At 61.3% G+C, this 41,790-nt stretch carries 46 protein-coding genes and 3 pseudogenes; 23 read left to right on the top strand and 26 right to left on the bottom strand.

Features of this window, described 5'->3' with window-relative positions; translation table 11 throughout:
• From NKH78_RS30555 to NKH78_RS30535, 5 genes are all read left to right on the top strand, one after another.
• The coding region (locus NKH78_RS30555; protein WP_352779187.1) for a hypothetical protein at positions 1–230 on the top strand (230 nt) is incomplete at its 5' end.
• A 352-nt stretch (positions 231–582) separates the two neighbouring features.
• The gene (locus tag NKH78_RS30550) at positions 583–888 is read left to right on the top strand and encodes a DUF982 domain-containing protein (RefSeq protein WP_352509003.1); all 306 of its coding nucleotides are present in this window, start codon (positions 583–585) and stop codon (positions 886–888) included.
• Positions 889–909: 21 nt separating this feature from the next.
• Entirely contained in the window at positions 910–1,194 is a 285-nt protein-coding gene (locus NKH78_RS30545; RefSeq protein WP_352479368.1) for a DUF982 domain-containing protein, read from the top strand.
• 352 nt (positions 1,195–1,546) lie between these two features.
• Complete coding sequence (locus NKH78_RS30540) at positions 1,547–2,185, top strand: DUF1326 domain-containing protein (RefSeq protein ID WP_352509004.1); 639 nt, start codon at positions 1,547–1,549, stop codon at positions 2,183–2,185.
• A gap of 4 nt (positions 2,186–2,189) precedes the next feature.
• Positions 2,190–3,062: a DUF2182 domain-containing protein gene (locus NKH78_RS30535; RefSeq protein WP_352509005.1), complete on the top strand. Its 873-nt coding sequence runs from the start codon at positions 2,190–2,192 to the stop codon at positions 3,060–3,062.
• A gap of 5 nt (positions 3,063–3,067) precedes the next feature.
• On the opposite strand, the pseudogene NKH78_RS30530 reads toward NKH78_RS30535, so the two are convergent.
• Together NKH78_RS30530 and NKH78_RS30525 are read right to left on the bottom strand one after the other, a co-directional pair.
• Positions 3,068–3,250, bottom strand: a pseudogene (locus tag NKH78_RS30530) (multicopper oxidase domain-containing protein); the annotation flags it as partial.
• Positions 3,251–3,371: 121 nt separating this feature from the next.
• A complete protein-coding gene (locus NKH78_RS30525) occupies positions 3,372–4,124 on the bottom strand; it encodes a TetR/AcrR family transcriptional regulator (protein ID WP_352740991.1) in 753 nt (250 codons plus the stop codon).
• On the opposite strand from NKH78_RS30525, the gene NKH78_RS30520 reads away from it, so the two are divergent.
• Positions 4,123–4,998, top strand: coding sequence for a class I SAM-dependent methyltransferase (locus tag NKH78_RS30520; RefSeq protein WP_352509007.1), 876 nt, complete (start codon positions 4,123–4,125; stop codon positions 4,996–4,998). The two genes, NKH78_RS30525 and NKH78_RS30520, sit on opposite strands and share 2 nt — an antisense overlap.
• Positions 4,999–5,484: 486 nt before the next feature.
• Here the strand turns inward: NKH78_RS30520 and NKH78_RS30515 are convergent, their stop codons facing one another.
• The 8 genes from NKH78_RS30515 to NKH78_RS30480 all read right to left on the bottom strand — a co-directional run bounded on the left by NKH78_RS30515 (position 5,485) and on the right by NKH78_RS30480 (position 10,607).
• On the bottom strand, positions 5,485–6,039 hold the full coding sequence (locus NKH78_RS30515) for a hypothetical protein (protein ID WP_352479363.1): 555 nt from the start codon (positions 6,037–6,039) through the stop codon (positions 5,485–5,487).
• Positions 6,036–6,824: a DsbA family protein gene (locus tag NKH78_RS30510; RefSeq protein WP_352509008.1), complete on the bottom strand. Its 789-nt coding sequence runs from the start codon at positions 6,822–6,824 to the stop codon at positions 6,036–6,038. The genes NKH78_RS30515 and NKH78_RS30510 overlap by 4 nt, the downstream gene beginning before the upstream one ends.
• Before the next feature lie 44 nt (positions 6,825–6,868).
• Positions 6,869–7,111 (bottom strand): hypothetical protein, encoded by a 243-nt coding sequence (locus tag NKH78_RS30505; RefSeq protein WP_352509009.1) that lies wholly within the window; start codon positions 7,109–7,111, stop codon positions 6,869–6,871.
• Positions 7,108–7,620, bottom strand: a complete 513-nt coding sequence (locus tag NKH78_RS30500) for an SCO family protein (protein WP_352509010.1) — start codon at positions 7,618–7,620, stop codon at positions 7,108–7,110. The genes NKH78_RS30505 and NKH78_RS30500 overlap by 4 nt, the downstream gene beginning before the upstream one ends.
• Positions 7,620–8,168 (bottom strand): TlpA family protein disulfide reductase, encoded by a 549-nt coding sequence (locus NKH78_RS30495; protein ID WP_254819350.1) that lies wholly within the window; start codon positions 8,166–8,168, stop codon positions 7,620–7,622. The genes NKH78_RS30500 and NKH78_RS30495 overlap by 1 nt, the downstream gene beginning before the upstream one ends.
• Before the next feature lie 7 nt (positions 8,169–8,175).
• Positions 8,176–8,616, bottom strand: coding sequence for a DUF411 domain-containing protein (locus tag NKH78_RS30490; protein ID WP_352509011.1), 441 nt, complete (start codon positions 8,614–8,616; stop codon positions 8,176–8,178).
• A gap of 28 nt (positions 8,617–8,644) precedes the next feature.
• Positions 8,645–10,081: a multicopper oxidase family protein gene (locus tag NKH78_RS30485; RefSeq protein ID WP_352884962.1), complete on the bottom strand. Its 1,437-nt coding sequence runs from the start codon at positions 10,079–10,081 to the stop codon at positions 8,645–8,647.
• Between the two features lie 139 nt (positions 10,082–10,220).
• On the bottom strand, positions 10,221–10,607 hold the full coding sequence (locus NKH78_RS30480) for a hypothetical protein (protein WP_352704678.1): 387 nt from the start codon (positions 10,605–10,607) through the stop codon (positions 10,221–10,223).
• Positions 10,608–10,787: 180 nt separating this feature from the next.
• Here NKH78_RS30480 and NKH78_RS30475 point away from each other — a divergent pair, with 180 nt between their 5' ends.
• Positions 10,788–11,093 (top strand): hypothetical protein, encoded by a 306-nt coding sequence (locus NKH78_RS30475; RefSeq protein ID WP_352740986.1) that lies wholly within the window; start codon positions 10,788–10,790, stop codon positions 11,091–11,093.
• A 100-nt stretch (positions 11,094–11,193) separates the two neighbouring features.
• Here NKH78_RS30475 and NKH78_RS30470 read toward each other — a convergent pair whose 3' ends face one another.
• Positions 11,194–11,862 carry an ArsR/SmtB family transcription factor gene (locus NKH78_RS30470; protein ID WP_352884960.1) on the bottom strand — a complete coding sequence of 223 codons (669 nt, stop codon included), beginning with the start codon at positions 11,860–11,862 and terminating at the stop codon, positions 11,194–11,196.
• Between the two features lie 70 nt (positions 11,863–11,932).
• On the opposite strand from NKH78_RS30470, the gene NKH78_RS30465 reads away from it, so the two are divergent.
• Together NKH78_RS30465 and NKH78_RS30460 are read left to right on the top strand one after the other, a co-directional pair.
• A complete protein-coding gene (locus NKH78_RS30465) occupies positions 11,933–12,625 on the top strand; it encodes an MBL fold metallo-hydrolase (protein ID WP_352740983.1) in 693 nt (230 codons plus the stop codon).
• A gap of 78 nt (positions 12,626–12,703) precedes the next feature.
• Positions 12,704–13,894, top strand: coding sequence for an MFS transporter (locus tag NKH78_RS30460; RefSeq protein WP_352740981.1), 1,191 nt, complete (start codon positions 12,704–12,706; stop codon positions 13,892–13,894).
• A 56-nt stretch (positions 13,895–13,950) separates the two neighbouring features.
• Here NKH78_RS30460 and NKH78_RS30455 read toward each other — a convergent pair whose 3' ends face one another.
• Positions 13,951–14,145: a hypothetical protein gene (locus NKH78_RS30455; protein ID WP_352740979.1), complete on the bottom strand. Its 195-nt coding sequence runs from the start codon at positions 14,143–14,145 to the stop codon at positions 13,951–13,953.
• Positions 14,146–14,305: 160 nt separating this feature from the next.
• Positions 14,306–14,562, bottom strand: a pseudogene (locus tag NKH78_RS30450) (KUP/HAK/KT family potassium transporter); the annotation flags it as partial.
• 123 nt (positions 14,563–14,685) lie between these two features.
• Here NKH78_RS30450 and NKH78_RS30445 point away from each other — a divergent pair.
• Positions 14,686–15,330 carry a hypothetical protein gene (locus NKH78_RS30445; RefSeq protein WP_254819357.1) on the top strand — a complete coding sequence of 215 codons (645 nt, stop codon included), beginning with the start codon at positions 14,686–14,688 and terminating at the stop codon, positions 15,328–15,330.
• Positions 15,331–15,493: 163 nt separating this feature from the next.
• Here the strand turns inward: NKH78_RS30445 and NKH78_RS30440 are convergent, their stop codons facing one another.
• The 10 genes from NKH78_RS30440 to NKH78_RS30395 form a co-directional block, all read right to left on the bottom strand.
• The gene (locus NKH78_RS30440) at positions 15,494–16,405 is read right to left on the bottom strand and encodes an ABC transporter permease (protein WP_352740977.1); all 912 of its coding nucleotides are present in this window, start codon (positions 16,403–16,405) and stop codon (positions 15,494–15,496) included.
• On the bottom strand, positions 16,402–17,502 hold the full coding sequence (locus NKH78_RS30435) for an ABC transporter permease (RefSeq protein WP_352691291.1): 1,101 nt from the start codon (positions 17,500–17,502) through the stop codon (positions 16,402–16,404). Before NKH78_RS30435 ends, NKH78_RS30440 begins: the two co-directional genes overlap by 4 nt.
• The gene (locus NKH78_RS30430; RefSeq protein WP_352779192.1) at positions 17,499–19,022 is read right to left on the bottom strand and encodes an ABC transporter ATP-binding protein; all 1,524 of its coding nucleotides are present in this window, start codon (positions 19,020–19,022) and stop codon (positions 17,499–17,501) included. The genes NKH78_RS30435 and NKH78_RS30430 overlap by 4 nt, the downstream gene beginning before the upstream one ends.
• A gap of 2 nt (positions 19,023–19,024) precedes the next feature.
• Positions 19,025–20,119, bottom strand: a complete 1,095-nt coding sequence (locus NKH78_RS30425; protein ID WP_352704845.1) for a BMP family ABC transporter substrate-binding protein — start codon at positions 20,117–20,119, stop codon at positions 19,025–19,027.
• A gap of 27 nt (positions 20,120–20,146) precedes the next feature.
• Positions 20,147–21,526, bottom strand: a complete 1,380-nt coding sequence (locus NKH78_RS30420) for an amidohydrolase (protein WP_352704690.1) — start codon at positions 21,524–21,526, stop codon at positions 20,147–20,149.
• Between the two features lies 1 nt (position 21,527).
• On the bottom strand, positions 21,528–22,187 hold the full coding sequence (locus NKH78_RS30415; RefSeq protein ID WP_254819361.1) for a glutathione S-transferase family protein: 660 nt from the start codon (positions 22,185–22,187) through the stop codon (positions 21,528–21,530).
• Entirely contained in the window at positions 22,184–23,029 is an 846-nt protein-coding gene (locus NKH78_RS30410) for an aromatic ring-hydroxylating dioxygenase subunit alpha (RefSeq protein ID WP_352704694.1), read from the bottom strand. The genes NKH78_RS30415 and NKH78_RS30410 overlap by 4 nt, the downstream gene beginning before the upstream one ends.
• Positions 23,026–23,676 (bottom strand): aromatic ring-hydroxylating oxygenase subunit alpha, encoded by a 651-nt coding sequence (locus NKH78_RS30405; protein ID WP_352704696.1) that lies wholly within the window; start codon positions 23,674–23,676, stop codon positions 23,026–23,028. The genes NKH78_RS30410 and NKH78_RS30405 overlap by 4 nt, the downstream gene beginning before the upstream one ends.
• Before the next feature lie 142 nt (positions 23,677–23,818).
• Positions 23,819–24,088, bottom strand: coding sequence for an acylphosphatase (locus NKH78_RS30400; RefSeq protein WP_254819364.1), 270 nt, complete (start codon positions 24,086–24,088; stop codon positions 23,819–23,821).
• Between the two features lie 817 nt (positions 24,089–24,905).
• Entirely contained in the window at positions 24,906–25,940 is a 1,035-nt protein-coding gene (locus tag NKH78_RS30395) for a LacI family DNA-binding transcriptional regulator (protein ID WP_352704847.1), read from the bottom strand.
• A 167-nt stretch (positions 25,941–26,107) separates the two neighbouring features.
• Here NKH78_RS30395 and NKH78_RS30390 point away from each other — a divergent pair, with 167 nt between their 5' ends.
• The 11 genes from NKH78_RS30390 (at position 26,108) to NKH78_RS30340 (ending at position 35,464) form a co-directional block, all read left to right on the top strand.
• The gene (locus NKH78_RS30390; RefSeq protein WP_352740937.1) at positions 26,108–27,154 is read left to right on the top strand and encodes a sterol desaturase family protein; all 1,047 of its coding nucleotides are present in this window, start codon (positions 26,108–26,110) and stop codon (positions 27,152–27,154) included.
• Positions 27,155–27,245: 91 nt separating this feature from the next.
• Positions 27,246–28,211 (top strand): sugar ABC transporter substrate-binding protein, encoded by a 966-nt coding sequence (locus tag NKH78_RS30385; RefSeq protein ID WP_352509023.1) that lies wholly within the window; start codon positions 27,246–27,248, stop codon positions 28,209–28,211.
• A 134-nt stretch (positions 28,212–28,345) separates the two neighbouring features.
• On the top strand, positions 28,346–29,356 hold the full coding sequence (locus NKH78_RS30380; protein ID WP_352884965.1) for an ABC transporter permease: 1,011 nt from the start codon (positions 28,346–28,348) through the stop codon (positions 29,354–29,356).
• Between the two features lie 9 nt (positions 29,357–29,365).
• Positions 29,366–30,388, top strand: coding sequence for an ABC transporter permease (locus NKH78_RS30375; protein ID WP_352704698.1), 1,023 nt, complete (start codon positions 29,366–29,368; stop codon positions 30,386–30,388).
• Positions 30,389–30,446: 58 nt separating this feature from the next.
• Positions 30,447–31,241, top strand: coding sequence for an ATP-binding cassette domain-containing protein (locus tag NKH78_RS30370; RefSeq protein ID WP_287219718.1), 795 nt, complete (start codon positions 30,447–30,449; stop codon positions 31,239–31,241).
• 138 nt (positions 31,242–31,379) lie between these two features.
• Positions 31,380–32,384, top strand: coding sequence for a Gfo/Idh/MocA family oxidoreductase (locus tag NKH78_RS30365; protein ID WP_352740930.1), 1,005 nt, complete (start codon positions 31,380–31,382; stop codon positions 32,382–32,384).
• Complete coding sequence (locus NKH78_RS30360; RefSeq protein WP_352704702.1) at positions 32,381–33,340, top strand: sugar phosphate isomerase/epimerase family protein; 960 nt, start codon at positions 32,381–32,383, stop codon at positions 33,338–33,340. Before NKH78_RS30365 ends, NKH78_RS30360 begins: the two co-directional genes overlap by 4 nt.
• 11 nt (positions 33,341–33,351) lie before the next feature.
• The gene (locus NKH78_RS30355; protein WP_352704704.1) at positions 33,352–33,657 is read left to right on the top strand and encodes a MocE family 2Fe-2S type ferredoxin; all 306 of its coding nucleotides are present in this window, start codon (positions 33,352–33,354) and stop codon (positions 33,655–33,657) included.
• 142 nt (positions 33,658–33,799) lie between these two features.
• Positions 33,800–34,624 (top strand): 3-methyl-2-oxobutanoate hydroxymethyltransferase, encoded by an 825-nt coding sequence (locus NKH78_RS30350; RefSeq protein ID WP_352704706.1) that lies wholly within the window; start codon positions 33,800–33,802, stop codon positions 34,622–34,624.
• A gap of 5 nt (positions 34,625–34,629) precedes the next feature.
• The gene (locus NKH78_RS30345; protein WP_352704708.1) at positions 34,630–34,980 is read left to right on the top strand and encodes a MurR/RpiR family transcriptional regulator; all 351 of its coding nucleotides are present in this window, start codon (positions 34,630–34,632) and stop codon (positions 34,978–34,980) included.
• Positions 34,981–34,987: 7 nt separating this feature from the next.
• A complete protein-coding gene (locus NKH78_RS30340) occupies positions 34,988–35,464 on the top strand; it encodes an MBL fold metallo-hydrolase (protein ID WP_352823976.1) in 477 nt (158 codons plus the stop codon).
• 156 nt (positions 35,465–35,620) lie between these two features.
• On the opposite strand, the gene NKH78_RS30335 is transcribed toward NKH78_RS30340, so the two are convergent.
• Positions 35,621–36,490 (bottom strand): LysR family transcriptional regulator, encoded by an 870-nt coding sequence (locus NKH78_RS30335; RefSeq protein ID WP_352884955.1) that lies wholly within the window; start codon positions 36,488–36,490, stop codon positions 35,621–35,623.
• A gap of 235 nt (positions 36,491–36,725) precedes the next feature.
• Here NKH78_RS30335 and NKH78_RS30330 point away from each other — a divergent pair, with 235 nt between their 5' ends.
• A complete protein-coding gene (locus tag NKH78_RS30330) occupies positions 36,726–36,881 on the top strand; it encodes a YjiS-like domain-containing protein (RefSeq protein ID WP_352740934.1) in 156 nt (51 codons plus the stop codon).
• 10 nt (positions 36,882–36,891) lie between these two features.
• Positions 36,892–37,875 (top strand): aldo/keto reductase, encoded by a 984-nt coding sequence (locus NKH78_RS30325; protein WP_352509032.1) that lies wholly within the window; start codon positions 36,892–36,894, stop codon positions 37,873–37,875.
• A gap of 160 nt (positions 37,876–38,035) precedes the next feature.
• Here NKH78_RS30325 and NKH78_RS30320 read toward each other — a convergent pair whose 3' ends face one another.
• On the bottom strand, positions 38,036–39,970 hold the full coding sequence (locus tag NKH78_RS30320) for a calcium-binding protein (RefSeq protein ID WP_352884953.1): 1,935 nt from the start codon (positions 39,968–39,970) through the stop codon (positions 38,036–38,038).
• Between the two features lie 1,097 nt (positions 39,971–41,067).
• Positions 41,068–41,790 (bottom strand): annotated as a pseudogene (locus NKH78_RS30315) (calcium-binding protein); the annotation flags it as partial.

Below are 41,790 nucleotides of genomic sequence, written 5' to 3'. Positions count from 1 at the left end.
CACCGAACACTCTCTCCACGGCATCAACACCTCCCGGCAAAAACCGAAAAGTGTTACCTATGTGTCCGGTACAAATCGTCACCTATGTCTCGGGCCGCTCACTGCTGCCATTGCCCGCCGGTGCGCAGGAAAGCTCGGCCGCGAGCTCCGGCAGCAACGGCAATTCGACGACCACCGGCTGGCTGCGCACCTTGCTTTTGTCTGTCTCGTGTCTGTCTTGCACGGCTTGATCCGGATCCACTTCTCCACGGGTCGGACTGCCCAGTCGGCAAAAGGGCGGCTGCGGCGTGACAATAGGACAGGAGAAGAGGCCGATCTCGTCCGCGTTCTACGCAGATGGTGAACGTGTGCCATAGACCAAGCGAGTGACGTTCGTTCAACCCACCGGCTGGACCGAGCGGGCCGTCGCCTGAGTAGCACTCACCGTGTCCGTCGTAACCGAGGACTTTTGTCGGATAGCGCACTGGCTTCATGCGGTCTTGACGTCGAAAATCGGCCTTCACATATTTCCCGCAGGTCGCTGCCGATTGCTGGGGCGACCATCCTCAACCACCTGAAATCGTTCAAAGATTGGAGGTTTCGATGAGCGAGAGAACATTTGAGAGTCCCGTGTTCGTGAGAGCCGCGGAAGGTCTCATTCAAGAGATCGCCTGTCTTGAGGATGCTTTCGATTTTCTCGACGAATGGCCGAAGCATCGGCGAGGCGTGATCTACGAAACGGCAACGCGCGCGTGTCACCGCGCCTACGACGGTCTCATACCGTTAAAAGTCGCGCGGGATGCGTTCGCCGGCTTTGCCCGCTCCGTGAAGATCCTCGAGGACGTCGCAACGGCGATGCCTTGGGTGGCGGCCGCAAAGTCGGGCGAGACGGGCGGCGTTGCCGCCTGACCGTTTCGGAGGGAGGAAATCATGCTTTCTCAGCCCTTCGAAAAGCCCGTTCGCGTCTGGGTCGGACTCGGGTTCCCGAGGCAGCTGAATTCGGTCGTGGATGCCTACCAGTTCGTCACCGACTGGTGCGGGAACAGCCCTGAACAAAGGGCTGCGATCCGCGCCTGTAAAGCCGCTTTGGCCGGCGAGATCGACGCGGAGACGGCGCGCGGCGTTCTCGTGCAGTTCGCCAGGAAGAAAGACATCCTGGTCGAAGACGGAATGATGCCGCCGGTCACCACTACCGGGCAGGTTCTGCAAGCTTGATCCGCGGGCGGTTTCAGAGGCGGTGGCCATCGGGCCGCCGCCCAAAAGGTGCGCCGTGCGAAAACGCGCGCGTCGATGCGCCGGCAGAGTTTGCTGGCGGTTTCTATGTGCACCGCACTCCACTGGGTTGGGCGGTGAGCAAGGTTAAGGTCACAAGCTGTCAGACGTTGCGCCTGTTTCGCTGACTAGATGGGGTAACGGACCGCCAAAAAGCCGCGAGCGGAGCGCGCCACCCAAGCGCCGTAGCAAAGTGAGCCGCCCGCTTAGCGGCCCATTACCCGCCTAGGTAAGACGTGGCGCCGCGAGCGCCGATGGAGTAATCTTGCCCCATCAGTTCTCGGGAGTAAGAGCCATGAACGCAGTTCCTCGATGGCGGCTCGCAGGCGACTGGTTCGACATCTGCAGCTGCGACATCCCTTGTCCTTGCGAATTTGCACAGCGGCCGACCGGCAATCACTGCCAGGGCGTGCTCGCCTGGCACGTGCGTGAGGGCCAATACGGCGACGTGAAGCTCGACGGCCTGACGCTGGTGGCGCTCGGAGAGTTCGAAGGCAATCTCTGGGCCGGCGAGGCAAAGGCCGTCATGGGCATGTACCTTGATGAGAAGGCCAACGAGAAGCAGCGCGAGGCGCTGCAGACCATCTTCGGCGGGCAGGCCGGCGGCTGGCCGGCGGGCTTTGCCGCCAACATTGGCGAACTGCGCGGCATGGAGTTTGTGCCGATCGCCTTCGAGGTGGCGGGCGACCTCGCCACCTGGCGGGTCGAGATCCCTGGCCGCGTCGTCGGGCGTGCGGAAGCGCTTTCGGGGCCGACTACCCCACCCGGCAAACGCGTGCAGACGATCAACCCACCGGGCTCCGAGGTCGGTCCCGGCCAGGTTGCCACCTGGGGCCGTTCCGTCGAGGTCAGCACCAAGGGCTTCGGCCTCGACTGGACGGGCACTGCCCGCTCGAGCAAGCACATACCGTTCGAGTGGACCGGCCCGAGCTAAGGCGGTGGCAGACCCACGCGCCATCGGCCGGTTCTCCTTGCCGCCGCTTGTCACAAGGCTGGGCGGCGTGCCACTCGGCCTGCTTGCTTCCATCGCGCTGCTGACGGCGGCAGCCTGGGCGGTGACGCTCTACCAAACCCTCAGCATGAACATGCCGATGGGCATTGCCGTGCGCGGCCGGATGGGAGGCGTGGAGGGTATGGCCGGCATGGCGATGGGCGGCATCGCCGCCGAGCCTTGGTCGATCGGCAACGCCGCCGTGTTTCTCGCGGTATGGACCGTGATGATGGCGGCGATGATGCTGCCTGCTGCTGCGCCGATGATCTTCATGTTCGCGTCGGCACAGTCAAGGCGCGAACGCCGCGTTGCAGTTCCGACCTGGATCTTCGTCGCCGGCTATATCCTCGTCTGGGCTGGAGCCGGCTTTCTAGTGTATGCGCTGGTCCAGCTCGGCAGCGATATCGCGATGAGCTTCGATCCGCCTCAGCGTTCGCGTTGGGCGCCGCTCGCGCTCGGCGCCACGCTCGCAGCGGCTGGGCTCTACCAGTTCACGGCGGCCAAGCACATCTGCCTCGGGCACTGCCGCTCGCCACTGGCCTTCATTGCCGAGCACTGGCGCGACGGGCGGATCGGCGCCCTTCGCATGGGGCTGCGGCACGGCCTGTACTGCCTCGGCTGCTGCTGGGCGCTGTTTGCCGTTCTGGTCGCGGCCGGTGTCATGAGCCTCGCCTGGATGCTGCTTTTGACGCTGGTCGTCTTCGTCGAGAAGCTGTTGCCGCGCGGCCGCCGCTTCGAGGCGACGGTGGGGATCGCGTTGCTCGCACTCGGCATCGCGGTGGCGAGCGGCGCGGTGGCGATGCCATGGATGGCAGGGTAGCGCCGACGGCGGCTCGGCCCGACATTAACGGCGTCGGCAAGGAAGCGGGCCGAAGGGAAAATCGTCTCTCCGTCGCGGGCGACCACCTCGAAGGGTCCGCCATGGATGTGCATGGGGTGGATGAAGCCGTTGTTGGTGCCGATGAAACGCACTTTCAGGGTCTCGCCGACCTTCACGCGGATCGTCTCTGGCGCGAGCCGCTGGAGTGGAGCTTTCTCGCCATCGGCACTTCGGCAAGTCCAGCCCGATAAGTCCTCCTGGCGACCGCTATCAGGCGCCACGTCTGCCGCCGCCAAGGCCAATCCCGTTTTACGAATCGGAGCCTGATATATCCCAGGCGCCGACACCGTTTCCCGCCATTCCCTGGAACAGATCATCCGCTTGCGCCGGTGAAAGGTTCGTGTCGGTGGCGACCCACCAGGTGAGGACCGCAAGAAATGCGCCGGCGATGAACTGGACGGCGAATTCGACGGGCACTCCACCTCCACCGACCCGCTTTCCGACAAGTTCTGCTCGGACGGCGCGCCGGATACGCTCGCGCAATTCGTCATGGATCGTGTCGCCGCTGCTCGCAAGCAGCGCGTGGTGAAGCGACCGGAACGCAAGTGCGTGTTCGAACATGGGAAGGCTAAACGCAAACAGGCGAGCACCAATCTCCTGACTTGCCGACATGCGCCCACGGCTTAGCGACCCCAGATGCGCCTCGATGGTCGCGCTGCGTAGAGCATCCTTGTCTGCGTAGTGGGTATAGAAGGTAGACCTGCCGACATTTGCTCTCTGACAAATGTCGTCGACCGTTTTGGCCGCATATGCGTGCTCCGGGATCAGGGCAATAAGCGCATCCTGCAGCAGCGCGCGCGTCCGCGCGACGCGGCGATCGATGGTGTTTGAGTCGCTCGTTCGGTCGATTTTTATGGTCATCGCCACGTTCGGCGCCTGCTTCTGGACATTCAAAGCTCTGGTGTCCGGAATCTCATGCTGGACATTGTGTCCAGTATGATACGCCAAGTCCAGAAGCTCAAATCGTATATTGGACAGGCCGCAACGGAAGGTCGCCGACATGCACTTATCTGGTCACCGCGCCGGCAACGGACGGCATTCGCGCAAGGGCGTGATCGCGATGGCCCTGCTTGCCAAACTGTCGCTCGTCGCCGGCTTCCTCTTTCTGGGCAATTTTGGCATGGGCTACATCGGCGCCGGCGCCTGGGTGGCGGCGTTCCACGGCCTTATCCTAGCGGCAATCGCGATCGTATTGCTCTGGGGCTTCCTTTCTCGCATAGGCCTCGGCGGAAAAGGCACGCACGGCGCGAGCGACAGGGGGATCGGCATCGTCCTGCACCGGGCGGCGGGCTATGACTGGCTTGCGCGCGTTCTGACCCTCGGCCGCGAGGGGCGGTTTCGCGAGCACATGCTTCGCTTGGCGAAGCTCCGGCCCGGCGAAGCGGTGCTTGATGTCGCCTGCGGGACGGGAACCCTTGCGATTGCCGCGAAGCGGCTAGTGGGTTCTGATGGAGGCGTCACGGGCGTCGATGCTTCGGCTGAAATGATCGAGAGGGCGCGCGCCAAGGCCAAAAGGTCTGGCCTCGATCTGACCTTCGTCAACGGGACGGCGCAGAAGCTTCCCTTCAAGGACGCGCAGTTCGACATTGTGATCGGTACGCTGATGCTGCATCATCTGTCGAAGCCCGTTCGATCGGCCTTCGTCCGCGAGGCAGCACGCGTCTTGAAGCCCACTGGCCGGCTGTTGCTTATCGATTTCGGCAGGCCGGTACGCAAGTCCAGATTGCCGAGACTTCATCGACATGGTCACGTGGACATGAATGGGATCGCCTCGTTGTTGACCGAGAGCGGATTCAAGGTCGGCGACATCGGCGCCGTCGGAACCAAGAACCTGAACTATGTTCGCGCGACGACGGACAAGGTCCGATCAGCGTGACCGAGGCATGCGACAGCCGCCAGACTTAAGCGTCGCCCCGAAAAGTCACGCGACATGGAGCCCGAGCCTCGAAGGGTAGCAGTCTGGCGGGTCGTGCGAACTGAGCGCCAGCCTTGCCGACTCGTGGCAGGGTCGTCGACGTGGGGCGTGACGGCAAGCCCCTGATCCGCATCGTTGCTGATCTCGGCCGAAGCCCGCCTCGGCGGCCAACGCCTCGGCGCTTCAATCGGTCAGTGTTGTAGATATTTGACGAGCGCCGCAATCGCGAGCACGAGGGCGACCAACACCAGGATCCAGATGAGGCCCATCCCGCCCATCAACCACATGCCCCCTGACCCATCCATCATGGAAATGATCCTCTGGCGCGAAGGCTGAGTTCGCCGCCCACGATTGGCGAGTGCAAGCTAAGTTAAGTCGCCGGCAACCTCCGTCAAGACAACGGTGATTCCGGTTACAGAACGGGGAAAGATGCATACTCCGGCAATTCTACATTCCCCCGCCGCAGCCGTCGGACAGGTCCCATACGTTCACAATTTGCCTGCCGTCAAAGCCGTGTTCGTGGATCAGGTATTTCGCCAGTCCGCCATACACTCTCCAGCGCCAGCACGGGCAGCAGCAGGGGCCCTTCTCCTCGGAATTGGCCATCGCGTAATCGTATGCCTTCTGCTCGTCCCCGGTGAGCTTCAGATCGTAGTAAGGCAGCATCTGCTGCGCGGTCGCCGCCGGTATGTCGTACGGGTCGCTGGGGATCATCGGGATGGCGCGATATTGGGTAAGCCCATTTACCTGCTCGCGATAGCGTTTCAATTCCATCGGGCTGCAGCACGAGCCCTTGATGCGCGCCATCGCGGGCATGGTCGCGATCGACTCGGTAAACTTGGCCGAGCAGGTGCTGTTGCCGCTCTCGCTAAGATCTTTGAACCGTTTGGTCAATTCGGGATCGTCGGCAGCGATTGCCAAATCCGGTGCGAGAAAGCCTGCAGCCGCGGCGGCGCCGAAGACGCCGAGAATGACGGTGCGTCGGTTTGGGGTCCTTGTCATTTGCCGCTCCTCGCCTGCTCGATGAGCTTCTTCAGCGTCGCAAGATCGGTGGCGCCGGGAAAAATCTGGTCGCCGGCGATAAATCCCGGCGTTCCCGTTATTCTCAGCGCCTGGGCCAGTTCCATGTTGCGGTCGATCAGCGCCTGGATGTCCGGCTGCCGCATATCGCCCTTCATGCGCTCGACGTCCAGCCCGGCCTCGGCGGCGATCTTGAGGACGGCCGCCTCGGTCACCCTTGTCTTGGACCCATAGAGCGCCTTGTGAAACGCTGTGTATTTGCCCTGCTTGTCGGCGGCGAGCGCCGCCTTGGCCGCGAACACCGAATCTGGGCCGAGGATGGGGAATTCCTTGTAGACGATCCTGAGTTGCGGATCGTCGGCCGCAGCCTGTTCCATGACCGGCGCCATCTGCCTGCAATAGGGGCAATTATAGTCGAAGAACTCGACCAGGGTAACGTTGCCCTCGGCGTTGCCGCCGACTGGACTTTGCTTGTCACGGAAGATGTCGTCCGCGCGCGCCTTGAGCACCTGCCTGGCCTGGGCTGCATCTGCTTCACGCTGGCGCTGGTCCAGGCTTTTCAGCGCCTGCACGAGAACCTCCGGATGCGCCAGGATATAGTCGTGTATCCGCTGGTCGAACTGATCCTGGGACATTTCGCCTGCAGCATTCGCCTGTATGGCTTGAAAGCCCGGATCGAGCAGGAACCATCCTGTCAGGCCGGCAAAGAGCAGGGCGCGGGCGATGCCGCTGCAATACCTGGCTGCATCTCTTGGCTTGGTGAACATGCGCGTCTCCCTTTCTTGTCGTCGAGAATGTCGGTGCCTCTCCGTCAAAAGAGGCTCTTCAATTTTGCCAGCCAGCCTTCGTCCCGTTCGTGGTGCGTGCGCTCGACATTGTTAGTGAGCGCGTTGACGAAGGTGACGAGATTGACGGGCGCGAAGTTCAGGCCGTGGAAATTCGCCCGCCAGCGGCCCTCCTTGTCGATCACATGCGTGACGATCCCGTGCATCTGGTAGCCATCATTGGTCAGGCTGAATTTGTGACCGAAGGCTTCCGCCAGATTGCGGGTCATATCCTCCGGCTGGCCCGGGGCAGTGGCCAGGAACAGCCAGTTGACAGGGTCGAGCCCATGCGCCGGTCCATAGGCATTGAGCACATCGGCTTGTCCTTTGTGGGGTCGGTGGTGATCGTCACGAAGGTGACCTGATCCTTCATCGGCGTGCTATTCACCATCTTCTGGATCTCGGCGATCTTCTCGGCATGCAGCGGGCAGACGTCCGGGCACGATGTGTAGATGAAATGGAGGACGACGACCTTGCCGATGAGGTCGGCCGGCCGCACGATGCGACCGTCGGCGGTGCGCAGCGTGAAATCGGGCGTTGGCCTGTCGATCTGCTGGAAATATTTCTCGTCGTTCTGCAGCATGGCGTCGACTTCGTCCATTGAATGCGCCCGCGCTCCATGCGTGAAGCCGGCGATCAGCGCGGTGAAGACGATCAGGGCGCACAACAGACGCATCCATTCGTTCCAAGCGGATGAAACGTCCCGAACCGTCGGCTCGTCCCGGTTTCTGGCAAGCATCAGCCTTTTCCTTTCGGGCTAGCGGCAATACGGCTGCGGATGAAATCGACCATGTCGGGAGAATCCCATTCAGCCGGCCCGATCAGCCGGCCAATCTCCTTGCCGTCGCGGTTGATAAGCACGGTCATCGGCAGGCCCACCGCGCCGAGCGTGAACATGACTTTGGCCGAGGTATCGATGTTCAGCGCAAGGTGTGTCACGCCGGTCTCGGCGAAGAATTTCTTCACGGCGTCGGGACCCTTCCGGTCCATCGACAGCGCGACGACCTCGAAATCCGGTCCGCCGAGCTTGGCCTGCAGCCGATCAAGCGTAGGCATTTCCTTGCGGCAGGGCGCGCACCATGTCGCCCAGATGTTGAGCAGAACCACCTTACCGGAGAAATCGGCGAGCGTTTTCGGCTTGCCGGTGCCGTCCTCGAAGCTGATTTCCGGCACGGCGGCGGGCGTATCGAGCAGTGTGAAGTTCTCAGATGCCCCCGCTGCCACGGAGGGCGGCGGAAACGCCAGCAGCGAGCAGACAAGGAAGATAGCCCATTTGCACTTGATCACGGTGCGCTCACTCGGTCGCATAGACGGTCGGCGCCTTGCCGTCCTTGGTGAAGGCGTAGATCGTCCAGGTCTCGGACTTCTCGCCGCCCATGCCGGGCGCGCCTGCCGGCATGCCGGCCAGCGTGATGCCGCTGATAGCTGGCCGCTCGGTCAACAGCTTCTTGACGATTTCGACTGGCACAAGGCCGTCGACGACATAGCCGTCGACCATCAGTGTATGGCAGCCCTCAAGGTCCGCCGGCACGCCGGCATCGCTGCTGATTTGAGAGAGATTGTTGACCGGCTTGATATCGACCTTGAAGCCATTGTGCTCAAGGTAGTTGGCGTAGGATTCACAGCAGCTGCATTGCGGGTTCTTGTACATGACGGCGTTGATAGTCGCGGCGAAGGCGGGCAGCGGCGTTGCGATCAGCAGGGACAGTGCGGCAAGGCGGTAGGTCAGTTTCATTGCAGTTCTCCTTGGTTGGATAAAACTTTCAGGTCACGTGGAACACTGTCATCAGGCCGGCCATCTGGTGATCGGCGACATGGCAGTGCAGCATCCAGTCACCGGGATTGTCGGCAACGAAGGCGCATTCGATCGTGTCCTTGGGGGCGAGCAGCACCGTGTCCTGCCATTGCCGGTGCGGTACCGGCAAGCCGTTGCGCGAAAGCACCGACAGGCTGAAGCCGTGAACGTGCATGGGGTGCCACCAGGCGGTTTCGTTGCGCACAGTGAGGTGGCAAGTCACGCCGCGTTTGAGCGTAAACTGCGGCGCCATGCCGGCATCGCCATCGCCGGTCATCGACATGCCGTTGATTGCCCAGGCGGCGGCGCCGTTCATGCCGGGCATCGCCATGCCCATCATACCGCCGACGCCGGCCAGCTTGCCGCCGCCCATCATGCCGCCTTGCAGGACGATCTCATGCCGTTCGGCCTTGGCCAGATCGGGGGCCGGCAGCGGATTGGCGGGCAGGCGACGCGGCGCATCGAGAAGATGGTGGCGCAGCGGCGGCGCCTTGTCATAGGCAAGCGTTGTCAGCGTGTAGATGAGGCCGTCATAGAAGTCGTCGACCACGGCGTGCCTGCTGCCGGGACCGCCCTGCATGTCGAGCATAATGTCGATGCGCATGGCCGGTGCCAGCACCAGGCGGCCGTCTTCCGGTTCATGCGGGTCGCAGGGCTGGCCGTCGACCGCGACGATCACCGGACGGTGACCCTCGAAGCGCAGCGCCACCATGCGGGCAAGGCAGGCATTGGCGAGCCGCAGTCTGACGCGCTCACCTGCCGTCACGCTCAGGTCGGCCGGCGCCGCGCCGTTGATGGTGACGGCATTGCCGACGCGGCCCGACATCGACGCATCCATCATGCTGCCGAAGCCGCCGGCGATCTGGCCGTCACTGGTGAGCCGCCAGTCCTGCAGCAGCCAGAGGAGATCGCGGTCGGCGGCGACGGGCTCCCGTTCCTCAACGATCAGCGGGCCGGCGAGTCCACGGCCGATCTGTACCAGGCTGTCGGCATGCGAATGGTACCAGAAGGTGCCGGCATCTGGCGGCGTGAACTCATAGACGAAGTTCTCGCCCGGTCCGATCGGCCTCTGGGTCAGGTCCGGCACGCCGTCCATGGCGTTCGGCAAACGGATGCCATGCCAATGGACGGTCGTGTCTTCGTCTAGTCCGTTCTCGACAGTGATGCGGACCGGCTGGCCCTGCCGCAGGCGCAATGTTGGGCCGGGGGTGGTGCCGCTATAGGTCCAGACTGCGGTAGACGGACCTTCGGCGCCATTGAGCAGCGCCTGGCCCGGGCCGACCTTGATCCGGCGCTCGTCCTCGGTCGAGGCGCGTGCAGGACGCAGCGAGCAGGACACGGCAGCGCCCGCCGCCGCCGCAAAAAACCCGCGGCGCGATATCGAATGACTGAAATCGTATTTCACCCTGCTAGCCCTTTGCGATCTCGATCGATGGCGAGCCACTCGGCATCGAACTGGAATGCTGTATGCGCCCGCGCGCGCAACGATGCGCAACACAGGCGATCAGGCGCCGGGAATCAGCCGCGTCACGGCTGAAACGGCGTCAAGCGCTGAGTCGGGGAGGGTATGGGTCGGGTAGGGAACTTCGTCCCTGCAGGAACGGGGCAGCTTGCGTCGATGGCTGCTGCACGTGGAGAACTGCCGTCACCGCGAGGTCTTGCGGCAGCACCGCCAGCACCGGTGCGATGCAGGTCGGCGGACAATGCATCGGGTTGCCACTGTCGCCGATGTCTTTGAGGCACGCCCTGCAGTCGCCGTTCATGGAAGCACCGGCCAAAGTGCCTGTGCTGGCACCGGTGGACATCGCCATAGCGTCCGCCATCTTGGCCGACATGACGCTGGCCTGAGCGGCAGACAGGCTGAACCCGGCGGTCAGGAAGACCGCTATTAGCATGACGAGGAGATGCTTTGGCGACAGCCGGGCCATCATCCGCCTACGCTGGCCGCAAAATGCAGCTTTTGCAAGTCCCCGATGCTGCGACATCAAGACTTACGCGATAAGCTCCGGATTGGCTTCGGTGAATTCAGCGTGCGGAACGAATGATGGCTAGTTCCTTCATCGCGAAGGGCCCGGTCGATCAGCACGAAATAGGGCGGTGGTCCAAGCACCGTGATCTGGCCGGCCGAGGTGATGCTGATCAGCAGGCGGCACCCCGACGCGAAAAGCTGCTCGGCGACCGGCACGGCGAACGAGGAGCCGACCGCACAGCCAAATGATGCCAAGCGTCTGGCCATCCAGTTCGAACTCGTGAAGGACGGTATGATAGCAGGCCCAGCCCGACGATGGGCGGGCGCGGCCTTCTTTGCGCAACCGGCGCACTATGTCGCCGTCCGGATCAAGGACACACACAGAAGGCATACGTTCCGGCGACAGGCCTTTTTGCCGCCGCGCCTCGCGAAGCATGTTTCAACCTGAAACACGGACTCGGCCGAATAGTCCTTCAGCTCAAGCAGCGGTGATCGCGGAACTGGTGGCGTCATGTTGTTCGATCGAAAACTTTTGGCTGCGGGACCACTCAGGCCGCTGCCTCAATTGGAAGGCCTGCGGCCTTCCAATCGGGATACCCGTCCTCGAGCCGGTGAGCGACATACCCTCGCGCCCGCAGTGCCGCGACAGCCTCGAACGAGAGAACGCAATAACGGCCGCGGCAATAGGCAATGACCTCGCGGTTCGCGGGAAGTTCCGCCAGCCGGTTTTCAAGTTCAGCGAACGGGATGTTGAGCGCCCCCGGTAGATGTCCGAGCGCGAATTCGTCCTCCGACCGGACATCGAGAACCGTGACAAGGCCATCACGCAACCTTGAGACAAGCTCTTCAGGCGACACAGCCTCCAAGGCGTCGCGAGCCTGGAAATAGTCGGTCATGACGCGGTTGACCTCGGCGACGTTCCGCTCGCCCACGCGCCCCAGAGCCTTCATTAATTCAACCACCAGAACATCTCCTGAAAGGCGATAGAGCATATGCTTGCCATGCCGCTCGGCCTCGACAAGTCGCGCGCGTCGAAGGATTTGAAGGTGGCGCGAGGCGTTGGCAAAGTTGAGGCCGGCCCGAGCCGCTAGTCCTTCGACGCTGCGTTCACCCTGTGCGAGGTGCTCCAGCAATTCCAGCCGATGCGCATGCCCGAGCGCCTGAGCCACCTCTGCAAGGCTGGCGAAAATCGCCTGTTTTGGTCCAATGCTTGACACGACTGTTCCTCGGTGAAACATTCAGCAGAATAATTGAATATTACCGCAGGCGAGGTAGGGAGCGCAAGCCATGATCCTCCGTCAATTCCTCCATTCCGATCCCGTCGCCGCATCCTACCTGTTCGGATGTGGTGGAAAATCGGCCGCTGCGGTGGTCGATCCGGTCGGTGACATTGCGCCTTACCTTAGGGTCGCCGAGGCGACGGGCATGCGCATCCTCTATGTGGTCGACACGCACATCCATGCCGACCACATTTCCGTCGGGCGGGCGCTCGCTGCAGCGTCCGGCGCGGAATACCTGCTCTTCGAAGGCGCGGAGGCCGGGTTCCCGTTTCTGCGCGCCATGCACACGCCCGGGCATACGCCGGAGCACATTTCGCTTTTGGTCACCGATCGGACACGCGCGAGCGAGCCGTGGTTCGTGCTGACAGGCCACACGCTGATGGTTGGCGATCTCGGGCGAACCGAACTGGCAACCGACGCCGAGGCCGGCGCGCGGACGCTGTTTTCCAGCGTGCGCCGTCTCAAGCAACTGCCGGATCACGTCGAGGTGCTGCCCGGCGCATATTCCGGCTCGGTCTGCGGGCGCTCGCTCAGCGGCAAGCCGACATCGACGATTGGCTTCGAGAAGCGCTTCAACAAAGCATTCCGCATTGAGGACGAGGGCACCTTCGTCGCCACGATGGTCGCCGACATACCACCTCCGCCGCCGGATGCGGCGCGCAACCGAGCCACCAATGCCGGGTTGGCCGCCGCGGCCTGACCGATGGGCGTTTCGCGGTCAGCAGGCTCGACTGTCAGACTTGGGCTTAGGGAAAACTGGCGGCAGTTTGCTCTCCTGATGCTGGTGAATGCTTTTGTCGGCGGCATGGTCGGGATCGAGCGAACGGTCGTGCCCCTCATCGGATCGGAAGAGTTCGGCATCACGTCAACGACACTTGTCGTCTCCTTCATCGTGAGCTTCGGCGTGGTCAAGGCGCTTGCCAATCTCGTCTCCGGCCAACTCGCCGATAGCTGGGGGCGCAAGCGCGTTCTCGTCCTCGGCTGGCTTGTCGGCTTGCCGGTTCCGTTCATGATCATCTGGGCTCCGAGCTGGGGATGGGTGATTGCGGCCAATGCACTGCTCGGCATCAATCAGGGACTGGCCTGGTCGATGACTGTGGTCATGAAGGTCGATCTCGTCGGTCCGAAATCACGTGGCCTTGCAGTCGGCCTCAATGAATTTGCCGGCTATCTCGCCGTCGGCGTAACGGCATTCCTCACGGGCTATCTCGCTTCGCGATACGGCCTGCGCCCGGTGCCCATCTATCTCGGGATCGGCTACGCCATCGTCGGCACCGTACTGTCGGTGCTGCTAATCCGTGACACGCGCGACCACCTCCGGTTGGAAACATCCGCTCACGCAATGCAATCCGCGCCGATCAGTTTCCGGGAGGTGTTTGCGCTGACCTCGTTCCGGAATCGCAATCTGTTCGCGGCTTCGCAAGCCGGCCTAGTCAACAACCTCAACGACGGCATGAGCTGGGGTATTTTCCCATTGTTCTTCGTGTCCTTCGGACTTGGCATCGAGCGCATCGGCATCCTGAAGGCGGTCTATCCCGCAACATGGGGAATCCTGCAGGTCGTCACCGGCCCCTTGAGCGATCGCTGGGGCCGCAAGGGCCTGATCGTCGCAGGGATGTGGACCCAGGCCGGCGGTCTGTTTCTTACCGCCGCCACGGGCCGGTTCGAATGGTGGCTCATCGGCAGTCTTCTGCTCGGCCTTGGAACGGCAATGGTCTATCCAAGTCTGATCGCTGCCGTTTCCGACGCCTCGCATCCCAGCTGGCGCGCCCGCTCGCTCAGCGTCTATCGGTTCTGGCGCGATCTCGGCTACGCGATCGGCGCGCTCTCAGCAGGTCTCATCGCCGATCGCTTCGGGCTCTCGTGGGCGGTAACATCGATTGCCGCATTGACGTTTGTCTCTGGCGCAATTGTTGCCATCGCGATGCAGGAGGCCGCCAAAGGTTCGCGCCAACCTTCCCGCAGATAGTCGACCGGGGGTCGGCCTGATATTCGATGGCACTCACGGACTCGCTCACGCTCATCCTACGGTACATTGGTGTTGCGCAACTGGCCATCATTGCCGGCCTGGCCGTTCGTGATCTGCGCTTCAGTCTCGTCGGCTACCTCGTTGCGGTGTTCTGCTTTGGGGTCGCCTCCAGCACCAGATTGCGAGCCTGCCGGCTCGGCAATCCTTAGCGTGTAGTATTCGATCGGAACGCCTCTCGTACCGACGCGCATCAGCTTGTTCCTCGCTAAAGGAACGCGTTCAGGCAGTATGCTCGCATGGGTTGGACAAATCCATATGATGTCGACGCGAGCCAATGCGCCTGTGGGCTCACGTGGGTTGACGGATGGGCAGGTGCCAAGTCGGACCAGCGCCTACTGTATATGCAGAAGCTTAGACAGCCACCTGAGTTCCGATCTCGACCACACGTCCGGTCGGAATCTTGCAATATTCAGTCGCATCAGCCGCCGTGCGCGCCAGCCCGGTGAACAGCTTGTCGTGCCAGACCGGCATGCCGGAATTGGGCGATGTCTTGAGCGAGCGCCGCGACAGGAAGAAGGATCTCGTGATGTCGAACTTCCAGCCTTCTTGCGGCGGATCGCCAGCGCGCGGGGGATGTTGGGCTGCTCCATATAGCCGAAGGTCAGCGTCCCGAAAAAACCTTGGTCAAGCAATGGGGTAGAGCCCTCCAATTTCTGGAGCAGGGAACTTGCTTCTTCACGGGAAACACCGGAGGAATGATGATCAACTGAGAATTGATTCGGAGCTTGTGCATGCGCGGGGTGCAAGCGGCTTTGGCTGCGCTGATTCTGACCGGTTCCTTCACTTCCGCCCTCGCCGACAACAGTTCTCCCTTCATCTATTTTGCAACCGAAGATCCTTTCGCTGCCGGTCAACCGACGAAGAACGACGTCTATGTTTTTGGGGGCGTCTTTGTGACCGGGTCCTTCGGGGATACTATCAACGTCTTCGGAGCCGACTATACGAACAATTACATGATTGGAGCTGCTTACGGCCGTGATTTCGCCGATGTTGGCGCCGGTTTTGTCCTTGGCGGTGTGACTGGGGCTGCCATAAGGTTTGGCGAGGACGACGATACATCCGGAGAGCTTTGGGCCGGGATGCGGCTTCGCCACCAGGGCCTTGTCATCGGCGATCTGGCGATTGCGCCAGCGCTGACGGCCGGTGTCAGTGCCGTTACAGGCGTCACCGAGATCGAGCACGCCCGCGAAATCCATTACGATGGCGATGCATCCTTCCTTGGTTTTATCGGCGCGGAGCTTTCTTTCAGACTAAGGCAAGCTCCCAACGTCGAGCTTGTCTATCAACTCCATCACAGATCCGGCGCCGGAGGCACGTTTGGAAACATGGGAGAGGGTTCCAACGCGAATACTGTCGGAGTGCGTTATCGCTTTTAGCTCACGCCTGAATGCTTCGAGTCGGGGCTGACATTCTGTGAGGGTGCGCTGGTTGCCGGCCGCACGCCACGAGAGCGGCCGAGTAGGCGCGCTGGATGGCTTGAGAGCGCGGGCGCAATCCACCATTCTTCACGGGATCCTTGATGGGCCGTACCAAGCGACACTATCGTTCGAAAGGTTCTCCCAGCGAAGCCACGCCGTTGAGCTTGAGCAGACGGCGGTTCGAAGAGATGATGCCGAGCACGATCACGGTCACGAGATAAGGCAAGCTCGATAGAAGTTGCGAGGAAACGTCCAGCCCTGTCGCCTGGGCCGCGAGGCTTGCGAGGGACACGGCGCCGAAGAGGCACGCACCGAGGAAGATACGGCTGGCAAGCCAAGTGCCGAAGACGACGAGCGCAATCGCAATCCAGCCGCGCCCTGCGATCATGCCATCGGCCCAGAGCGGAGTGTAGACCACGGATGCGTAGGCACCGGCGAAACCTGCCAACGCGCCGCCGAAGGCGACCGCGGCGAACCGCACGGCGATCACCGGATAGCCGAGCGCACGGGCCGCCTTGGGGTTCTCGCCGACGGCGCGGACGACGAGGCCTGTTTTGGTGTAGGCGAACATCGCCCAGATGGCGACGGTCGCGGCAAGCGAAAGCCACACGACAACGTCTTGGGCGAACAAGCCGCCGATCACCGGGATATCCGAAAGCCCGGGCAATGAAAGCTTCGGAAGCCCCTTAACCGTGAGGCTCTCATAGCTCTTGCCGAACAGCGCCGAGAGGCCTTGGCCGAGGATGCCTATGGCAAGGCCTACCGCAACCTGGTTTGCGCGAAATCCCAGCGCGATGACGGCAAAGACCAGGGAAAGAGCCGCGCTGGCGAGGCCCGCGGCGAGGAAACCGAGGAGATGCCCGCCGCCTTGATAGACGATAATGAAGGCGATGACGGCGCCGAGGGCCATCAGTCCCTCCACCCCGAGATTGAGGACGCCGGCCCGCTCGGCCACCAGTTCGCCGAGCGCCGCCAGGAGAAACGGCGTAGCCGCCGCCAACATCTCGGCGATGATGAACTCGACGGCGTTCATGACGTGCTTCCGTGGGCGGCATGGCGCCATTCGAGCCGGTAGCGGACGAAGGCAATGGCGACGAGATATGCGAGCAGCAGGCTGCCCTGGAAAACCCTGACCGCAGCGACCGGCAGATTTGCCGAGACCATGGCGTTATCGCCGCCGATATAGAGGGCCGCCATGAGCAACGCGGAAAAGGTGATGCCGACCGGGTGAAGGCCACCGAGATAGGCCACGATGATGGCGGCATAGCCGTAGCCGGTCGAGATGGAGCGCTGCAGCTGGCCGAGCGGCCCGGCCACCTCGGCCGCTCCGGCGAGGCCTGCCGCGAAACCGCCGATGAGCAGGGAAAGCCAGATCGCCCGTCCTTCGTTGAAGCCGGCGTATCCGGCCGCGCGTGGCGCGAGGCCGCCGACCTGCAGCTTGAAGCCGGCGAAACTCCTCTGCATGAAGATCCAGGCCGCAAGGGAGAACGCGCAGGCGATAAGCAGCGAGACGTTGACGCGGGTGCCGGGGATCAGGATCGGCACCATCGCGTCGGACTGGAACATCACCGACTGCGGGAAGTTGAAGCCGTTTGGGTCCTTCCAGGGGCCGAGAAGCAGGTAGTTGAGCAGTTGCGCGGCAACGAGCGCCAGCATGAGCGATACCAGAATCTCGTTTGCATTGAGCTTCACGCGCCAGAAGGCCGTGAGCGACGCCCACAGAGCGCCGCCCAGCGCACCGATGACAAGCATGGAGGGCCAGATCCATTGGCCCGTTGCCTCTGGGAACCAGATGGGAATGGCCGATGCGAAAATCGCGCCGAGGATGAACTGGCCCTCGGCGCCGATGTTGAAGACCTTTGCGCGAAAGCCGATCGCGAGCCCCTGCGCGATCAGCAGTAGCGGCGCGGTCTTAAGCAGGACTTCCGAGAAAGAGGTCCAAGACAGGAAGGGCTCCAGAAGCATCGCGTGGAAAACGGCTACCGGATCGCGGCCCATAAGGAGGTAGAGCCCGAGATTGAGAAGCGTCGCCAAGGCGAGCGCGACGGGCGGGGCGATCAGTTTGACGGGAAGCGAGGCATGCTCCCGGCGAACCAGAACGGGAAGGAGCGGCGCGGACAGAGCGCTCATGCAGGGACCTTTTTAGCCGTCGAATGCGCGCCGATCATGTAGCGGCCGATCTCCTCGGGTCTCGTGTCGCGCGTCACCAGCGGCGGGCTCAGCCGGCCTTGATGGATCACCTGGATCGAATCGCAGAGTTCGAACAGCTCCTCCAGTTCCTCTGAGATGACGAGGATACCCATGCCTTCGTTGCGCAGGGCAATGAGGCGCCGGCGGATGGCGGACGCGGCGCCGATGTCGACGCCCCAGGTGGGTTGCGCCACGAACAGCAATTGCGGGGACAGCATGATCTCTCGACCGACGATGAACTTTTGCAGATTGCCGCCCGAAAGCGCGCCGGCCTCCGCTTCCGAACCGGGCGTGCGCACGTCGTATTGCCGGATGCAGTCCTCGGTGAAAGCCTTCACCTGGTTCGTGTCGACGAGGCCGCGTTTCAACAGGCCGAACGGATGGGCGGTCAGAAGGCTGTTGAGGACGAGCGACATTTCCGGCACCGCGCCGCGGCCAAGCCGTTCCTCGGGAACGAAGGCGAAGCCCAGTCGGCGGCGGGCGGCCGCGTCGAGCGCGCCGACATCCTTTCCCATCATATAGATACGGTCGGACTGTTCGCGCGGCAGCACCGTTTCGCCTGAAATCAACGCTGCGAGTTCACTCTGCCCGTTGCCCGATATGCCCGCGATCCCGAGGATCTCGCCGGCCCGGACCGTCAGGCTGACGTCGGAAAGCGCCACCGCGAAGGGATCGTCCGGCCGATGGTCGAGGCCGACGATTTCGAGGCGCTTTTCGCCGCCGGAATGCGCAAGCGCCGGCATGGGCTGCGGCATGTCGCGGCCGATCATCATCCGGGCAAGGTCGTGCGCGTCGTGGTCGCGCGGGTCCACGCGGCCGGTGATGCGCCCGCCGCGCAGGATGGTCGCGCGGTCGCAGACCGCGCGGATCTCCTCCAGCTTGTGCGAGATGAACAGGATGGAGACGCCGCGGTCGCGCAGCCGCCGTAATGTCTCGAATAGCTTGTCCACCGATTGCGGGGGCAGGACGGAGGTCGGTTCATCGAGGATCAGGAGTTGGGGTTCGGTCATCAGGCAGCGGATGATTTCCACCCGCTGCCGCTCTCCGACAGAGAGCGCGTGCACATGAGCGAGCGGATCGACTTCGAGTCCGAACTCGCGGCCGAGCATGCGGATGCGATCCGCAAGATCCGATTTGCCCCTGGGCACGACCAGCCGGATGTTCTCCACCACCGTCAGCGTCTCGAACAAGGAGAAATGCTGGAAGACCATGCCGATCCCCTTGCGCCTCGCATCCGCCGGGGAAGCGAGGGCCAGGGGTTCCCCTTTCCAGGTCGCCATTCCGGCGTCCGGCTGCTCGACGCCATAGATCAGCTTCATCAGCGTCGACTTGCCCGCTCCGTTTTCCCCGAGGATCGCATGGATCGAGCACGGAGCCACATCCAGATCGATGTCTCTATTGGCATGGATTTGGCCGTAGCTCTTGGAGATGCCGCGCAGCGACAGGAGCGGGGTGGTCATGGTTACTTGGGCAGCGGCGTGGTGACACCCTTGACGTGCCAGTCCATTGCGACGATCTCGGCATCGGTCATCGTTTTGCCGGCGGGGACTCCCTCGCTGCCGTCGGCCTTGGCGAACGGACCGGCAAAGGGCGAGAAGCTGCCGCCGGCGATCTTGGCTTCAACCTCTTTGATCCTGTTCATCATGTCGGCCGGGATACCCGGGTTCCAGTCAACGACCTCTACAACCTTGTCGCCGACACCTAGGAAAGCGTTGACGCCCTTGAACTTACCGGCGAGGTGGGCGTCGACCGAGGCTTTGAAGAAGGGTGACCAATCGGTCGCCACGCAGCCTAGATAGGCTTTAGGCGCATATTTCTTCATCGACGAATTGAGGTTGAAGGCAGGGACGCCGGCCTCCTCGCAGGCCGACACGACGGAGGGCGTGTCCTGCGCGTTGGAGAAGATTACGTCGCATTTCTGCGCCAGCAGCGCCTTGGCGGCTTCCTGCTCCTTGGCCGGATCGAACCAGGAGTTCACCCATACGACCGAAACCTCGACATCGGGTTTCACTGCTTGCGCGCCCAGCGTGAAGGCATTGATGGAGGTGATCAGTTCGGGAATGGCGAAGGCGGAGACCGAGCCGAGCTTGCCGGTCTTTGACAGCGCGGCGGCCGCCATGCCCATCAGGTAGGTACCCTGGAAATATTGGGCCGCGAAGGGCGAGAAGTTCGGCGCTACCTGGAAACCGGAAGCATGCAGCACGGTGACGTCGGGGTTACGGCGCGCGATCTGCAGGGCACCGTTCTGGTAGCCGAAGGAGCCGGCGATCAGGAACTTGTTCCCGTCGGCGACCACCTTGTTCATGATGCGGTCGGCATCCGGTCCTTCCTGTATATTCTCGATGATGGTGACCTTCACCTTGTCGCCGTAGGCTGCCTTCACCGGCTCGAGCCCGTCGGCGAGCGCACGGCCCCAGCCGACATCGCCGACCGGCGACGGGACCACGAGCACGATGCCCAGAGGTTCGTCGGCAGCAAGCGCGCGGCCACCCACCGCTGCGACGAGGCCGGAGGCGGCCGCGCCCTTCATCAATGTTCTGCGGGTAAGATTTGTCAGCATGTAGGTTCCCCTTGTTTTCGGTTTCTAGAATTCCACGGTCGCGAGCGCCGCCTCGGCTTCAGCGAACAGCTGCGCCTCGTCGAGCCCCGGGAACTCGCCCTTGGCCCAGACGATGCGGCCGTTGATCATGGTCATGTCGGTCGGCATCCCGATGCCCACCTTGGCAAGCAGGCTCAGCGGATCGTGCCGCGTGCCGACATAGTCCATGCGCCGCGTGTCGATGGCGAAAAGGTCGGCAGCCATGCCAGGCGTCAGCCTGCCGATGTCGCCGCGCCCGAGCAGCGCCGCGCCCCCGGTCGTCGCATAACCGAGAAAATCGGCCGGCGGCGGAACGGGATGGTCGCGTGTCGATGCCGACAGACATTGCAGCATGTAGGCGGAATGGATGCAGTGCATCAGGTTGGAATTGTCGTTCGAGGCTGCACCGTCGCAACCTAGTCCTATGCTGAGGCCGAAGGCCGACATCGCCGGGATATCGGTGATTTCGGCGCCGACGAGATAGACCGGCTCAGGGCAATGCGAAACGCCGGTGCCGCTTGAGGCCATCTTGCGCAGCTCGTCGTGGGTTAGCTCCCAGCAATGGGCATAGAAGGCATCCGGCCCGCAGAAGCCGATCTCCGCGCAGTAATCCACCGTCCGCATGCCGTGACGGTCCTCGATGACCGGGCTTTCGCCCTCGCCGACATGGGTATGCATACGCACCCCGCGATCACGCGCTAGCGCCACCGATTCCACGAAGGTCTCGCGATAGCAGTTGACTGGCTGGCAGGGCGCGACGGCCACCTGGCGCATGCTGAAAGGACCGGCATCATGATAGGCGTCGATCAGCCGGGCGCAATCGGCGATGAACTCGTCCGTCGTCTCCAGCATGGCATCGGGGATGGTCGAGCCTTTCGATTTCGGTAGCGTGTTGCCGCCGCGTCCGGCATGGAAGCGCATACCGAGGAGTTCGGCTGCTTCGAACTGCCGGTCGACCAGCCGCTTGCCGGCCTTCCACGGAAAGCAATACTGATGGTCGAATGCGGTCGTGCAACCGTGCTTTATCAGCTCGGCCATCGCCGTGACCGAAGCGTGGTAGAAGCATTCCTCGGTCAGCCGCGAGAAAATGGGATAGATGCGGTCGAGCCATTCGATGACCGACAACTTCGTCCAGTCCAGATCGGCGCGGTTGCGCACGAAGCATTGAAAGAAGTGATGATGGGTGTTGACGAGGCCGGGATAGACGAACCAGCCGGCGGCGTCCTGCGTGACGGTCCCGACGGGCAACTCTCCCTTGTCGAGGCCTTCGCCGATGGCCCGTATCGCCGGGCCGTCGGTCAAGACATCGACATTGCGCCGGATGTCCGGACCGTTGCCCTCGTCCACGATGACCGCTGCGCAGTTCTTCAGCAAGTGGCCCGCCAAGTCACGCCTCGCCGGCTTCGAGGACGGGCTCGGGCTTCAGTTCGTGCAGCCGGTGGATACCGGGCATCTCGATGAAGCCCTCGAGACTGCGGATCGCCCGCGACCAGAGCCGGATCGCGGGATAGGGGTCGAGCGAAACGCCGCCGTCCGGCGCCAGCGCCACATAAGGAAAGCAGGCGACGTCCGCGATCGTCGGCCTGTCCGACGCGAGGAAGCGCTGGCCGCGGATATGCTGTTCGACGAGGCCGGCTTCCAGCTCCCGCAGGGCCGCTATCCCCTGCCCATGAAGGGTGGCGATATCGCCCGGACGCAGCAGCATCTCGTGCAAGCGCGCCGCCCCCAGGCTGCCGGTCAGCCGATGCGAGAAGGAAAGCCATTGCTGGACGCGTGCCGCCTGCAGAGCAGTATCGTTGCCCAGCCATTGCGGTGCGGCCTTCGCGGCAAGATAGACCAGCATGGCCGAGGATTCGGTCAGGACGAGGTCGCCATCCTCCAGGATCGGGATCGAACCCGCCGGATTGAGCGCCATGAGTTCGGGACCGCGATGCTCGGCGCCGGGATGGAAATCGACGGGGCGGATGTCAAGCTTCACCCCGGTCAGCGCCGCCATCAGGCGCGCCTTGTAGCAACTCGGGGACAGCACGTAGTCGTAGAGCTTCATTGCGCCACCAGTTGCGCGCCGTAGGTGTAGCCGTGGCGTTTCAGCCAGCGCCGGTAGGCAACCGATGTCAGGTCCGCCCTTGTGGGGATCTCCATGCCCGGATCGAGCGGCAGCAGCCTCGGGATCTGGTTTTCGAGAATCGACCGGTCCTGAAGGAAGATCGTCTGCTGGAAATGGATCAGGTCTGCCATCGATGTTTCGTCGTCGAACAACGCCATCCACGGCCAGACGTCGCACAGGTCTTCGGCAAGCGGCTGCACGAAAAGCGTGATGACGTCCCATTCACCCGGGCGCGGCGGGCAGGTCTTGTAGAGGATCGAGCAGGTCGGCGCAGGCACGCGATACATGTATTCGGTGGTTATGCCGCCTTCCGCCGACTTGGCGGCCTGCGGCTGGTAGAACTTCACCTGGGTCGCCCAAACCTCGTCTTCGTCCTCCCGTATCTCGACCTTGTAGTTCGGGACTTCCGTGTGCGGTTCGGCCCCCAATATGTCCGTATGCACGAAGGGGAAATGCGCAATGTCCAGGAAGTTCTCCACCGCGCGCAGCGGCGAGCAGCGCACGCGCACAACCCCGACATCGACGAGCCGGCGGCCGGGCTGATCAGCCTCGGGGATGGCAAAGAGCGCCTTTTGCGGGTCGCCGAGCGACGACCAGACATGGCCGTAGCGGATGCAGACCGGCAGGGCACGTCCGTTGCTGCCCGTAACCTTCGCGTTTCCGTCTGCGCCGAGCCTCACCCCGATCGGCTCGCCCATGAGCGCCGTCTGGCGCTCATGCGTGTCAAGCCGGCCGGCAAGGCCGACCGGATACCATTGGTCGATCATCGCGTTGCGGGTCATTGGGCGACGCCACTGCGCAGAATATCCTCGGCCGTCCGCCGTAGCGTCTCGGCTGCCCTCGACGCAGCGATACGCTTGGCCGGACCAGTGCCTTCGTCGACCAGAACATGCATCAGCGTCCGCGCTTTCCCCTGGGGGGTGAGCAGCAGCCGTAGGGTCTGGGCATTTTGCGCGTAGTCGAGCAGGCCTCCGTCGGCCTTCGTACCGGCGGCCGCCTCCAGCGCGGCAATGCCCGCCTCTACTATCATGGAGCGAAGAGGGGCCAGGCCGTCGAACCGCGGCGGCCGAGCGGTGGGTTCGCCTACGGAAATCCATATGATTCCGCCGCTGTCCTCGACGGGCTGTGTTGCGACACCAATCGTTTCCGGCGGCGTCAGGCCCGGATGGGCCGGAATGCGCAAGCAGTTTCCGGCTTGGGCATAGCTCCAACCGTGATAGATGCAGGACAGGGCCTCACCGCGCACGAAACCACGGGAAAGGCGCATGCCGCGATGAGGGCATCTGTCCGCGAAGGCCGCCGCGCGGCCGGACCGGCTTCGCCAAAGGGCAATCGGTCCGACCGGGGTTTGCGCCGGCATTACGGTTCCCGCTGGCAAGTCCGCGGAGAGGGCAACTGGCATCCATGGGCCGGACGGATAGGGCAGCATGCATCAACCTTCGAAAGACATCGACCCATCTTCCCAAATGCAGATTCGCGGTCAAGACATGACGATCAGCCCGATCACGTTTGCACAATATTTTCGCACTGGCAACAATGCCCAAAAAAGAGGCAGAGGCCCTGGTCCCAACCTAGCCTGATTCGTTCTCTATCGGCGTCCGACGAATGGCCTCGACCCAGACATCGATTGGTCCAAGAGAGCACCCCATCTCCATCATATCGACCAGTTCCGCGGGACCGGCAACGTCGAGTTCGATCCGGTCGGCACCGGCAACGAATATTGCCGGCGCGAGGCCGAGCTTGGCGGCATGACGCTCGATCCATGGAAGAAAGGATGCCGCTTTGACATCGCCGAGGATTGTCATGCGCTCGCGCGTAAAACGTCGATCTTGCTCGTTCATGAAGGACCCTAGCAACGAAATTGATATACAGATACGTCGTATCCAATCACGTGGCTAAGGGCGTGAAAAGGCGGGCGGATCTTTCGCCGACAAGGACGCTCGTCATCCTCGCCGACCGGTCAAGACCGGTCGCTGCCGTCCCGATGCTCCTTGGTAAGCGACAGACCTTTGACGGGCCATGTCCGGTAGCCCGTCATCGAGGGATCGGTTCGGAACTGCGTCGCAAGATCGGTCATCCGGCTCCAGGACTTTCCTAAAAGCGTATTTTCGGGAAACCAAGCCAGACGGCACCTGCGGAATAGTGGCGCCGGGGTCGCGGAACCATACGGAACGATGCGCGAAGATTTCTGATTTATACGAAAGGAGTACAATTCATTGAGGTCGGCCAGGAACCACCGACGGCTGGCGGTTGGCCAACTCCTGAAGGGCTCACGCAAAGGGCTGTATCGATGGCCACAGCGTTGGTTGTTCAAAGCGCTGCAGCCGGGATTGCTCGGCGCCGGAGATGGCGCGCAGCTCTTCGTGGATGATGCGAAGCAGGCATTTGGTGTGGCCAATTTCAAAGCGTCCGGTGGGGGCGGAACGATACGAGACAATACGGGAAACTCTCTGATTTAGGCCCACGAAAAAGCCAATAAAATCAATAGTTCGAGGACGTCCTCCAACAGTGCGCGACAGTGACCGTCCTACCAATAATGAATGGTGCCTTTAAATTGTTCATGCAGTCTCGACGAGGTTCGGAACCAGCGATCGGCAGCCTTGGCCGGACTAGCCCGATCCGCAAAGCACCGCTTGAATCATCGCCGAGATAAAAGCGTCAGATGTTTTCCGGCGTGACTATTTCAAAAGGTATAGACCGCTGAAGGGTCGCGACCGGTGCTTGCGGTCCAATCACGTCAATCATCGTCTGCACAAGGAGAGCCGAGGTCGCCTCGAGTGGATGACAAAGAGCTGCAGTGATCATTCCCTCGGACAAGCCTTTTCGCGTATCGGGGCCAATGTCACGGCAAACCAGCTTGATGCCCGCCCGCCTTTCGGCAGGGATCTCTCGAAGCGCACGGAGCACTCCAGTTATTCCGCCGCCCACGATCAGAATTCCTACGAGATCATCAGTCGTCTTCAGGAGTTCGGCCACCATACGGTAAGCCTCGCTCGATTCCTCATGAGTAGGGCGACTTTCTTCCACTGTGAGCCGCGGAGCGTGTTCGCGCAAATACGAACGGAAGCTGGCATCTGAAACGTCTTGGCATTGATATCGGTGATTTCCTATGAAAACCGCAATGCGACCCGGACCTTGGGTGGTTTGCGCAATCAAGAATGCCGCCGTACGCCCCAGCTTCCAGTTGTCTGTGCCCACGTAGGCCGCTCTTTCCGGCGCGGATTGGTCGGTAATGTAAGCAACAACGGGCTTCCCAATTTCCTTCAGTGAACGGATGGCCTGTCCTATGATAGGGTGATCTGGTGCGATCACCGCGACTGCGTCGCAGGTGTTGCCGAGCGCGATAAGGCGGCTAGAGATAGTCTCCGGCGTCAGTAGATCCACAAACTCGACGATGGCCTCGACCACCTCATCGCGACGATCGCGACAGGCTGCGATGATTTTCTTCCCGAACAGTTGGTAGAGTTCACGGGTCGATTGCTGCAACAGGAAACCCAATCGATGATGCGGCGATATTTTCTTGGCACGGTCGTCGATCGCTCCGATCCCATAGAAGCCGATTTCTTCGGCTGCTCTTTGTACGCGTTGAACAGTCTTTGGGCGAACCGAGACAGTGCCGCTGAGGATTCTGTTCACGGTCGCTACGGATACGCCGGCGGCTTGAGCGAGGTCGCGAATCGTAGGCCGCCTCATTAATCCTCCCAATGCTGTATCATCATGATTGCCACTAAATGATACGAATGCGATCTCCATACTATTTTTGTATTCCGATGATATCAAGCCTCCGATATGAATCGCCTCCGCACTAGAGCCCGAACTGGTTCAAGGCCGATTGGATGGTCGGTCGGGAGGCTGTTAAGATGGATGACCTTCAGTATGGAATGCGCGACAAACGCGGAAACTGGGTCCCGCACCGCCGCGCCGAGCCGGTGCCGATCTGGCATCGCCCGTTCAACGCCAAAAAGGTACTAGCCTGGATTCCCGAGTTTCTTTGGCCTTGGAACGCGTTCCACATGGCCACGGCAATCATCTGGGTCAACTTGCTCATCCCGAGCTGGGACAGCCTGGCAAGCTTTTCGCTGCTCAACTACCTTTGGCTTTACGGGCTGAACGCGGGGGGCATTTTTCTCTTCTACGGATTCTTTGAGCTGCGCTATTACATCCAGCGCAAGCAAGAGACGCGCTTCAAGTATAATCCGAAATTCCCCTCCGACGCGCCGTCCGACGTCTTCTGGTTTCAGAGCCAGAATATCGACAATTTCAGCCGGTCGTTTTTCATCACCATACCGCTGTGGACCGTGGTCGAAATCGTGATGCTATGGGCATACGCGAACAGCTGGGCCGTCTGGCTGCCGTGGACGACGCATTGGCTGTACCTGTCGTTCCTCGTCATCATCGCTCCGGCTGTGCACGAAGTGTACTTCTTCTTCCTGCACCGCGCGATCCACTGGCCGCCCCTCTACAAATGGGTTCATTCGGTTCACCACAACTCGATCAACCCCAGTCCGTGGTCGTCGCTGTCCATGCATCCGGTCGAGGGGTTCCTCTACCATGCCGAGGCCTGGCTGCACCTGCTGATCCCATCCAACCCGGTCTGCGCGTACTTCACGCTGCATGGGGCCGGCTTCGGCGCGGTGAATGGCCATCTTGGGTTTGAAACCTTCGAACTCACCGACAAGGTCAAGCTCGATAGCCATTCCTACGTCCACTACCTGCACCACAAGTATTTCGAGGTGAACTACGGCGGTGACGGTCTGGTCCCTCTCGATAAGCTTTTCGGCACTTGGCACGACGGTAGCAAAGAAGCTGACCAGGCTATGAAGGCGCGCTTCCGCAAGAAGAAGGAAAAGCTCCGCGCCAAGCAGGAAGCCTCCGACGGCAGGGCCTCTGACATGCCGGCAGAGTAATCAACCGCCGCTGTTTCGTGTGCCCAGAGGAGGGGGCGGATCAGCCATGTTTTTTTCAAACCCGCGGGGCGGGTAAACCGGGAGGAAGACTATGAAGCTTTTCAAGATACTTGTGTCCACAGCAGTGCTGGCTGCGTACAGCACCAGCAGCACGCTCGCCGCCGACATCTTCGTTATCGGCGGCAAGCCGGACGATCCATTCTGGTCAATCGTCAAGCGTGGTGCCGAAGACGCCGGTAAGGTGGTCGAAGCTCAAGGTGGTAAAGTCACCTGGCTCGGGCCGCAGAACTACGACAATCTGGGTGTGGACGCGGCCGAACTGATCCGCCAAGCCATCGACCAGAAGGCCGACGCCATTGTCGGTCCGGACTGGGTGCCGGAAGCCATGGATCCGGCGTTCAAGGCGGTTGTGGACGCTGGCATTCCGCTTGTTATCTACAATGCCGGCGGTTTGCAGGCGGCTGATCGCCTCGGCGCTATGAACTATGTCGGCTCGGACGATTACAAAGGTGGCGTCGCCGGCGGCGAGTATCTCGCTAAGGCCGGCAACAAGAAAGGCGTCTGCATCAACACACTGCCGGGTGCGGCCAATATCGAGGCCTACTGTGGTGGCTTTAGGGAAGGGATGAAGAATGGCGGCGGCGAGGCCGATGTGTTGCCGTTGCCAGCTACCTCCTTCGGCTCGGCAACAGCAGTGGCGCAGGCGGTGAAGGCCTATCTGCTGCAGCATCAAGCCGTGACCGCGGTGTTCACCATCGGCAATGTCGACGCCAATTCGGCCATGAACGGTATTACCCAGGCCGGCAAGGCCGGGCAGGTTCAACTCTGCGGCATCAACTTTGACGAGACCATCCTGAACAACATCAAGGATGGAAAACAGGCCTGCGCGATCGACCAGCAGGGCTACTGGCAAGGCTATCTCGCCGTCTCAATCTTGAATGGCAAGGTAAACTACGGGCTGACTGTGCCGACGCGCGAGATCCTCACCGGTCCTGGTATCATCGACAAGAACACTGTCGAGCTGACCATTGCGGGCGTGAAGGCCGGCGCGCGCTAGGTGTCCTTACGGCCGCCCGCCGTGTGAGGCGGGCGGCCAGTGCATTCTACTTCCATAGCGACCGCAATTTTTGGCGCTCGATAACTCGCGGATTACCCATGACGGCACATCCCGTGACATCCACCCCAACGCCGATGGCAAATCGCGGCCGTTCTGGACTGGCCCCAGGTCGTCTGGCACGGCGGCCCGAGACGGGCTCGTTCCTGGGCATGGTCGCAGTCTTTTTGTTCTTCGCCATATTCGGAGGCAGTGGCTTTTTGTCAGCAGCCGGTACGGCCAGTTGGCTGAGCATCGCCTCCGAGATCGGCATCATCGCTCTGCCGATAGGGCTGCTGATGATCGCTGGTGAGCTGGACATTTCGGTCGGCGCCGTGATTCCCGCGGCCTCTCTAACGGCCGCGATCATATCCGGCTACTATGGCCTGCCTGATTGGCTCGGCATCACGGCCGCCCTTGGGCTCGGTCTCGCCATCGGCTTAATCAACGGCGTGTTCGTCACGCGAACCGCGATCCCGTCCCTGATAATCACAATAGGAACGATGTTCGGCACAATGGGCCTGACGCTGGGCCTTACTGTGATGATCGCCGGCAGCACCGGTGTCTCGCTGGTACCCGACGAACTCACGAAGATGCTTCTCGGCCAATATCTCGGGGGCATGTTCCAAGTGACGATTATCTGGTGGCTCGTCTACATCGCCGCCCTTCTCTGGCTCCTCCACATCTCGCCCGTGGGCAACTGGATCTATGCACTCGGGGGCGACAAGGAGAGCGCGCGCAACGCGGGCATCCCCACCAAGCGGCTTACCATCGGTCTATTCATGCTTTCGGGGTTTTCCGCCGCGTTCGTCGGAGTCAGCCAGGTGATGGTCTACCAGAGCGCTCAGGTTCTGGCTGGGCAGTCCTTCATCTTCAATTCGATCATGTGCGTAGTCATCGGAGGCGTTCTGCTTACCGGCGGATTTGGCTCTGTCGTAGGTATCGTGTTCGGCACGATCACCTTCTCTATCGTAAACCAGGGCATCTACTTCACGAGTATCGATCCCAACATGGGAAGCGTCATCATCGGCGCGCTTCTCCTGATCGCCGTACTCACCAACGACACCTTTCGGCAGCTGGCGCTCAGCTACTCATCGAAGAAGGCTTGAGGGACCGCCATGACTGAGGCAATCAAATCCTTGTTGCGCCGCCCGGAAGCAGGCTCGATCCTCAGCCTGATCGGGGTGGTGCTGTTCTTCGTATTTTTCGGTGGCGTGGACCTGGGCACACTCCTTGGGGCGGCGAGTTGGGTGAACTTCGCCGCCAATCTCGGCATTGTCGCCATTCCGGTCGGTCTGCTGATGATCTCGGGTGAACTCGACATCTCCATCGGCGCATTGATTCCCGCGGGCTCTATGACCACCGCCATCCTTAGCGGCTACTATGACCTGCCCATCGCGGTGGGCATGGCCGGCGCCCTGGCGGTCGGTGTGGCGGTCGGCCTTGTCAATGGTTTGCTGACGATCCGCACCTCGGTGCCTTCGTTGATCATTACGCTCGCCACCCTGGTTGCGATGCAGGGCTTGGTGCTCAGTGGGTCCGTGTTGCTAACTGGCAACGCTAGCGTTGCCGTCACCGCGCCCGAATGGGCCAAATTCCTGTTCGGACAGCTTATCGGTGGAAGCCACCAGGTCATCATCGTCTGGTGGGTGGTGTTCGCTGTCATCATTGGCTTCGTGCTGCACAAGACCCGCTTTGGCAACTGGCTGTTTGCAATGGGCGGCGATCGCGTCAGCGCCCGCAATGCAGGCATTCCGACAAGCCGCATGACCATCGCACTGTTCGTGCTGTCCGCCGTCAGCGCCACATTCGTTGGCATGTGCCAGGCGATCCTGTTCAACTCGGCCCAGGTTTCCGGCGGAATGAACTTCATCTTCAACGCGATCGTGTCCGTGGTGGTCGGCGGCGTGCTGCTCACGGGAGGGTTCGGCTCGGTCATCGGCATCTTCGTCGGTACCATCACGTTCGCCATTGTCAGCCAGGGCATCTACTTCACCCAGATCGACCGGAACTGGTCGAACCTGATCATCGGCGTGATGCTTTTGACGGCGGTGCTGATGAATCAGGCATTCCGGGAACTGGCTCTGTCTTACCGGCGAGGTTCAAAACAAAGCGTGCCGAGGGCACCCATACAGCACTGAGCGATGCGGCTGCAGTTGCGATCAGCGACTGCTTGGAAGAACGAAAGATGCGATAATTATGAGCGAAAAACCTGCCATTCTCGAACTGAAAAATGTCAACAAGTCTTTCGGCCCGATCGACGTGTTGCATAACATCTCGCTGCAAATTCGCCGGGGTGAGGTCTTGTGTCTCCTCGGCGACAACGGCGCAGGAAAGTCCACTCTCATCAAGGTGTTGGCAGGCGTCCACAAGCCGACCAGCGGCGAGATACTGATGGACGGAAAGGCGGTCAGCTTCGACCGTCCGAGCGCTGCGCAGGAGCGGGGCATTGCCACCGTGCACCAGTTCGGCGGAACGTTCCCCTTAATGAGCATCGGCCGCTCCTTCTTCGTTGGGTTGGAGCCGACAAAGGGTTGGGGTCCGTTCAAGATCTACGACCGCAAGCGCGCCAACGAGATCGCGGTGAAAGCGGTGCGGGATTTCGGCATCACGCGTATCGACGACGGTGACCGGCTTGTTGGTGGCCTGTCAGGCGGGGAACGCCAGTCTTTGGCCATTGCCCGCGCCGTGCATTTCGGCGCTCGCGTTCTGATCCTCGATGAGCCGACAGCAGCGCTCGGCGTCAAGCAGGCAGCTCACGTGCTGCGCATCGTCAATGAAGCCAAGCGGCGCGGTCTCGCGGTCGTCTTCATCACCCACCAGGTGATGCACGCGATGGCGGTGGGAGACCATTTCGCCGTCCTCATTCGCGGTGCGATCGCCGCCGATTTCCGGAAGCGCGAGAAAACCCGCGAGGAGATCACCGATCTGATGGCCGGCGGTGAAACCATGGCTGACCTCGAGGCGGAAATCGAACATGAATTGCATGCATGATCACAATGAAAATGCGCCGCCTCTCGAGCTGGATGGGCGGGCGGCCCGATCGTTTTCCTCGGGAAACCTCTGCCTTCGACCGGCCCTGATGACCCTTGGCGCCACCAGCCTCTTCACGTCGAACAAAGCAGAAGAAATATGACAATACGGATTGCGGTGATCGGTGCCGGTGTCATGGGCGCCGACCACGCCAGGATAGTGGCGGAAGACCTTCCCGGAGCAAGCCTTCAGCTGGTGTGCGACATGGATGAGGCGCGTGCCCGCACTGTTGCCGACACCTTTGGTGCGCTCGACGTCTCCACCGATCCAGAAGGCGTTGCCGCGCGGAAGGACGTGGACGCAATCATCGTGGCGAGTCCCGATGCCACGCATGCGCCGCTGTCGAAAGCTTGTATTGCCGCCGGCAAGCGTGTGTTGTGCGAAAAGCCCCTCTCCCAAGCGTCCGCTAACTGTATCGCGGTGATGGAGGCAGAACAGAAGTCGGGCGCGAAATTCGTCCAGCTTGGTTTCATGCGGCGCTACGATCGCTCCTACGAAGAGATTAAGCGGGCGCTCGCAGACGGCCGCCTTGGCCGGCCCCTGATGATGCACAATTTTCACCGGAATGTCGAAACGCCGGCTGCAGATTTCACCGGCGCAATGGCTATCACCAATTCGGCTCCACACGAGTTCGATGTCGTGCGCTATGTGCTCTCGACGGAATATGCGTCGATTTCGGCCTTCCAGCCGAAGCGCTCAGATGCCCGGGTCGCGCCTGTCTTCATGGTGCTGGAGACGGTCGATGGCCAACTCGTCAACATCGAGATCAACAACAATGCCGCCTATGGTTACGATGTCCGTGCCGAGCTGATCGGCGAGCGGGGCACCGTTGCGATGAACAACGTCGCCTACACTCGCATCGATTCTGCGCTTACACAGAGCACGAGCTACGACTCCGACTGGCGGACCCGCTATGCCGATGCCTACCGTCGGCAGAACCGCGACTTCCTACGCTTCGTCATGACTGGTGAGTTCCCCGCAACCGCAGCGAATTGCTGGGACGGTTATTGCGCCGCCATCGTTGCCGAGGCGGGCGTGAAGGCGCTGCATGAGGGCCGCCGCGTACCTGTTCAAATGATCGCAAAGCCGGAGTTTTACGCGTGAAGCTGGGTTTCGTTTCAGACAGCCTCAGCAACCTGCCCTTCGAAACGATGCTGGATCATGCGAAGCGCATGGGTGTCTCCGGCGTCGAGGTAAACACCTGTGGCTGGTCCACGGCACCGCATTTTCGGCTTTCGTCCATGCTGGGCAACAAAGAAGGCCAGAAACGTTTCGTTGGAGCATTCGAGGAGCGTGGGCTTGAGATCATCTGCCTCAACGCAAATGGCAATCCGCTCCACCCAACCGACCCGGCCCAGGGCGAAGGGCTGAGAGACACAATCCGTGTCGCTGGCGAACTTGGCATCCGTACCGTCTGCACCATGAGCGGGCTCCCGGCCGGCAATGCTACCGACACGATACCTAACTGGATCGTCTCGTCCTGGCCTCCGGAAACGCAGACCATCCTGAAATACCAGTGGGAAGAGAAATTGATCCCGTTCTGGACCGAGATCGTCGCGCTTGCGAACGCGAACGGCGTCGAGCGCATTGCGCTGGAGCTCCATGGCAACCAGTGCGTCTACAACGTACCCTCGCTTTTGAAACTACGGCAGGCGGTCGGACCGATCATCGGCACCAATCTGGACCCTTCCCACCTGTTCTGGATGGGTGCCGATCCGCTTGTGGCCGCCCAGGCGCTCGGCGAGGCCGTTTATCACGTTCATGCCAAGGACACGATGCTCAACGCACCGGTGCAGGCGACGACATCTCTGCTCGAGAATGGCAGCCTGATGGATCTTCCGGCCCGGTCATGGAGCTACATCACGCTTGGCTTCGGCCACGGGGAGGAGTGGTGGCGGCAATTCTGCTATCGCCTCAAGATGGCCGGCTATGACGGCTGGCTTTCCATCGAGCATGAAGACGTCCTCCTGAACTCTCTGGAGGGACTCGAAAAGTCCGTGGCGCTGCTGCAGGGGGTCATGCCGTCCGCCCCCGCCGATTACAAACCGCAAGCCATCTGAAGGAAGATTCCATGCCTTGGATCGACGCCTGTGCCGCCGACATCGAAGCCGAGGAAGCCAGGCGCTTCGATCATGGCGGTCGCACCTTTGCGATCTTTCGAAATGACGGGGACGAATATTTCTGCACCGACGGGCTTTGCACGCACGAGAGTATTCATCTCGCTGACGGCCTCGTCATGGGGAATACAGTGGAGTGCCCTAAACACGCATCCGTCTTCGACTTCACGACCGGCGACGTAGAGACCCCGCCCGCTTGCGAGAATCTCAAGACGTACAAGACGAAGGTCGAAAATGGCCGCGTCATGATCGAGATCTGAGCCATATGGACCAGCCGTTCCAGCTTGCAGCCTGCGCCGAGATGCTCTGGCGCGACCGCCCGATTACTTGGCGCCCCGAAATGAATTGGCCATTCATCGCCAAGGCGCTGTTTGACGGCCTGATCCCCTGCGGAGGCTGATTATGGGCATGTATCACAACCGTCCTCATGTCGAGGACATCCGCAAGATGAAGAAGAGCGGACAGAAAATCTCCATGCTCTTCGTCAGCACGCCGGATGAGGCGGCTGCCGCAGCCGCTGCCGGCATCCATATGCTCTCCATCGAAGGTCGATATTTCGATCCGGAAATGCGCCAAGCAGCCGGCGATTGTTTCGTACAAGTCGGTTTGCCATATGGCAGCTATGGGAGTTTCGCGGGCCGCCCGCTCGCAACAGCGGAGGACTATCTGCGTGCAGCGTTCCACTTTGCCGGCACAGGCGGCGACGCCTTTTATTGTGCGGCGTCATACGACATCCAGAAGACGTTATGCGACAACTACATTCCTGTCGTTGGCCATATCGGCCTAGTGCCGTCTTATATCACCTGGACGGGTTGGCGCGCAGTCGGCAAGACCGCGGACGAAGCAGTGCGCATTTGGCGGCACACCCAAAAGCTGGAGCAAATAGGAGTCTTCGGCGCGGAGCTGGAAGTCGTCCCAGATCGCGTCGCGAAATTCCTCACCGAAAACTCCTCGCTTGTCATGCTAGGCATGGGCGCTGGCAAATATGCCGATGCGCAGTACCTCTTCACAGAAGACGTTTGCGGTTACGGCAAGAACCATCAGCCGCGACACGGAAAAGTTTATCGAAACCTTGGCCCTGAGCTGGAGAAGATTCAGGACGAGCGCGTCGCTGCCTTTAAGGACTACAAGGCAGACGTCGATTCAGGCAGATATCCCGGTTACGAGCACACGGTTCCGATTGTGGATGCCGAGTTCGATATCTTCATGAAGATAGTTAAAGGTTGAGAACTATGTCTGTGGGCTCATCTTATCCCTCACGGACATGCGGTCGACAGCGCGTATCAGTTGACAACCGCCGAGCGCCATCGCTTGACGAGCTCAAAGCGCTGATTGCCAAAAGGGAACTGACACTTCCGGAGAAGTCGGAGGCTGTCGCCCGGGTGATATTTGCGGAGCCGGATTACGTGGCTTTCGAAAATGCCGCCGCAATCGCGCGCCGATGCCATGTATCTCCCGCGACCGTGTCCCGACTTGCATCGCGTCTCGGGTTTGGGTCGTTTGTGGAAATGCAGAGCTGCTTCCGAAATCATATACTGCTTCGATTCAAACTTCAGGAAGAATACGTGAAGGCGAACTGCTGAGGATCATGTGCACGGACTTTTGACCCCCGACGGCCGAGTGCTCTTTCCAAACTTGACGGCGATCGTAATTCCCGAGGCGGCTGTTGGGAGCTTTTTCGCTTACGCGCACCTTGCGCAGTTCCGGCCCCTGCTGAAGCCTGTCCAGAATGGCGACCTGGTGGGTGAGCGATTGAGGGCGGTCGCCCTGCCGGGTCATGCTCCCGGTCATACCGGCTACGCGTTCGACACGGACGAGGACCGTTTCCTATTCTTCGGGGACGTCGTTCATGTGCCGGCCTTGCAGTTCGGCAATCCCGCGTTCAGTTGGGGCTATGACGACGATCAGCCGACGGCGCGCGCAACCCGCCTAAATGTTTTCAGTGACGCGGCCAAGGCGGGGACGTGGATCGCCGGCGCGCACCTTGGCTGGCCGGGCATCGGTCGCGTGGTGCGTAAGGGCGAAGCATACGGCTATGAGCCGGCAGGAGGACGAGTGACCGGATAGGCGGCCCGGTACTGATTGGTACCGCTCTCTTCGCCCAAGGCAAGGATCTCGACGAGCAGCGCGCCTCACTCCGCCGTCCTCAACGGCGGCGGCACATCGTCCGGCCCACAAAATATCTGATTCTTGATCCACTGGCGGCCGATCGACGCCTGAGGCTTACCGGATCGGCGTCTCGCCGCGAAACAGCGGCTGGTGCGCCCGCATCAAGGCGGCAATCCGCTCGGCGACTTTTCGTACCGGCGGCGAGTGACGTTCCTCGTGATGGGTGACGATCCATTGGTCGGTTTCGAGCTCGGGGATAGGCTGAGCGACGCGAACCAGCCGCGGATCGCTGTCAGCGACGAAGCACGGAAAGACCGAAAGGCCGGCGCCGGCGGCCACCAGTTCACGCACCGCATGGGTGTTGTTGCCGCGTACGGCGATGCGGTCGCCGTGATGGGCTTGCAGCCAGCGCGCCGATGCAACGTTTGCGCCTTCGCCGGTGACGCCGACGAACAATCCAGCGGCGATGCCGTTGATCAGGTGACGTCCGGAATAAATGGCGTGAGCGACTTTGCCGCTCTGACGGCCGGCCAGCCACTGCTCGGTCGGACGCTCGCTGCGGATGCCGATGTCGGCGGCACGGCGGCCGATGTCGACCCGCTCGGTCGTGGTGACAAGCTCCACCCTTATGCCGTCGTCGACCGTCCAGATCTCGCCGATATGGGCGGAAATGAAAGCCGAGGTCCATGGCCCGGCCGAGACGCGGACAATGCGGTCGGGCAGGTTTCCCTCGCGCCAGCGGGTCAGCGACTGCATTGCTGCCTCGACGTCTTCGGCGCGCCGCAGCAGTTCTTCGCCGACCGGGGTCAGCCGGTAGCCGGTCTGCTGGCGCACGAACAGAGGTTCGCCGATCTGCTTTTCCAGCGCGGTGACGCGTCGTCCAAGGGTGGCTGCGCTGAGGCGCGTGGTTCCCGTCGCTGCGCTCAAGCCACCCAGCCGCGCAACGTCGAGAAACAACCTCAGATCGTCCCAGCCGATATCCATTTTGCAGAAATGAAAAACTCCTTGCGACCGTGGCTGTAGCGCGAAGCGGGCATCATGCGCAAGTATGCAGGCGTTGGGCGCGTTGGACAATCTTGCTTGGCGGGACAGTGACAAGCGCCTCGGCTGGCTAAGAAGCCACCGCAATCTTTTCGATCGCGCATGCGCTTCGCGCCGATGCTTTGCGCTTTCGACCAACCCAAGCGCGCGGGCATTCTCCACGCCAAAGGAGACGATCATGTTGGATGAACTTCGACACCGTTTCACCCGCTGGCTTGCCTATCGCCAGACGCTTGCGAGCTTGAGGCGGGCCCCAGACAGCACACTTGCGGATGCTGGCATTTCTCGCGAAGAGATCCGCGAGCATGCCCGTCACGCCAGCGTGCGTCGTTGAGGAACCGGGCATGCAGATGATTGAGCTTTGGGATGGCCGCTCGGTACCGGGCATTGGCATCGGCACCTGGGCGGCGGGTGGCCCCGCGCGTTGGCGTGACACGGCGACAACCTATGGCGAGGTCGATGACATCAGGTCGCAAGCCGCGCTGGCGATGGCCTATGAGATCGGCGCGCGGGTGTTCGACACGGCGGCCGCCTATGGCGCCGGCAATGCCGAACTGATCCTCGGGCGAGCGTTGAAGGGTAAGGACGAAGCCGTCATCGTCACCAAGGTCGGCTATTTCGGCGATCCCGAAACGCGCAAGATTGCTCCCGAGGATGCCTCTGCCGCAGCGATCCGGACATCGATCGACAATTCGCGGCAGCGCCTGCAGCGCGATTGTATCGACGTCGCGCTGCTACATATCAATGAGTATCCGATCGAGCGCGCCGGCGAGGTGTTCGATACGCTCGGCCTGTTGCGCCAGGAGGGCAAGATCGGCGGCTTCGGCTGGAGCACCGATCACCGCGAACGGCTTGCCGCCTACGCGCCGCGCGAGGGCTTCGTCGCCGTAGAGAACGACTTCAATGTGTTTACCCCGGCGAACGGGCTGATGGCCGTTGCGGCGCGCGAGAACCTCGTCTCGTTCAGCCGGCTGCCGCTGGCAATGGGGTTGCTCACCGGCAAATACACGCCGGCCATGCGGCTGCCCACCAACGATGTGCGCGGCGGCAATGCCGAATGGATGGTATTTTTCAGGGATGGCGCCGCCAACCCGCACTATCTGTCAAGGCTCTCGGCAATCCGCGACCTGCTCACGTCGGGCGGACGCACGCTTGCGCAGGGCGCGCTCGGCTGGATCCTCGCCAAGTCGGCAATCGCGCTGCCGGTTCCCGGCTTCACGCGGCCCGAGCAGGTCGAGGACAATCTCGGTGCGCTGGAAAAAGGGCCGCTGCCGGCAGCGGTGATGGCCGAGATCGACGCCGTGCTGAAAATTGCCGAGACTGCTTAGGGTGTGGCGGCGCCGAAATTCGCATTGGCGATATGCCGGCCAACTCCGATCTGTCTGATGTCAGCCGATATCGTATCTTCCTTGATCAAGCTTCCGTGGCGCAATTGAACAAGGACGGAGCGGCGGACACGCTCGAGTTGAAGGTCCGCCGCTCCGGTTTTCAGATCAAAGAGTGATGCTGCAACGGGAGATGGGTGGCGAGCTGCGCTTGAGCTGAGCCGCCGACCGCGTCGCTGTCGAGAGAGAGCGACCCGGTTGAGCTGTCAAAGATGATGTGGTGGGAACCATCATCCGTGGCCGTACCAGCAGGAGACGCATGCAATGAAAGCCCGCTCGACTTAAGCTCGGTAAGAGCGGCTTGATCGAGGTGGAGCTTGTCCTGAAGCTTGCTGAAGTCGAAGGCATCGTTGCCTCCGTGACCCGACATGATCTCGGCGGCGGCGCCGTTCTTTGCCTGGGCCCCGACATTTTCACCGCTCTGGACGGTCTGGGCGAACCCATGGCCGGTCAGGTTGGTTGCGGTTCTGTCGGAGTGATTGTTGGGGGCGAGAAACTCCGAGCCGGCAGAAAGAGCATGGCTCAACACAGCCAGCACCCGGTCAACGCCGCTGCCCAAATCCTCCATCTTGTTGCCGCCAGTGTCGACATGGGAGGTGTCGTTGCCGCTATGGCCCGCCATTTTGTCGGTGCTTGCACTTGCATGGGAGGCATCACTGGTGGCTTTTCCGTGACTGGCCGTGCGGTGGGAAGTCGCAGCTCCAGCAGAATTACTATCGCTAGTGCTGGCGTCGGAAGGGGCGATGGCGGTAGCAGTCGCAGTAGAAGTGCCATGGCTGGTCTTGGAGTCGGAGGCGGCCACAGTAGAGCTATTATCGGCAGCGGTGGCAGTGGAAGGCACAGTTGCAGTGGAACTGCTATCGCCCGTCGCGGCTTCGGAAGAGGCCGCGGCAGTCGAACTGGTATTGCCGGCGTCGTCGGAAGCGGCAGTTACGGTCGAACTGCCATCGCCGGTGGCGTCATGGGAAGGGGCAGTCGCAGTCGAACTGCTATCGCTGGCGGTGGCGTCGGAAGGGGCCGTGGCAGTCGAACTGATATCGCCGGTGGCGGCGTCGGAAGCGGCAGTTACAGTCGAACTGCTATCGCCGGTGGCGTCATGGGAAGAGGCAGTCGCAGTCGAACTGCTATCGCTGGCGGTGGCGTCATGGGAAGGGGCAGTCGCAGTCGAAGTGTTGTCGCCGGTGGCGTCATGGGATGGGGCAGTCACAGTCGAACTGCTATCGCTGGCGGCGGCATCGGAAGGGGGTGTCGCGGCAGCGCTGCCGTCGCTGGTGTCGGAAGGTTCGGCCCCGGTGGTAGCGAGGTTGTGCTCCCGGAAAACGGCTTGCAATTCGGAGGAGCTTTCAAGCGCGGTGTCGCCGTTCTGCGTTCCCCATTTGTAGGTGTAGTCGAAGCCGGGCGTCGGAACCAATGCGGCCCAATGATCGATCATGGTTTGCATCTGTTCGGGGGTGGGCATGACATGTCTTCCGCCATCGGAAGTCTCCCAGTTACCGCCGCCAAAGGCCTGGTAGACCGGAACGATGTTGTTAGCCGGGATGCCCGACTTCACCGCTGCAGCCACGGCTCGATCGATCATGTCGTAATCGACCGTGTCCGTTCCCGTGCGCACCGGATAGGGGTCTATTCCGAAATAGTCGATATGCGTGTTGGCCGGATTGTAGGTGTTCGTAAAATCCGGATTGGTCGGGGACCCCATGTTCATCATGGTGATGAAGGTCTTGGCGCCTGGAAAATGCTCATGGATCCAGTCGGATTCCGCCTTCAGGTTCTCAGCGGTTGCGTAGGTGCCCCACCTGCCGGTGGGATCGGGCTCGTCAACAAGATAGAACCCAAACACATTCGGATTGCCGAGGAAGGGGGTCATTTTCTCGATGAAGGATGAGGTTACGCCCTCGTGCTCATTCAGATACACTAGGCCCTTCATGCCATCCGGCAATGCGTCGACCTGGCTAGCATATTGAACATCGGCCAGATTGAAGCCAGCGTTTGCGATTTCGGTGGCGGAACCACCCGAGGTGTAGTGCAGAGTTGCCATCCAGTAATCCTTTTTCTCGTTCGATAGCGCCCGAGGCCTACCTACTAGAGGGTGTATATTAGCGCCAAATCACATAAAGACACTAGTTGATAAAATCATTGAGCGTTTGTAGGAATGCTGCATTAATTGTGGCTTTTTTTGATAAAAGCGGGCTGTACACAAGAAACTTATCGATTTTCTCAGGTCACAATCCCGGCGGAATCGCGACTTTATTTTGAAATAGCTGTGGCTTTGCAGCTTATGACGTTTAAATTACGGGAAATTACATTCTTGTTTGTTTTTGATTTATCAATTTACCTTACGAGATGAAAATCAGACAGACGTTAACCACAAGAGCCAAGCCGCTCCGCGGTCTCACTGCCGCAAGCAATTAGTTGTGGACAATTCGTAGGCATCTGCGCGCTCAGCGGGCGGCAGATCTCCGTGATCGAGATCAGTCAATGTAGGAAGCCGCTCAAGGTGAGAATAGGGGCGGTTCCCAGTTGGAGCGCCTACCGCACTCGCCCATGACGAAGACTTAAGCGACATCAAAGCGGTTCGGCCCACGTTTACAAGCGAGCGACAACTGCGGAATGACTGCCGGGTTCGCGGTGCCTGGTTCCTGCTCTCGCGCTCAAGTAATTGGCAGTCCCGATTTATCGATCGTGATCTGCGAAGGGGCGGTTTGTGAAGCCATGGCCGCTATTGCGCAGCGGATCTGATAGCGGCCCAGGGATCTGATACTCGATACCGGGCTCAGATGGGATCTGACCGTGCGTTGCCGACAAGAATCGAATAAGAGTAAAGAAACGAGAAAGTGCACACCGGATTACTCGCGAAGCCGTTTTGCTTCGTCGTCATGCAGGGTGCGATGAGCTTCTCTTTCACTGAGATGCACTAAGTCCGTTCAAGACACGGAAGCGGGCCGCGAACCGCGCCGAGTAAACTCGGTGGCGGGCAGATTCAAGCCACCCTTCAATGATACCCTGCTAGCGAACCCGCTGGTGACGAAGGTTGAGTATAAGCCCGAATGGGCACCCGCTTTGGAAAAATCCGGTGCTTGAACAAAGACGGAGCGGCGGACCGGCTCGAGCAGAAGGTCCGCCGTTCCGGGTCGTTCAGATCACAAGAAACGAACCTGCTGCAAGCGACAGACCTGGAGAGAGCGTGGCGAACTGTATTTGAGCTGCGCCACCGATCCCGTCGCTGTCGAAAGAGAGTGCTCCGGTTGAGTTGTTGTAGATGATATGATCGGAGCTATCATGTGCGGCCGCACCCGCAAAGAAAGCATCGGATGAAAGGCCTCCCAGCTTAAGCCCGGCAAAAACCGCGTCGTCGAGCTGGATCTTGTCCTGAAGCTTGTTGAAGTCGGTGATCCTGTCGACATTGCCGGCTCCAAGAGCGCTGTTGAACATGAAGGCATCATTGCCTCCGTTACCGGTCAAGACGTCGGCACCGCCGCCACCATTGATGATGTTCGCGCCGGCGTTGCCTTGGATGGTCTGGGCAAAGGTGTTGCCTGTCAGGTTGATTGCTGACGTACCGGATGGGCTGGTGGTGGCGAGAAGCTCGATCTGTGAACTGGCCGAAAGCGCATGGCTCACAGCAGCGAACACCCTGTCGGTACCGCCGCCGACCGCCTCGTAAACTCTGTCGCCGGCATTGTCCACATAGTAGGTATCGTTGCCGCCATAGCCGACCATCGTATCAGCGCCACCGCCGCCATTAATGACATTGGCGCCGGCGTTGCCCCCGATGCTCTGGGCGAACTCATTGCCGGTGAGGTTGATTGCCGATGTGCCTGACGGGTTGGTGGCAAGAAGCTCAATCTGCGAGCCGGC

Origin of the sequence: Mesorhizobium sp. M0910 (genome assembly GCF_040319465.1) — a bacterium.
In the GTDB taxonomy this organism is placed as follows: domain Bacteria; phylum Pseudomonadota; class Alphaproteobacteria; order Rhizobiales; family Rhizobiaceae; genus Mesorhizobium.
The sequence above is the reverse complement of the archived record's forward strand: the minus strand, read 5'-3'. Positions and strand labels throughout refer to the sequence as shown.

Excerpts from the sequence above, each read along its gene's own strand:
- NKH78_RS30355 (WP_352704704.1), top strand. The coding sequence starts at position 33,352 with ATGCCTTGGATCGACGCCTGTGCCGCCGACATCGAAGCCGAGGAAGCC.
- NKH78_RS30320 (WP_352884953.1), bottom strand. The coding sequence starts at position 39,970 with ATGGCAACTCTGCACTACACCTCGGGTGGTTCCGCCACCGAAATCGCA.
- NKH78_RS30550 (WP_352509003.1), top strand. The coding sequence starts at position 583 with ATGAGCGAGAGAACATTTGAGAGTCCCGTGTTCGTGAGAGCCGCGGAA.
- NKH78_RS30545 (WP_352479368.1), top strand. The coding sequence starts at position 910 with ATGCTTTCTCAGCCCTTCGAAAAGCCCGTTCGCGTCTGGGTCGGACTC.
- NKH78_RS30380 (WP_352884965.1), top strand. The coding sequence starts at position 28,346 with ATGGCAAATCGCGGCCGTTCTGGACTGGCCCCAGGTCGTCTGGCACGG.
- NKH78_RS30415 (WP_254819361.1), bottom strand. The coding sequence starts at position 22,187 with ATGAAGCTCTACGACTACGTGCTGTCCCCGAGTTGCTACAAGGCGCGC.
- NKH78_RS30370 (WP_287219718.1), top strand. The coding sequence starts at position 30,447 with ATGAGCGAAAAACCTGCCATTCTCGAACTGAAAAATGTCAACAAGTCT.
- NKH78_RS30460 (WP_352740981.1), top strand. The coding sequence starts at position 12,704 with ATGCTGGTGAATGCTTTTGTCGGCGGCATGGTCGGGATCGAGCGAACG.
- NKH78_RS30390 (WP_352740937.1), top strand. The coding sequence starts at position 26,108 with ATGGATGACCTTCAGTATGGAATGCGCGACAAACGCGGAAACTGGGTC.
- NKH78_RS30520 (WP_352509007.1), top strand. The coding sequence starts at position 4,123 with ATGCACTTATCTGGTCACCGCGCCGGCAACGGACGGCATTCGCGCAAG.
- NKH78_RS30395 (WP_352704847.1), bottom strand. The coding sequence starts at position 25,940 with ATGAGGCGGCCTACGATTCGCGACCTCGCTCAAGCCGCCGGCGTATCC.
- NKH78_RS30515 (WP_352479363.1), bottom strand. The coding sequence starts at position 6,039 with ATGACAAGGACCCCAAACCGACGCACCGTCATTCTCGGCGTCTTCGGC.
- NKH78_RS30375 (WP_352704698.1), top strand. The coding sequence starts at position 29,366 with ATGACTGAGGCAATCAAATCCTTGTTGCGCCGCCCGGAAGCAGGCTCG.
- NKH78_RS30480 (WP_352704678.1), bottom strand. The coding sequence starts at position 10,607 with ATGATGGCCCGGCTGTCGCCAAAGCATCTCCTCGTCATGCTAATAGCG.
- NKH78_RS30325 (WP_352509032.1), top strand. The coding sequence starts at position 36,892 with ATGCAGATGATTGAGCTTTGGGATGGCCGCTCGGTACCGGGCATTGGC.
- NKH78_RS30365 (WP_352740930.1), top strand. The coding sequence starts at position 31,380 with ATGACAATACGGATTGCGGTGATCGGTGCCGGTGTCATGGGCGCCGAC.
- NKH78_RS30525 (WP_352740991.1), bottom strand. The coding sequence starts at position 4,124 with ATGTCGGCGACCTTCCGTTGCGGCCTGTCCAATATACGATTTGAGCTT.
- NKH78_RS30505 (WP_352509009.1), bottom strand. The coding sequence starts at position 7,111 with ATGACCCGCAATCTGGCGGAAGCCTTCGGTCACAAATTCAGCCTGACC.
- NKH78_RS30400 (WP_254819364.1), bottom strand. The coding sequence starts at position 24,088 with ATGAACGAGCAAGATCGACGTTTTACGCGCGAGCGCATGACAATCCTC.
- NKH78_RS30410 (WP_352704694.1), bottom strand. The coding sequence starts at position 23,029 with ATGACCCGCAACGCGATGATCGACCAATGGTATCCGGTCGGCCTTGCC.
- NKH78_RS30500 (WP_352509010.1), bottom strand. The coding sequence starts at position 7,620 with ATGCTTGCCAGAAACCGGGACGAGCCGACGGTTCGGGACGTTTCATCC.
- NKH78_RS30405 (WP_352704696.1), bottom strand. The coding sequence starts at position 23,676 with ATGCTGCCCTATCCGTCCGGCCCATGGATGCCAGTTGCCCTCTCCGCG.
- NKH78_RS30445 (WP_254819357.1), top strand. The coding sequence starts at position 14,686 with ATGCGCGGGGTGCAAGCGGCTTTGGCTGCGCTGATTCTGACCGGTTCC.
- NKH78_RS30510 (WP_352509008.1), bottom strand. The coding sequence starts at position 6,824 with ATGTTCACCAAGCCAAGAGATGCAGCCAGGTATTGCAGCGGCATCGCC.
- NKH78_RS30465 (WP_352740983.1), top strand. The coding sequence starts at position 11,933 with ATGATCCTCCGTCAATTCCTCCATTCCGATCCCGTCGCCGCATCCTAC.
- NKH78_RS30385 (WP_352509023.1), top strand. The coding sequence starts at position 27,246 with ATGAAGCTTTTCAAGATACTTGTGTCCACAGCAGTGCTGGCTGCGTAC.
- NKH78_RS30490 (WP_352509011.1), bottom strand. The coding sequence starts at position 8,616 with ATGAAACTGACCTACCGCCTTGCCGCACTGTCCCTGCTGATCGCAACG.
- NKH78_RS30335 (WP_352884955.1), bottom strand. The coding sequence starts at position 36,490 with ATGGATATCGGCTGGGACGATCTGAGGTTGTTTCTCGACGTTGCGCGG.
- NKH78_RS30540 (WP_352509004.1), top strand. The coding sequence starts at position 1,547 with ATGAACGCAGTTCCTCGATGGCGGCTCGCAGGCGACTGGTTCGACATC.
- NKH78_RS30345 (WP_352704708.1), top strand. The coding sequence starts at position 34,630 with ATGTCTGTGGGCTCATCTTATCCCTCACGGACATGCGGTCGACAGCGC.
- NKH78_RS30430 (WP_352779192.1), bottom strand. The coding sequence starts at position 19,022 with ATGACCACCCCGCTCCTGTCGCTGCGCGGCATCTCCAAGAGCTACGGC.
- NKH78_RS30440 (WP_352740977.1), bottom strand. The coding sequence starts at position 16,405 with ATGAACGCCGTCGAGTTCATCATCGCCGAGATGTTGGCGGCGGCTACG.
- NKH78_RS30330 (WP_352740934.1), top strand. The coding sequence starts at position 36,726 with ATGTTGGATGAACTTCGACACCGTTTCACCCGCTGGCTTGCCTATCGC.
- NKH78_RS30435 (WP_352691291.1), bottom strand. The coding sequence starts at position 17,502 with ATGAGCGCTCTGTCCGCGCCGCTCCTTCCCGTTCTGGTTCGCCGGGAG.
- NKH78_RS30350 (WP_352704706.1), top strand. The coding sequence starts at position 33,800 with ATGGGCATGTATCACAACCGTCCTCATGTCGAGGACATCCGCAAGATG.
- NKH78_RS30455 (WP_352740979.1), bottom strand. The coding sequence starts at position 14,145 with ATGCGCGTCGGTACGAGAGGCGTTCCGATCGAATACTACACGCTAAGG.